Below are 56429 nucleotides of genomic sequence, written 5' to 3'. Positions count from 1 at the left end.
TTTTCAAGGTGTTGTTAAAAGACACAACTTCGGTGGGGTTGGTCAAGCGACTCACGGTCAGCATAACCGATTAAGAGCTCCGGGTTCAATTGGTGCGGCTTCATATCCTGCGAGAGTATTCAAAGGTATGAAGATGGCTGGAAGAATGGGTGGAGATCAAATAAAAGTTCAAAACTTGAGAGTGCTAAAAGTAGTTCCTGAAAAGAACTTACTTGTGGTTAAAGGTTGTGTCCCTGGGCACAAAAATGCATACGTAACGATTCAGAAGTAATGAAAGTAACGGTAATTGATATAAACGGAAAAGAAACAGGTAGAAAGGCAGACCTTTCGGATGCTGTTTTTGGTATTGAACCAAATAATCATGCTGTGTATCTAGATGTGAAGCAGTATTTGGCTAATCAACGTCAAGGTACTCACAAAGCAAAGGAGCGTGCAGAGATTGTTGGTAGTACAAGAAAAATCAAAAAACAAAAGGGTACTGGTACGGCTAGAGCTGGTAGTATTAAGTCTCCAGTTTTTAAAGGTGGAGGTAGAGTGTTTGGTCCAAGACCACGTAACTACTCTTTTAAATTAAATAAGAATCTTAAGAAATTAGCGCGTAAATCAGCATTAAGTATTAAAGCTGGAGATAAGGCAATAACAGTTGTAGAAGACTTTAGTTTTGATACTGTTAAAACAAAGAATTTTACTGCTGTTTTGAAGTCTTTAGGACTTGAAAACAAAAAATCTTTGTTTGTGTTGGCTGAGTCAAATAAAAATGTATATTTGTCGTCACGCAATTTGAAAGATTCAGAAGTTATAACCTCCTCAGAATTAAGTACTTACAAAATACTTAATGCAGAAAGTATTGTTCTTCTGGAAGGTTCTTTGAAAGGAATTGAAACGAATTTAAGTAAATAGAAGCCATGAGTATCTTAATAAAACCTATTATTACAGAAAAGGCTACCGCTGATAGTGAGGTATATAACCGCTATGGTTTTGTGGTAGAGAAAAAAGCGAATAAGGTAGAGATCAAAAAAGCAGTCGAGGCTGTTTATGGTGTTTCTGTTACTAAAGTTCGTACAATAAATGTCCGTCCAGACCGTAAAACTCGTTATACAAAAACGGGTATGGTAACTGGTAAAACAAGCGCTTATAAAAAAGCAATTGTACAGGTGGCGGAAGGTGAAGTAATTGATTTATATAGTAATCTTTAAGACTAAAAAATGTCAGTAAGAAAATTAAAACCAATTACCCCAGGTCAGCGTTTTAGAGTAGTAAATGGGTTTGACGCCATAACTACTGATAAGCCGGAGAAGAGTTTATTAGCTCCGAAAAAAAGATCTGGAGGTAGAAACAGTCAAGGAAAAATGACTATGCGCTACAAAGGTGGTGGTCATAAAAGAAGATATCGTATTATAGACTTTAAGCGTGATAAGCAAGGAATCCCTGCTACCGTAGCTACAATAGAATACGATCCTAACAGAACTGCATTCATAGCACTTTTAAACTACCAAGATGGTGAAAAGCGTTATGTAATAGCCCAAAACGGTTTACAAGTAGGTCAAAATATCGTTTCAGGAAGTGATATAGCTCCAGAAATTGGTAATGCAATGCCGCTTAGTAGTATACCTTTAGGAACAATCATTTCATGTATAGAACTTCGTCCAGGTCAAGGTGCTGTTATGGCACGTAGTGCGGGATCATTCGCGCAGCTTATGGCTAGAGATGGTAAATTTGCAACTGTGAAATTACCTTCTGGTGAAGTAAGAATGATCTTGGTTAACTGTATGGCGACTATTGGAGCTGTTTCTAACAGTGATCATCAATTAATTGTTGGTGGTAAAGCTGGTAGAACACGATGGTTAGGTCGTCGTCCCCGTACTAGACCAGTAGCAATGAACCCGGTTGATCACCCAATGGGTGGTGGAGAAGGACGTTCATCTGGAGGTCATCCACGTTCTAGAAAAGGTCTTCCTGCTAAAGGATATAGAACCCGTTCTAAGACGAAAGCGAGTAATAAATATATTGTAGAACGTAGAAAGAAATAATAAGATATGGCACGTTCATTAAAAAAAGGACCTTACGTTCACTATAAGTTAGAAAAGAAAGTAGCAGCAAATGTTGAGGCTAATAAGAAATCTGTAATCAAAACTTGGTCAAGAGCCTCTATGATTACTCCGGATTTTGTAGGACAAACAATTGCAGTTCATAATGGTCGCCAATTTGTACCTGTATATGTTACAGAAAATATGGTAGGTCATAAACTAGGAGAGTTTTCGCCAACACGTTCGTTTAGAGGACACGCTGGTGCTAAAAATAAAGGTAAAAAATAATTTAAGTCATGGGAGTTCGTAAAAGAGAAATGGCAGATAGAATTAAGGAAGAGAAAAAGCAAGTTGCTTTTGCTAAGCTTAATAACTGCCCTACGTCACCTCGTAAAATGCGCTTAGTTGCAGATTTGGTTCGTGGTGAGAAAGTTGAAAAAGCGATTCATATTCTTAGATTTAGTCCTAAAGAAGCATCGCGACGTTTAGAAAAGTTATTGCTTTCTGCAATAGCTAACTGGCAAGCGAAAAATGAAGACGCTAGTATCGAAGATGCTGACCTTTTTGTAAAAGAAATTCGTGTAGATGGAGGAAGTATGTTAAAAAGACTACGTCCTGCTCCACAGGGTCGCGCGCACAGAATAAGAAAACGCTCTAATCACGTTACAATCGTGGTAGCAGCAAACAATAATACACAAAGCTAATATAGACTATGGGACAGAAGACAAATCCAATCGGAAATCGCCTTGGTATTATCAGAGGGTGGGAATCCAACTGGTACGGAGGTAATGACTACGGTGACAAACTTGCCGAAGACGATAAGATTAGAAAGTATGTACACGCACGTTTATCTAAAGCTAGTGTATCTAGAGTAATAATTGAGCGTACGCTTAAACTTGTAACCGTTACTATCACTACTGCTAGACCTGGTATAATTATCGGAAAAGGTGGTCAAGAGGTAGACAAGTTAAAAGAAGAGCTTAAAAAGATTACTGAAAAAGAAGTACAGATCAATATTTTTGAGATTAAAAGACCAGAACTTGATGCGTTTTTGGTTGGATCTAGTGTAGCAAGACAAATAGAAAGTCGTATTTCGTACAGACGTGCTATTAAAATGGCTATTGCTGCTGCAATTCGAATGAATGCAGAAGGTATTAAGATCCAGATTTCAGGGCGTTTGAATGGTGCAGAAATGGCACGTTCTGAGTCTTATAAAGAAGGTCGTATTCCTTTATCAACATTTAGAGCTGACATAGATTATGCTTTAGTAGAAGCTCATACTACTTATGGTAGACTGGGTATTAAAGTATGGATTATGAAAGGTGAAGTATATGGTAAAAGAGAACTTTCTCCTTTAGTTGGTTTATCCAAGAAACAAGGAAAAGGTGACAACCGTGGAGGTGGACGAGGAGGTAATAACAAATCTCGTCGTAGAAAGTAATTTTTTAAAGTAAATTAACAATGTTACAGCCTAAAAGAACAAAATTCCGTAAACAACAAAAAGGACGTATGAAAGGTTTGTCTCAAAGAGGACATACGCTTTCAAACGGAACCTTCGGAATTAAATCATTGGATTCAAGTTTTATTACTGCTAGACAAATAGAAGCAGCTCGTATATCTGCTACTCGTTATATGAAAAGAGAAGGTTCTCTGTGGATTAAGATTTTCCCAGACAAGCCTATTACAAAGAAACCTCTTGAAGTACGTATGGGTAAAGGTAAAGGTGCTGTAGAATATTGGGCAGCAGTTGTAAAACCAGGAAGAATATTATTTGAAATAAGTGGAGTGCCATATGATGTAGCTAAAGAAGCATTGCGTTTGGCCGCACAAAAACTTCCTGTTAAAACTAAGTTTATTGTAGCTAGAGATTATCGAGCTTAATATTTGAGAAACTATGAAACAATCAGAAGTTAAAGGATTATCGACAGCTGAATTACAAGAGGAACTTGGTAAATCTCAAAAAGCGTATTCAGATTTAAGAATGGCTCATGCGATGTCTCCATTAGAGAATCCTTTGCAATTGCGTAAAGTAAGAAGATCTATAGCGAGAATGGCTACAGAGCTAACAAAAAGAGAATTAAACGGTTAATTCTGCTGAAAGATGGAAAAAAGAAACTTAAGAAAAGAACGTATAGGTGTTGTTACTAGTAACAAAATGCAGAAATCAATCGTGGTTTCTGAAGTTAAAAAAGTAAAACACCCAATGTACGGAAAGTTCGTGTTAAAAACGAAAAAATACGTTGCACACGACGAAAAGAACGACTGCAATATTGGTGATACTGTAAAGATCATGGAAACAAGACCTATGAGTAGAACCAAGTGCTGGAGATTAGTAGAAGTAATTGAAAGAGCGAAGTAATTATGGTACAACAAGAGTCTAGATTAAAAGTAGCAGATAACACAGGTGGTAAAGAAGTTTTAGTCATTCGTGTTCTAGGTGGTACAAAAAGAAGATACGCCTCTGTAGGAGACAAGATCGTTGTCAGTGTAAAAGAAGCAACTCCAAATGGAAACATTAAGAAAGGAGCCGTTTCTACTGCAGTTGTAGTTCGTACCAAAAAAGAAGTGCGCAGACCAGATGGTTCGTATATCCGTTTCGATGATAATGCATGTGTTTTATTAAACCCTGCTGGAGAAATGAGAGGAACTCGTGTTTTTGGTCCTGTAGCAAGAGAACTTCGTGATAAGCAGTTCATGAAGATTGTATCACTAGCGCCAGAAGTGCTTTAAAACATTTGAAAAGATGACAAAGCTAAAAATTAAATCAGGAGATACAGTACGTGTTATCGCTGGAGACAATAAAGGTCAAGAGGGTACAGTGCAAAAAGTATTGAAAGAAAAGAATAAGGCGATTGTAGAAGGTGTGAACTTAGTTTCAAAACACCAGAAGCCTAGTGCAGCTAATCCACAAGGTGGTATAGTAAAACAAGAAGCACCTATTCATATCTCTAACTTAACTTTATTAACTTCGAAAGGAGAAACAACAAGAGTTGGATATAGAGTAGAAGGAGATAAGAAAGTGAGATTTTCTAAAAAATCTAATGAAGTAATATAGTTATGGCTTATATCCCGAGACTAAAACAAGAGTATAAAGACAGAGTAATGTCTGCTCTTACAGAAGAATTCAGCTATGATAATGTAATGCAAGTACCGAAACTTAAAAAAATAGTTTTAAGTAGAGGAGTTGGAGCAGCCGTAGCTGACAAAAAGTTAATTGATTATGCTGTAGACGAGTTAACAACAATAACTGGTCAAAAGGCTATACCAACAATATCTAAAAAAGATGTCGCTACTTTCAAATTACGTAAAGGAATGCCAATTGGTGCTAAGGTTACGTTAAGAGGCGAAAGAATGTATGAATTTTTAGATCGTTTGATAACTACAGCACTACCACGTGTTAGAGATTTCAATGGTATAAAAGCAACAGGTTTTGATGGTAGAGGTAATTACTCTTTAGGAGTTTTAGAACAAATTATCTTCCCTGAAATTAATATCGATAAGGTAAATAAAATTTCAGGAATGAATATCACATTCGAAACTTCTGCTAAAACTGATAAAGAAGCAAAATCATTGTTAACCGAACTAGGTTTACCTTTTAAAAAGAATTAATTATGGCTAAAGAATCAATGAAAGCCCGTGAGGTGAAGAGAGCTAAGACAGTAGCAAAATATGCAGAAAAACGCAAAGCTTTAAAAGAAGCTGGTGATTATGAAGCATTGCAAAAGTTACCAAAAAATGCTTCACCAATTCGTAAGCATAATCGTTGTAAGCTTACCGGAAGACCAAAAGGATATATGCGTCAATTTGGAATTTCTCGTGTAACGTTTAGAGAGATGGCTAACAAAGGATTAATTCCTGGAGTAACTAAAGCTAGTTGGTAATAATAAAGTAAATTAATTGATCTAAGGTTCGATACTTTTATTGAAAACCAAGATCATAAATTAGATACAATGAATACAGATCCTATAGCAGATTATTTAACCAGAATTAGAAATGCAAACAGTGCACAACATAGAGTTGTTGAGATACCTGCATCTAAGGTTAAGAAAGAGATCACTAAAATATTATTCGATCAAGGATATATTTTAAGTTATAAATTTGAAGATAATACTACTCAAGGTACTATTAAAATTGCACTTAAATACGATAAGTTTACAAAAGAACCTGTAATAAAGCAATTACAAAGAATCAGTAAGCCTGGTCTTCGTAAGTATGCCGGTTCTGGAGAAATTCCAAGAATTCTTAATGGTTTAGGTGTTGCGATAGTTTCTACTTCTCACGGTGTTATGACTGGTAAACAGGCAAGACAAGAGAATGTAGGTGGTGAGGTACTTTGCTACGTATATTAACAGAGAAAAAGACAAAAGAAATGTCAAGAATAGGAAAAAATCCAGTAATTATACCGTCTGGTGTCACTGTTGAAGTGACAGGAAATGTTGTTACTGTTAAAGGAAAATTAGGAGAACTTTCTCAAGAGATTGATAGTATCACTCTAAAAGTTGAAGAAGGTAAAGTGGTTTTAGAAAGACCAACAGAAGCAAAAGATCATAAGGCGAAGCACGGTTTATATAGAGCTTTGATTCAGAATATGGTTCAAGGTGTTTCTGAAGGGTTTACTAAAGAGCTAGAATTGGTAGGAGTTGGTTACAGAGCCTCTAATCAAGGTCAAAAATTAGATTTGGCTCTAGGATTCTCTCATAACATAGTTTTAGATTTAGCTCCCGAAGTGAAAATCGAAACTATTTCTGAAAAAGGTAAAAACCCTATCGTAAAATTAACTTCTCATGATAAGCAGTTGGTGGGTCAGGTTGCAGCTAAAATTAGAGGCTTCCGTAAACCAGAGCCTTACAAAGGAAAGGGAATTAAATTCGTAGGAGAACAATTAAGAAGAAAAGCAGGTAAATCTGCATAATAACCAAGTTATGGCATTCTCAAAAGACTTAAGAAGATTAAAGATAAGAAAGCGAATCCGTGGAAATGTGAGCGGAACAGAACAACGTCCTAGATTATCTGTTTTTAGAAGTAATAAAGAAATCTATGCTCAAATCATAGATGATGTTACTGGTAAAACTATTAGTGCTGCTTCATCAAGAGATAAAGATATTGCTTCGGCATCTGGAAATAAAATTGATAGAGCAAACCTAGTAGGTAAAGCACTTGCTGAAAAAGCAAAGAAAGCTGGTATTGAAACAGTATCCTTTGATAGAGGAGGTTATTTGTATCATGGTAGAGTAAAATCATTAGCAGATGGTGCTAGAGAAGCAGGACTAAAATTCTAAGAAATTATGTATCAAAAATATAAAAACGCAGAATTAGTAAAACCAAGTGGACTTGAACTAAAAGATCGTTTAGTTGGTGTGCAACGTGTTACTAAGGTAACAAAAGGTGGTAGAGCATTTGGATTCTCTGCAATCGTTGTTGTGGGTGATGAAAACGGAGTTGTAGGTCACGGTTTAGGTAAATCTAAGGAAGTAGCTGAAGCTATTGCTAAAGCAGTAGAAGATGCAAAAAAGAATTTAGTTCGTATTCCGTTGCATAAAGGAACTTTACCTCATGAACAAAAAGGTAAGTATGGTGGAGCGAGAATATTTCTTAAACCAGCAGCAACAGGTACCGGAGTAATAGCAGGTGGTGCTATACGTGCTGTATTGGAAGCAGTAGGTGTACACGACGTACTTTCTAAAAACCAAGGATCTTCTAACCCACACAACGTGGTGAAAGCAACATTTGATGCTTTATTGCAAATGCGTAGTGCACAGCAAGTAGCAAAACAACGTGGTGTTTCACTAGAAAAAGTGTTTAAAGGATAAAAACAGAACGATGGCAAAGATTAAAATCACTAAAGTAAAAAGTGCAATTAACCGCACTCAAAGACAAAAGAGAACTTTAGAAGCTCTCGGTCTTAAGAAAATCGGCCAGGTTGTGGAGCATGATGATACTCCTAATATCCTTGGGATGGTAAATAAAGTTAAACATTTAGTTTCGGTAGAAACAAAATAATATAAGCAAATGGATTTAAGTAATTTAAAACCTGCTGCAGGTTCGGTAAAAAATAATAGTAAACGAGTTGGTCGTGGTCAAGGTTCTGGTAAGGGCGGAACTGCAACACGTGGACATAAAGGTGCGAAATCACGTTCTGGTTATTCTAGAAAGATTGGTTTTGAAGGTGGACAAATGCCACTTCAGAGACGTGTGCCTAAATTCGGTTTTAAGAACATTAACAGAAAAGAGTATCAAGGGATTAACCTAGACACACTACAAAAATTAGTAGATGATGGGAAAATCAAGGATGCTGTAGATTTGGAAGTGATCTTAGCAACTCGATTAGCGGGGAAAAATGATTTGATTAAGATACTGGGAAGAGGTGAATTGAAGGCGAAATTGAAAGTCTCAGCTCACAAATTTACGGCCACAGCAAAAGCAGCTATCGAAGCTGCGGGTGGCGAAGCAGTAACCTTATAATAGACAACTCATGAAATTTATTGATACAATAAAAAACATTTGGAAAATTGAAGAACTAAAAAATAGAATCCTAGTTACTCTAGGTTTACTTTTAGTATATCGCTTCGGAGCGCAAGTTGTGCTTCCTGGAGTTGATGCTTCTCAATTAGCAAGTTTGGCATCACAAGCAGATCAAGGAATACTTGGTCTGTTAAATGCATTTACAGGAGGGGCATTTTCGAATGCTTCTATATTTGCATTAGGAATTATGCCTTATATTTCTGCATCAATTGTAGTGCAGTTAATGGGTATAGCGATACCATATTTGCAAAAACTACAAAAAGAGGGAGAAAGTGGTAGGAAAAAAATTAACCAAATAACACGTTGGTTAACAATAGCTATTACACTTGTGCAGGGACCAGGTTATATCTATAACTTATTCTCAATATTACCTCCTGAAGCTTTTGTAATTTCTAATCAGACAGTTTTTGTTGTGTCTTCAGTAATTATCATATCTACTGGTTGTATTTTTGCAATGTGGTTAGGTGAGAAAATTACAGATAAAGGTATTGGTAATGGTATTTCCTTATTAATTATGGTAGGTATTATTGCAACACTTCCTCAATCATTTGTACAAAACTTTGTTTCTAGAGTTTCTGGAGATGGTGGGGGTATGATCATGGTACTAATTGAATTGGTAATCTGGTTTGTTATTATTTTAGCATCAGTATTGCTTGTAATGGCTGTACGTCAAATACCGGTTCAGTATGCAAGAAGAACAGCTGGTGGCGGATATGAGAAGAATGTTTTTGGTTCACGCCAGTATATTCCATTAAAATTAAATGCTTCTGGAGTAATGCCAATAATTTTTGCTCAGGCTATTATGTTTGTTCCTTCGGCAGTTGCAGGATTATCTGATTCTGATATGTCACAAAGTATCAAAGCTGCATTTAGTGATATTTTTGGACTTTGGTATAATGTTGTATTCGCATTGTTGATTATAGTATTTACTTTTTTCTATACGGCAATTACGGTACCAACAAATAAAATGGCAGATGATTTAAAAAGAAGTGGTGGTTTTATTCCAGGGATTCGACCAGGAAGTGAAACTTCAGAATATTTGGATAGAATAATGTCACAAATAACTTTACCAGGATCTGTTTTCTTAGCACTAATAGCTGTATTTCCAGCAATTGCAGTTAAGTTGTTAAATGTTCAACAAGGATGGGCATTGTTTTTTGGTGGTACATCGTTACTGATTATGGTAGGTGTAGCAATAGATACAATGCAACAAGTTAATTCTTATTTGTTAAATAGACATTACGATGGATTAATGAAATCTGGTAAAAATAGAAAAGCAGTAGCATAATGGCAAAGCAACCAGCAATTGAACAAGACGGAAGTATCATCGAAGCATTGTCAAACGCAATGTTCCGAGTAGAACTTGAAAATGGTCATGTTGTAACAGCTCATATCTCAGGTAAAATGAGAATGCATTATATTAAGTTGTTACCAGGTGATAAGGTAAAGTTAGAGATGAGTCCTTATGATTTATCAAAGGCTCGTATAACATATAGATACTAATAATTTTAAGAATATTAGATAATTAAGATTTTTTGTGTAATTTTGCAGGCTGAAAAATCTTGTTAAAGATATCTTCTGAAAGTGTATATTGTACTTTCAGGAATTAAACAAAAACCGATGAAAGTTAGAGCATCAATAAAAAAGAGAAGTGCCGAGTGCAAGATTGTGCGTAGAAAAGGCCGACTTTACGTGATTAATAAAAAGAATCCTAGATTTAAACAAAGACAAGGGTAATTATGGCAAGAATTGCAGGGGTAGATATACCTAAACAAAAGCGAGGAGTTATAGCATTAACCTATATCTTCGGAATTGGTAGAAGTAGAGCTAAAGAAATTTTAGATACTGCCAAAGTAGATGAGAGTATAAAAGTTTCTGATTGGGATGACGATCAAATTGGTCGAATCCGTGAAGCTGTAGGAACCTACACCATTGAAGGAGAATTACGTTCTGAAGTGCAATTGAATATCAAACGTCTTATGGATATAGGATGTTATAGAGGTATTCGTCACAGAGCTGGTTTACCGCTTAGAGGACAACGTACTAAGAATAATTCTAGAACACGTAAAGGAAGAAGAAAAACAGTTGCTAACAAGAAAAAAGCAACTAAATAATAAGTAGTATGGCAAAGTCAACTTCAAAAAAACGTAAAGTAATAGTTGAATCAGTAGGGGAGGCACATGTTACCGCTTCTTTTAACAACATTATTATTTCGTTAACGAATAAAAAAGGAGACGTTATTTCTTGGTCTTCAGCGGGTAAAATGGGATTTAGAGGTTCTAAAAAGAATACTCCCTATGCAGCACAATTAGCAGCAGAAGATGCTTCTAAAGTAGCTATCGAAGCAGGACTTAAGAAAGTTAAAGTGTACGTAAAAGGTCCAGGTAATGGAAGAGAATCAGCAATACGTTCACTACATAATGTAGGAATTGAAGTTTCAGAGATTATCGATGTAACGCCAATGCCTCATAACGGATGTCGTCCTCCTAAAAGACGTAGAGTATAATTAGAAACCGTTTTCTGAATAAAGTTCAGAATATGTATTTCTAGTATATATAAGTAAATCGAAATGGGGAACTATGATTATCGAAGGAAAGAGACCTTAATTCATAATCACCTCAATAACTAAATTATTAATAATGGCAAGATATACTGGTCCAAAAACTAAAATCGCTCGTAAATTTGGTGAAGCGATCTTCGGAGACGATAAGTCATTCGAAAGAAGAAATTACCCTCCTGGGCAACACGGAAACAACAGACGTAGAGGTAAAAAAAGTGAATATGCTATCCAGTTAATGGAGAAGCAAAAAGCTAAATATACATATGGTGTTTTAGAACGTCAGTTTCGTAATATGTTTGAGAAGGCAACACGTTCTCAGGGTATTACGGGTGAGGTTTTACTTCAATTATGTGAATCTCGTTTAGATAATGTAGTCTTTAGAATGGGGCTTGCAAATTCTCGTAGAGGAGCAAGACAACTAGTATCTCATAGACACATTACTGTAAACGGACAACAAGTAAATATTCCATCTTATCAATTAAAAGCTGGAGATGTTGTTGGTGTAAGAGAAAAATCAAAATCATTAGAAGTTATCCAAAATTCACTAGCTAATAATAGCAAAGTCTATGAGTGGATTACCTTCAACAACGATACTAAACAAGGTACTTTTGTATCTGTTCCGGCAAGAATCCAAATTCCGGAAAATATCAACGAACAATTCATCGTCGAATTATACTCTAAGTAATAACGCTAAAGAAGAAAAACTAACATGGCAATATTAAATTTTCAGAAGCCCGATAAAGTTATCATGATCGACTCTACTGAGTTCGATGGTAAATTTGAGTTTAGACCATTAGAGCCAGGGTATGGATTAACGGTTGGTAACGCTTTACGAAGAGTTTTGCTATCTTCTTTAGAGGGATTCGCTATAACTTCTCTTAGAGTAGAGGGTGTAGATCATGAGTTTTCAACTATTTCTGGAGTAGTAGAAGATGTTACAGAAATTATTCTAAATCTTAAGCAGGTACGTTTCAAGCGTCAGATTGAAGATATAGATAATGAATCTGTGACTATATCTATTTCTGGACATGAACAATTAGTAGCTGGAGATTTTCAGAAATTTATTTCTGGATTTCAAGTACTGAATCCTGACTTGGTTATCTGTAATATGGATAAAAAAGTAGCACTTAATCTTGAAATTACCATTGAAAAAGGTAGAGGTTATGTGCCTGCTGAAGAAAATAAGAAAGCTAATGCTCCTATAGGAACAATTTTTACGGATTCTATTTATACTCCGATAAAAAATGTGAAATATAGCATTGAGAACTATCGTGTAGAGCAAAAAACAGATTACGAAAAATTAGTTTTCGAAATTGTTACAGATGGATCTATACATCCAAAAGATGCATTAACTGAAGCGGCTAAAATATTAATCCATCACTTTATGTTGTTCTCTGATGAGCGTATAACATTAGAAGCTGATGAGATAGCTCAAACTGAAACTTATGATGAAGAATCACTTCATATGAGACAGTTATTGAAGACCAAATTAATCGATATGGATCTTTCAGTAAGAGCATTAAACTGTTTAAAAGCTGCAGAAGTTGATACTTTGGGTGATCTAGTATCATACAATAAGAATGACTTAATGAAGTTCCGTAATTTCGGTAAAAAATCATTAACAGAACTAGAAGAATTAGTAAATGTTAAAGGTCTTAACTTCGGAATGGATCTTTCAAAATATAAATTAGATAAAGACTAATCCATCATAATTTGCTCCTCAAAATGGGTTGTAGCAAGATGATGATTAAATTAAAATGTCATGAGACACGGAAAAAAAGTAAATCACTTAGGAAGAAAGACTGCACATCGCAAGTCGATGCTTGCTAATATGGCTTGTTCTTTAATAGAACACAAAAGAATTAATACTACTGTTGCAAAAGCAAAAGCGCTTAAGCAATTCGTAGAGCCATTAGTAACAAAATCTAAAGAAGATACAACACATAACCGTCGTATTGTATTTAGTAAACTACGTAATAAATATGCAGTTACTGAATTATTTAGAGATGTTGCTCCTAAAGTAGGGGATAGACCAGGTGGATATACAAGAATCATTAAACTTGGTAATCGTCTAGGTGATAATGCTGATATGGCAATGATTGAATTAGTAGATTATAACGAGTTATATAACGCTGGTAAACCTGCTAAGAAAAAATCAACAAGAAGAGGTAGAAGTAAGAAAAGTGCAGATGCTCCTGTAGCCCCTGTAACTGAAACTGCAAATTCTGAAGAAGAATAAATGAAAAGTGTGAAAAACACATAGTGAAAAAGGATAAACGTTTTAACGTTTATCCTTTTTTTTTGAATTATCGTAAACTAGGTTTGTTTCCGCCGAAAATGGAAATACTATTTTAATAAATGCAACAGATGAAATATCAATCTCGAAAAAAAGCAGTTCTTGTATTAGCTGATGGTACTATCTTTCATGGCAAAGCCGTAGGAAGAGAAGGTAGTGCATTTGGCGAAGTGTGTTTTAATACTGGAATGACAGGTTATCAGGAAATCTTTACAGACCCTTCATACTATGGGCAATTAATGGTCGCTACAAATGCACATATTGGTAATTATGGTACTAATAAAGAAGAGGTAGAGTCGGATTCTATTAAAATTGCAGGTCTCATCGTTAAGAATTTTAGTTTTGATTATTCCAGAGACCTAGCAGATAGTTCTTTACAAGATTTTTTAGAAAAAAATAATTTATTAGCTATATCCGATGTAGATACTAGAGCTTTAGTCAGTTATATTAGAGATAATGGAGCAATGAATGCGGTTATTTCTACAGAAGTAGATAATATAGATAGTTTAAAAGAACAACTAGCCAAAGTGCCAGACATGAACGGTCTAGAATTAGCGTCTAAGGTTTCTACTAAAGAACCTTACTTTGTTGGTGATCCTAATGCAACATATAAGATTTCTGCTTTAGATATTGGAATTAAAAAGAATATTTTAAGAAACCTTGCTCAGCGTGATGCGTACATAAAAGTATTTCCTTATGACACAAATTTTTCTGAATTGAGTGAATGGGGACCTGATGGATATTTCTTGTCTAACGGACCTGGAGATCCAGAGCCTTTAAGTGCCGCAATCAATACAGCTAAAGAAATATTAGATAAAGATTTACCTTTGTTTGGAATATGTCTAGGACATCAAGTTATTGCACTAGCCAATGGCATAAGTACATATAAAATGCACAATGGACATAGAGGAATTAATCATCCGGTTAAAAATTTAATAACTAGTAAAGGAGAGATTACATCGCAAAACCATGGATTTGCTATTAATAGGGAAGAAACCGAGGCACATCCTGATGTTGAAATAACACACGTACATTTAAATGATAATACTGTGGCTGGAATTAAAATGAAGAATAAAAATTGTTTTTCTGTACAATATCATCCAGAGGCTAGCCCAGGTCCAAATGATTCAACATATCTATTCGATCAATTTATTGAAAATATCAAAAAAGCAAAAATTACAGCTTAGTATCAAAGTAAAATTGATAGTTAACTAAGTATTTTGATAATGAGTTAATCTATAACGTTATAGTTGATAACTTAACAGTAATATTGCAATTTCGACAGTAAATTAAGGCTTTTTTGAAGGGGTCAAGATTTACCTGTTTTGTATATTGCGAAGAATTAAAATTATCCAACAAAATAAATAAAAAAATGAGTGTAATTATTAATATTCACGCTAGACAGATTTTAGATTCAAGAGGAAATCCTACAGTAGAAGTAGACGTGATCACAGAAAACGGTGTTTTAGGAAGAGCTGCTGTACCATCAGGAGCTTCAACAGGAGAACATGAAGCTGTTGAGCTGCGAGATGGGGGTGATACCTACATGGGTAAAGGAGTTCTTAAAGCTGTTGAAAATGTAAATACAATAATTGCTGAAGAATTATTGGGGTACTCAATATTTGATCAAAATCTAATAGATCAAACAATGATTGAGATAGATGGTACACCTAATAAATCAAAACTTGGAGCAAATGCTATATTGGGAGTTTCATTGGCAGTGGCAAAAGCAGCAGCTAACGAACTAGGGATGCCTTTATATCGTTATGTTGGAGGAGTAAGTGCTAATACACTTCCGGTTCCTATGATGAACATCATAAATGGAGGTTCTCATAGTGATGCACCAATTGCATTTCAAGAATTTATGGTAATGCCTGTAAAGGCTGAAAATTTCACGCATGCTATGCAAATGGGAACTGAAATTTTCCATAATTTGAAGAAAGTATTACATGATCGAGGACTAAGTACAGCAGTAGGTGATGAAGGTGGTTTTGCTCCTACATTAGATGGTACCGAAGATGCGCTAGATTCAATTGCACTGGCAGTAGAGAAAGCCGGGTACAAATTTGGAGATGAAGTAATGGTAGCTTTGGATTGTGCTGCAGCAGAATTTTATGTTGACGGAAAATATGATTATACGAAGTTCGAAGGTGATACAGGCGTAATTCGTTCAAGCGAAGAACAAGCAGATTACTTGGCAGAGTTAGCAGCTAAGTACCCTATTATTTCTATCGAAGATGGGATGGATGAAAATGATTGGGATGGATGGAAATATCTAACAGATAAAATTGGAGATAAAGTACAATTGGTAGGAGATGATTTGTTTGTTACTAATGTGGAAAGACTTTCCAGAGGAATAGAAAATGGTATTGCAAATTCAATCCTTATTAAAGTTAATCAAATAGGTACATTAACAGAAACTATTGCTGCTGTAAATATGGCGCATAATGCAGGGTATACTTCAGTAATGTCACACCGATCAGGAGAAACAGAAGATAATACTATTGCAGATTTAGCAGTAGCTTTAAATACAGGACAAATAAAAACTGGTTCTGCTTCTCGTAGTGATAGAATGGCTAAATATAACCAGTTATTACGTATCGAAGAAGAATTAGGAACTGTTGCTTTTTATCCTAAAGAAAAAGCTTTTAAAATTAAATAAGAGCAGAATTAGTGTTCTTAAAATAGACTGTCCTCGAGGGCAGTCTATTTTTTTTTATGAATAATTTAAAAAAAGACTTGTAAGGTTAAAATTGATCATACGATTAATACCATATTAACGCTATATTTTGTAATTTAGCGACCCTTATAATAACAGTAAAATCCTTATATAAACAGATGTCAAAAACAGCTACTTTAGAAATCGATGGTAAAAAATATGAGTTTCCAATCATAGAAGGAACAGAGAACGAATTAGGAATTGATATTAAAACGCTTAGAGGAGCTACAGGTGGAGTTACGACAATAGATCCTGGATATAAAAATACAGGAAGTTGTGAAAGTGCTATCACTTTTCTTGACGGAGAAAAAGGAATTTTAAGATATAGAGGGTATTCTATTGAAGAATTAGCAGAGAAGGCAGATTTTCTAGAAGTATGTTATTTGCTAATTTTTGGAAATTTACCTACAGCTACTGAGTTAGAAAAATTCGATAAAGATATAAAAGAAGAATCTCATGTAGATGAGGATATGAAGAAAATCTTAGATGGTTTTCCGAAGAGTGCTCACCCAATGGGCGTATTATCTTCTCTAACTAGTGCCTTAATTGCATTTAATCCAGGATCTGTAGATGTGGATTCAGAAGAAGAGATGTATAATGCAATAGTGAAAATACTTGCCAAGTTTCCTGTTCTTGCAGCATGGACAATGAGAAAAAGAAAGAGTTTACCACTAGATTATGGCGATAGCTCATTAGGATATGTAGAGAATTTACATAAAATGATGTTTGCAAGACCAAATAAAACATATGAGGCTAATAAAATTGTAAATGATGCATTAGATAAGTTGTTAATTCTTCACGCCGATCACGAACAAAACTGTTCGACATCTACGGTAAGAATTGTAGGTTCTTCTCATGCAGGATTGTTTGCTTCATTATCAGCAGGGATATCTGCGCTTTGGGGACCTCTTCATGGTGGAGCAAACCAAGCTGTTATAGAAATGCTAGAAGCTATTAAGGAAGATGGAGGAGATACTGCTAAATACATAAACAAGGCAAAAGATAAAGAAGACTCGTTCCGTTTAATGGGATTTGGACATAGAGTTTATAAGAATTTTGATCCTAGAGCTAAGATTATTAAAAAATCTGCAGAAGAAGTACTTGGTAACTTGGGTATTGAAGATCCTGTTCTTGATATTGCTAAGGGATTGTCAGAAGTTGCTTTAAAGGATGAGTACTTTGTACAAAGAAAATTATATCCTAACGTAGATTTTTACTCAGGGATTATTTATAGAGCATTAGGAATTCCAACAGAAATGTTTACAGTGATGTTCGCTCTTGGAAGATTACCAGGGTGGATTGCACAGTGGAGAGAAATGCGTCTTAGAAAAGAACCTATAGGGAGACCAAGACAAATCTATATTGGAGAAAATCACAGAGATTTTAAAGAAATCTCTGAACGTTAGTAGAAATAAACTAAATAAAAAGGGCATTGAAGAAATTCAATGCCCTTTTTTATTGAATATATAAAAGCAAGACTTAAATCTGTTGTTTTTTGAAAAATTAATAAAAATCAGGTGTTTTTTTTGATTAAAGTTTTACGATGAAATAGTCTCTTTATATATTTGCCTAACTACTTCAACTAACATATTTAAACACTCGATTTTTGAAATTAAATATAAAAAACGAAACATCCCGACTTAGAGCCGTGGTTTTAGGAACAGCAATGAGCAATGGACCTGTTCCTAAAATTGAAGATGCTTATGATCCAAAGTCAATTGAGCATATAAAAGCAGGAACTTATCCAAAGGAGTCAGATATGATTTCAGAAATGAATGCTGTGGCAAAAATTTTTGAAAAATATGATGTAAAAGTTTACAGGCCAGAGGTTATTGTAGACTACAACCAGATTTTTGCTAGAGATATAGCATTGGTGATAGATGATAAATTTATTAAGTCAAATATTCTTCCTGATCGAGAAAAAGAAATTAAGGCAATTCAACATGTAATAGATAAGATTTCTCCTGAAATGGTTTTTAAAGCACCTTCAGAAGACATCCATTTTGAAGGGGGGGATATTATTGTTCATAACGATCATATTTTTATAGGAACCTATAAAGGGGAGGATTATCCTGATTGTATTGTTGCAAGAACAAATATGAAGGGAGTAGAATATATTAAGTCGCTTTTTCCAAATAAAAAGGTAAAAGAGTTTGATCTTAATAAATCTATGGATGATCCTAGAGATAATGCTTTGCACTTAGATTGTTGTTTTCAACCAGTAGGGAAGAATAAAGCAATAATTCATAAGGAAGGATTTCGAAATCCGGAGGATTACCAGTATTTAGTTGACTTTTTTGGAAAAGAGAATGTATTTCATATTGACAAGAATGAAATGTATTATATGAATTCTAATGTTTTTTCAATCTCAGAAGATGTAGTTATCTCAGAGAAAAATTTTGTAAGATTAAATACTTGGCTAAGAAGTTTAGGTATTACGGTCGAGGAGGTTCAGTATGCTGAGATTGCAAAACAAGAAGGGCTATTACGTTGTTCTACAATGCCTTTAATAAGAGACTAATTATTTTATAGATTTTGAATGCTATAAGTTTATAGAGATATGAGACAAGTAACCAATACCATTGTAATGATTCGTCCCGTGCAATTTAGGATGAATGAACAAACTGCTGTTAATAATTATTATCAGGAAGATGCTGGAATAAGTCAAGAAGATGCAAATAAAATTGCAAAACAAGAGTTCGAGAATTTTGTAAATGCATTGAAAAAGGTAGGAGTTGATGTAATCGTTATTGATGATGACCCTAAAAATGATACTCCTGATTCTATTTTTCCAAATAATTGGGTCTCTTTTCATGAAAATGGAGACGTGGGTTTGTATCCTATGTTTGCGGTGAACAGAAGAAAAGAACGTAGACCGGAGATTTTAGATTTTATTGAAACTTCTGGCTATGAAATACATAATATTATAGATTATACGGCTGCCGAAGAAGAAGAGGTTTTTTTAGAAGGGACTGGTAGTTTAGTTTTAGATAGAGTTAATAAAAAAGCATATTGTGCTCTTTCTCCAAGAGCGGATGAAGAGTTGTTCATAGAGTTTTGTGAAGATTTTGAATATACTCCAGTTATCTTTACGGCTTATCAAACTGTAAATGAACAAAGACTACCAATCTACCATACAAATGTAATGATGGGAATTGCAGAAACATTTGCTGTAGTTTGTTTAGATTGTATAGATGATAAAAAAGAGCGTAAAAATGTGATCAACCACTTAAAAGCAGATAATAAAGAAATTATTGCGATTAATGAAGATCAAGTGAATAATTTTGCGGGCAATATGTTACAAGTTGTAGGTTCGGGAGATAAGCGCTATCTTGTGATGTCAACGGCGGCTTTTAAAAGCTTGACAAAAGATCAAATACTTAAAATAGAAAAACATTGTTCAATTCTTCACAGCGATCTTAATACTATTGAGACATTAGGAGGAGGTAGTGCAAGATGTATGATGGCAGAGGTCTTTTTACCGAAAAGCATGTAATCTATGTACCCTGTTTTATGGTTTAGATTACAAATGCTTTTAGCAATTTAATAGTAAACCTGAAACTCGTCAAATATGCTTTCAAAGAAAACAAAATATGGCTTAAAAGCACTTACCTATATCGCTAGAAAAAATTGTGATCACCCTGTACAAATATCAGAAATAGCCCAAAGTGAAAATATTTCTCAAAAATTTTTAGAAAGTATATTATTGACTTTAAGAAAAAATGGAATTTTAGGATCAAAAAAAGGAAAAGGTGGTGGATACTATCTTATTAAAGAGCCTAAAGATATTGTAATGGCTTCAATAATACGTATTCTAGAAGGACCTATAGCTATGTTGCCATGTGTTAGTCTTAATTTTTATGAAAAGTGCGGTGATTGTCCCGATGAGGATAGGTGTACCGTTCATAGTCTTATGATAGAGGTAAGGGATAATACTTTAAAGGTTTTAGAAAACAAAACATTAGCAGACTTTACAAATTAACAAAATTATCGTTTTGCTATTTTCTTATATTTATATGGACCACTGATTTTACCAAAAATGTGTTTTCCTTCTTTACTGTAACCCCGGGTCCATACAGATATTTTATTTTTACTTACTACGAAAGAACTGGTAATATGGTTTACAGACTTAATTGAGCTTAGACATGAGTCTCTATTTGTCTTTCCTGAGTATATTGTAGACGTTTTTTTCTTGAAATATACTTGGCAACCTTCTTTTAATCGTAAACTATCTAAAGTTAATTTATTAAATACTTTAGCATTTTGCCAACCAAACTTGTATTCTTTTTCATTTAATATTTTATAACTAGTACTTTTAAAATTTAAAGAATCTACTCGTTCGTACTCTAATATTCGTTGACTATATATATTGTTGTTTTCAGAAGCTTCATGAACTTCGGTGTATACCCAATACCCTGGTCTATCTTTCCAGATTCTAACTGATTTAAGATTTAAATGTCTAAAACTAGCATCCTTTTCTGTTTGCTCTGCATTAGAAAATTCACCTAATATCATCGTTACCAAATTATGCAACTCTACATCTTTTACAGGAGCAGAATTGCATGAGAATAATGCTAACGCAGTTAAGATGATAAGTGAGAGTTGTTTCATTTGTATGTTTTCTTAAATATATGAAAAAAAGCAAAAATATGCAATTAATCGATAAAACTTAGCTTTTAATCCTTTAAAGTCAATTTTCAAGATGCTATTCTTCGTATCATACCATCAAAAATAAAGTAATGAAAAGGAACCATTGCATACCAATATAATCTTCCCCAAATGCCTTTAGGTCTAAAGGTTGCTGTTTGGTGTAATACCCCATGTTGGTCAATGTCAAATTCTAGCCATGCTTCTCCAGGAACCCTCATTTCCGCAAATAATAATAATCGCATTTCTTTTTTATCAGCCACTAATACCCTCCAAAAATCTAAGGCATCTCCAGAAAATAATTCATCAGGATGTGTACGTCCTCTTCGCAATCCGACACCCCCAAAAATTTTATCAAAATACCCTCTAATTTTCCATAGCCAATTTCCGTAGTACCAGCCTGTTTCTCCACCAATACCCCAAATCCGATTTAAAGCACTTTCTGAATTTTTTAGTTTTATCTTTTTTTTGTCCTTAAAACACCCACGTTTAGGTACGGTGACATATTTCTGAATGTTTTTTTCAAAACGACCACTTACCATAGAGTCTTTCCAACTAGAAACAACCTGATTTTGTTCAATTTTGATAAATGCTAATTCTAAAGCCTTGACATAGCTCATTGGTGAAATATTCAATTGTTCTTGTAGCCTATTGTCATTTGCAATAACAGGAATAGTCATACTATCTACTAAATTAAGAGCTAGTTTATATGATGTAGAAGTAACAAAATAAAGCCAATATGATGATAGTTTGGGTGTCATCACAGGAACAGTAAGAATAAGCAATTTTATTCCCCTAACTTTAGCATACTGTTTAAGCATTTGCTTATAAGTCATTACATTGGGTCCACTAATGTCATAAGATTGATTAAAACATGTGGCATTCCCTAACACTCCAATCATAAAGTTAAGTACATCTCGAATTGCAATCGGTTGCGTTTTAGTATTCACCCATTTCGGAGTGATCATTAATGGAAGTTTTTCGCACAAATCTCTAATAATTTCAAAAGATGAACTACCAGATCCCACAATAATACCTGATCTTAAAACAGTGAGGTTATATTTTCCTTTGTATAGCGTTTCTTCTACATTTTTTCTTGACCATAAGTGTTTCGAGAGGTTTTTTTCGTTCACAATACCACTTAAATAAATTACCTGCTTGATATTGGTGTTTTCAACGTAAGTATTAAAGTTTTTAGCAGCAATTTCCTCTTTCTTTTCAAAATCTGTAGTAGACGAACTCATAGAATGAATTAGATAATAAGCTGCATCTATATCTTTTGGAAGTTTTGATGAATCTGGAGGGATTAAAAAGTCGATTTCGATAATAGAAACTTTTTTTCTTGTTTCAGCATCTATAGAGAGTCTATTTTTGTCGCGTACACAACAAATCACTTCATGCCCATTAGTAATAAGTAAGGGTAAAAGGCGCATTCCGATATACCCGTTGGTTCCCGTAAGAAGAATTCGCATTTTTCTGTTTAAGTTACAAAGAATTTATGTTAGATAAAATAAAAGTAAATTGATTTTTTATTATAAGATATTGAAATGTTGCAGTGGTACAGGACTATAATTTCTATTATCTTTGCACCTTAATTTTTTTAGCATATGAGCCTACAGCAAACTATTATAGATAATGTAAAAAAAGCAATACAAGACTTGTATAGTGTTACGTTAGAATCTGTTGAATTACAAGGGACCCGAAAAGAGTTTGAAGGGGATGTTACAGTTGTTGTATTTCCAATGTTAAGAGTGGTTAAGGGAAATCCTGTACAAATAGGAGAGGCAGTTGGGAAATATTTGGTTGAAAATATTGTAGAAATCGATGATTATAATGTAGTCAAAGGGTTTTTAAATCTAGTAGTTTCTAATTCATATTACCTTGATTTTTTTGCAAGTATTAAAGATAACGAACAGTTTGGTTTTATAGCCCCTTCACAAAATGGTGAAGCTGTAATGGTAGAGTACTCTTCGCCTAATACCAATAAACCATTACACTTAGGACATATAAGAAATAACTTATTAGGATATGCAGTAGCAGAAATTATTAAGGCTAGTGGTAAAAAAGTGTATAAAACTCAAATTATAAATGATAGAGGAATACACATTTGTAAGTCAATGGTTGCATGGCAGAACTATGGCCATCAGGAAACTCCAGAAACATCAAATCTAAAAGGAGATAAGTTAGTTGGTAATTATTATGTGAAATTTGATCAAGTATATAAAGAACAAATACATAATCTTATTGCAGATGGTAAATCTGAAGAAGAAGCGAAGAAAGAAGCACCTATTTTAATAGAAGCTCAAGAAATGCTTAGAAAGTGGGAGTCAGGAGACGAAGAAGTAATTGCTTTGTGGAAGACTATGAATAGTTGGGTATACCAAGGTTTTGATCAAACTTATAAGACGTTAGGAGTAGATTTTGATAGTTATTATTATGAAAGTAATACATATCTTTTAGGTAAAGACAATATAGAGGAAGGGTTAACAAAAGGTATATTTTTTAAAAAAGAGGATGGGTCCGTTTGGTGCGACCTTACAGATGAAGGGCTTGATGAAAAACTGGTACTACGAAGTGACGGAACTTCGGTGTATATGACTCAGGATATTGGAACGGCAATTCAACGCTCGAAAGATAAACCAGATGTCACCGGTATGATTTATACAGTTGGTAATGAACAAGACTATCATTTCAAAGTGTTATTCCTAATCCTTAAAAAATTAGGATATGATTGGGCACAAAATTTACATCACCTAAGTTATGGAATGGTAGATTTACCAAGCGGTAAAATGAAAAGTAGAGAAGGTACTGTAGTTGATGCCGATGATTTAATTGTTGAGATGACAAAAACAGCTGGAGAAATCTCTAAAGATCTTGGTAAGCTTGAAGGGTATTCTCAAGAAGAAAAAGAAAATATATATAATACGATTGGATTAGGAGCATTAAAATATTTCATTCTTAAAGTAGATCCTAAAAAGAGAATACTTTTTAATCCTGAAGAATCTGTAGACTTTCAAGGAAATACAGGTCCGTTTATTCAGTATACGTATGCTAGAATACAAGCAATTTTACGAAAAGCAAATTTTGACTATACTGAATCAATAACTACTATAGCATTGCATGATAAAGAGAAAGAATTGATTAAGCAATTAGAAGTATATCCAGAAATTATCCAAAACGCTGCCAACGAGCTTAGCCCAGCAGTTATTGCCAATTATACTTATGACCTTGTAAAAAGTTATAATTCATTTTTTCAAAACGTATCTATTTTTGGTGCAGATAGCGAAAAAGAAAAACAATTTAGAGTACAACTTTCTAGTATCGTAGGAAATACGATAAAGAGTGCATTTGGGCTTTTAGGTATAAATGTTCCGGAAAGAATGTAGTCGCATTTATAGTGTGATAGGTGCAAAATACAGGTGGATGTTTTGAATGTTAATATATTTTAGAAACGGAATTATGTATTTTGTCGATTTTTTGTTAATTTCATCGACGATTCAATAAGAAATTTATGTGATTTTTTTGTGTATACTAGTTTTTTTTCTAATATCTTGTTAGAAATATAAAGTATCAAAGAAAAAGTCTATGCATATACAAAACTATTGTTATCGGTATTTTAATATATAGTTTTAAGCGGGAGTAATAACTGGATGAAGTATCAAATAACCAAAGCGACCGATAATGATTTATCACTTATGCAACGTTTGTTTTATCAAACGGTGACTACCTATGGTTCTAAGATATTTACTAAAGCAGAAATTAAAGTTTATTCTCGTTTAGCTACCAATAAAGGGTATTGGTTGAAAAAGTTTGCTAATGCTTTTGTTTATAATGCTAAATTAAATGGTGAAATTATAGGATCTTTTTCTATGGATACTTCTGGAACTATAGAATATGTTTTTGTTCATCAACGTTATCAAGGACAAGGTATTGCAAAGGATTTGTATGCAACCATTGAAGAAGTCGCTAAAGAAGCAAATATTAAAACGCTAACAACCCAAATTAACTTATTGACTCGTCATTTTTTCGAGAAAAATGGATTTGAAATTATTAAAAATGCAGTAAAAGTTGTGGGTGGAGAAGAAATAGTAAGCTATAGTGGTGTAAAACATATTTAAAAATTAATCCTTAGTACTGCATTTGGAGTAAACCCAAGTCCTCGTTCTTGGATTTCTCTTACTCTGTTTTCAGAATCAATTCTATAGTAGTTGTTTACAATATTTTCTTGACTTAAAATATTCCAGATAGATAATCCCATATTGCCGCTAACTTTTGAAGAAAATTTAAAATTGTAAGTAGCTGATACATCCCACCTAAAGTAATCAGTTAATGTATCACTATTAGGGTGTTCATAATTAATATTGCCTTGCGGATCTATTGGGTTATCGATAATAGGGCGTGTGGTAGGTTTACCACTATGCCAATTTATACCAGAAGAGATTTTTAGATTTTCATTAGTATAAGCTAATGCAATATTAAGATTATGTGTAATATCAATTGTATTAGGAAAACTTTGTTCACTAAGTTGATTAAACTCATATTGGTTATCGGCATAAGAATAGCTTAACCAAGTGCTAAATTTTGCAAATCTTTTATTAATCAAAAAATCGACTCCTTTTACAATATAATTACCATGATCATCGGCAAATTCAAGTTGATTTTGAAACCCTTGACTCTGAGCAATAATACCATCTACTTTTTTGTAGTAACTGTCGGCGCTGATTAACCAGTTATTATGTTTATAACTTAACCCTAAAGAAGTCTGTTGGCTTTTTAATATAGGAATGTTATCATTATTTGAAAGCACCCATTTTTTGTTTTCTATTCCTAAAAAGTCATTTTGTGATTCTATAATTTGTGAAGTTACTTGACTTTTTAGTTCTCCTAAAAATTCTAAACTTAGATGATTAGTAAATCTATGATTAAAACCTATACGAGGTTCTAACCGAAAAGCACCAAACTTGTCAAAATGGTTTAGACGGGCTCCGATATTTAAATAAGTGCTTGCATTTTTAGATTTAAATGCAATTTCAGAAAAAATACTATTTGTTCTAATGACTTCTTTGATTAAATCCCTGAAAGTTGGATTATTTACATCACGAAGATTAGAAATACCTGTTTCGTTAAATTGATAGCCAGACTTAAGATGAACATTTGAATTTAAAATAACCATTGTATTCAACTTAATGCCACTTTCTAAAACTTCATTTTCTTGCTGTAATCGTTGATTATTTATAATATCAGAGTTAATGGCTTCTAACTTATAATTTGTTCCATAAATAAGAAGTTCACTTTTAAAAGCATCTGTCCAGTTTCTTTCATACATGATACTGGCTGCGCTATTATTTTGTTTTACAGTACTTTCTCGACTAATGTTAGTTTCATTAATTATTGCATTTTCTTGAAAGCCTAAATCATTTCTAATAATCAATCCATTTACTTTAATTAAATCCTTGGGAGTGAATTGATACAGCCATCGTAGGCTAGTGTCATAAAAAGAAAATTTTTCATCAGTATTTAAACTGTTTACTACTTCAGAATCCTGAAAAGCTTTGTCAAAAAATTGTTCATATGTTGGTGTTTCTGCAATTTCGCTAATAGATTTTCTGGCGGATAATTGTAGTGATGATTTTTTACCAATAGGAGTATCTATAAAACCATCTGCGCTAATCATATTTATACCTAGTCCTGCATCAAAGTCTTGATTGATTTCATTAGTAGTGTTCATCGCAATAACACTAGATACACCATCTCCATAGCTTGAACTAGAACCGTTCTTTGTTAGTTGAACGTTTTTGGTAAGATATGGGTTAAATGCAGAGATTAAGCCAAAAAAATGACCAGATTGATACATTTTGATTCCGTCCCATAAAATAAGATTTTGATCATTGGTACCTCCTCGAACATTAATATCAGATACAGTTTCTTCAACACTAATAATACCAGGCAAGGCCTGGATTGTTTGTAATAAATCAGGCTCTATTAATCCAGGAAGTAAACCAAAGTCTGTATAATCAATAACTATAGAGCCATCTGGATTTCTTGCAATACCCTTGACCAGATAATCATTTAAAACTACTTCGTTTAAATATTGAATTTCGGGTATTAATTGAACAGTTTTGCAGGGAGTTCCTAAAAGCTCTTTAGCAAGAATTTTTAATGTTTTGAAACCTACAAAAGAAATTTTTATGTAGTCGTTTGGGTTTTTAACGGGGATTGAAAATTCTCCCTTAGCATTACTAATAAAAAGATCATCATTAATTTGTATTGATGCATTTGCTAGAATTTCATCTTTATAAAGTGATTTCAGAGTTCCACAAACGTTTTGTGTGTTTTTCGTAAGACTTAGTACAATAGTATTGTCATTTAAGAAAGTATAATTTAGGGGGGTATTGTATCTTAAATATGCTATCGTCTTTTGTAAATTTAAGGTGTCAGAAGGTTTTTTAAGTCGTAATCCAGATACATCTTTGTCTAAATAAGTAAAGTTACAATCAAATTTATTTTGTGTTTCATCTAATATGATGCTCAAAGGCACAGTAATATTATCAGATTGAGAATATACCTGATTTAAAAAAAATAAAAGAAAAATAAATAATGTTGTGACTTTGATTTTGATCACTCTTTGTAATATAGGGTTATGTTGTTGTCATTAATTGTATAATCCAAACGCATAGGTATAGTAATAGATTGTATTGCGGTTTGAATATTTGAATGTACAAAATTGCCCGTAAAAAGTTTATTAAGATCAATATTTTTTGCTGTAATCGTCACATTATACTGTCTTTCAAACTCTTTCAATATGTATTTATAAGGAACACTAGTAAAAGTACTATTGTTTTCTATCCACTTGGGTTTTAGTAATGAAGTGGTTTCATTTAAAGTTCGATTCTGGATCACTTTAAAGACATTACCAGCAGGCAGTTTAGTTGTGTTACCTTTGTGTAATACACTTACTAACCCTTCGTAGCATACCACTTCAAAATAGTTTTCTCTCTGTTTGATGTTAAACTCCGTTCCAAGTACAGAAATAATACCAGTATCAGTTTGTACATCAAACTTTTTGCCTTTAGCAACATCAAAATATGCCTCGCCTTCTAAAACTATTAATCGGTTATTCTGCCATTCCTCTTTTTGATATTGTATAGATGAAAGCGCGTTTATATTCACGGTACTTCCATCGGGTAAATCAATTAAAGTTTTTTGACCTGCTAAGGTTTTAATAACTGTTTGTGAAGAATAGAAAAAAGAAAAGTAAATTCCGAATCCTAACACTAAAATCGCTGCAACCCTCATCATCATATTTCTGTTAAAAAGAGAGTTATGTTCTGTTTTACGATCTGAAATTTTAGAAGTTAATTCTTTTAAATTACTATCAAGGTCGTAATTAGGAGCTTTAAAGTTTTTTGCTGTTTGAGCAATTTTAATATAAGAATCATAGGCGTCTAAATTTTTAAACGCCTCTGATTCTAATGAAGTTAATTGGTCATTATCCAACCACTTTCGTATGAGATCTTTCTTTTTCATAGCAAGATTTCTATCTATATAACAATTGTCGTGTTAAAATTCCTACCCTGGCACCTGAAATTATTTCTTGTTTTTCCATTTTATCATATTTCTAGTTAGATAGAATTATTTGACTTTTCTATATACCATCAATTTCTTTACGAAGTTTTTCTAATGCTCCATAAATCCTTTTTTCAACTGCTTTTCTAGAAATCCCTAATAATTCGGCTATTTCCTTATGTTTTTTACCTTCAATTCTGTTTAACAAAAATGCAACACGTTGTGGTTCGGTTAAATTAGCCAGAGCATTTTGATATTTTTGAAGATATTCTTTTTCTTCAAGTACGAATTCGGGGTTGATATTGGTTCTGTCGTTATATTCTGACTGTTGGAATTTTATTTTTACCTTATTATGCTTTAATTGATTTAAAGTAAGGTTGTTAGCGACTGTAAAAAGAAAGCTTCTTGCTTTTTGTAGCGAAGTTTTTTTACAATTGTCCCAAAGCTTTATAAATGCCTCTTGTACTTTGTCCTTAGGATCTATATGTTGCCCATATTTATAATAAATAAAATCATGAAGCTCTGTAGCATGTTTTTTAAAAAGCTCAGAAAACAACTTTTCATCACATACATCTTCAAATAAATCTTTTGGCATTTGTAGTTATTTTTGTTAAAATTAAAAAAAAATGTATTTACAAGTAGGAATTTTATCTTGTATATTGTTTTACATACACAAGTATTGGAAAAAAAAGTAAAAAAATGAGGAAGATTTTATGTTTTTTGTTAATTATAATGTCAATAGTTTCCTGCCAAAAAGAGGAAAAAGAATTCATTGACCCTAATGAGGATAATAGAATACCAAAAGATTCGCAATTAGCTAATCTTATGAAAAATATGGTTATTCATGATGGGTCTTTTGATGACATTGTAGATAATGCTAATTGTTTCAGCATTAATATACCTTACACCATCATGCTTGGTGGAAATGAACGTGAAATTAACGGTATAAGCGATTATCAGGGAATTTCTAATATAGATGTAGTAGAAATTAAATACCCAGTTACGATAACACTAGCAGATCATACGCAACGTGTGATTAGAAATGATAGCGAACTTTCTACTTTTGGAGACAGTTGTCGAAATGAAGATGATGATGATATTGAGTGTATAGATTTCGTATATCCTATTCAATTATCTACTTTTAACAGTAGATCAAATATAATGAGCTCGGTTAAAATAGATCATGATGCGAATATGTTTAATTTTATGGAAAACGTAGATGAGAATGTATCAGTAAGTATTAATTACCCAATAAGTTTACTTTTACATAACGGTCAAAATATAGGTGCGCAACATAATAGTGAACTGCTATCGAATATTTTAAGAGTAGCTAGTGCTTGTGATGAAAATGATACTAGATGATACAATGAAATCATTACTAAATACAAAGAAGCCATTCATTAAATAGGATGGTTTTTTTTGTTTAACAAATATTTTAAAAGATTAAACAAAAAGTTAAAAAAATGCTAAAGTCCAAAGTGAGGGTTAGAGTTTTTTTGATTGAGTTGTTTAATCACCAAACAATAAATACAAACACCATGAAATTTAAAAACCTTTTTAGAACAGTTTTAGTTGCTTTATTTGTTACTACACTTATTTCTTGTAGTGATGATGATGATACTTCATTTCCCCCTGCAACAACAACAATAGCAGAATTCGTAGCTGCAAATGCAGATTATAGTTCTTTACTAGCTGCTCTGGAAAAAGCAGAATTAGTGGCAACACTATCCGGAAGTGGCAATTTTACTGTATTCGCTCCAAACAATGCCGCTTTTGATGAGTTCCTAACTGCAAATGGCTTAACATTAGAAACAGCTACCAAAGAACAATTAACGCCAATATTACTTAATCATGTTATCGGGTCTGAAATAACTTCAGCACAATTATCAACAGGATACTTTCTTAACCTTGCAGATATGAGCTCGTATATTAATACTTCTAGCGGAGTAGTAATTAATGGAGTTGCGACAGTTACAACAGCAGATATCGATCAATCTAATGGTGTTATCCATGCAGTAGATAAAGTAATTCCAGTGCCAACAATGCTTACATTTGCGGCAAATGATCCAGACTTAAGCACATTAGCTACAGTTGCTACAACGACTACAGGGTTTGATACTGATTTTGCAGCAGTCTTAAGTGCAGCAGATAGTAATCTAACACTGCTAGCACCTGATAATACTGCTTTTACTAATTTAGGAGATATTTCAGGCTTAGCAGTTGAAACATTAGAACAAATTTTATTAAATCACGTTATTGCTGGAGTAAATCTTTCAACAGGCTTATCTACTTCTTATGCTAAAACTCTTGCCACATATGGTGATACGGATAAAAATTTAAGTATATATATTAATACTAGTAGTGGAGTTACTTTTAATGGAAATTCTACTGTTACAACAGCAGATGCTATAGCTAGTAATGGGGTGATTCATAAAGTAAACACAGTAATAACGCTACCTACAGTGGTGACTTTTGCTACGGCAGATACAGATACATTTTCAACTTTAGTTTCGGCACTTACAACGTTAACGCCAACCACCGATTTTGCGGCAGTGCTAAGTACTGGTTTAGGAACAGACCCAGCGCCTTTTACAGTATTTGCACCGACTAATGATGCCTTTGCAGCTATTACAGTGCCAACAGATGAAACTGTTTTGGCTGGAGTTTTAAATCATCACGTAGTCGCAGGAGCAAATGTAACTTCTGATATGTTGGCCGCTACTCCAACTGCCACAACATTAAACGGTGATATTACTTTAACGGCAATGCCAGCAACTGTAACAGGAGCAACAAATATGACAGCTAGTAATATTGTAGTCGAAGATGTACAAGCTGCTAATGGAGTAATACATGTTATTGATCAAGTATTATTACCAATGATGTAATACTATAAAGTTTCTCCCCAAAATAATTTTCTGAGCTATCGTTGTTCTCATGCTACGTTTAGTTTAACGGTAGCTCAGATTTATTCTTATCACACAATTTTTACATACTAATTTTTAAAACTTTACTATAATGAAAACGCTAATCAAAAGGTTAACGGTACCCTTCTTATGCCTATTTTTTATGAACTTTTTTGTGTCCTGTCAAAATGATGATGGATCCGAAGTCCTTCCAGAACAAGAGGTTCAGGAATTTAAAGAATCCCCTATAATTAGTTTTGATGCCATTGACAAAATGACACAAAGTCCAATCGAAGGAGAGTTTAGAGTTGAAGAAGGTAAGAATTTTGGTTTTGATATAAGTAGAGAGAGAAGAGTTTATGATTTCTCGGCTACAGTTACAAATGGACAAGGTGAAGGTTCTGAAATAGCTGGAGAACTAAATCTGAATTTTACACTTTATCATGCAAGTTTTACAATTGTTAGAGGGGATTTGGTATTACCTGATGGTACCAAAGCAAGAACTCGTGGTGCAATTGTAAGTGACGGAATCGTATATTTAATTATTAATCCACCTGGTAGAGATTTAATATTTGGTGTAGGAAGAGTAGGAGATAACGGAAACATTCAGGGTGGTTTTAGATTATTTACTTCTGGAGGAATAGGTAGGGGTCTGTGGACTGCAGAATTAACAGAAGCTACTTTTCCAGACAAAACAATTGTTGAATTAATTGTTGAAGATGGTAGGTTTACATCGTTAGTAGGAGCACTACAAGCTACTGAATTGGTTGAACCATTAACAGGAGCTGGGCCATTTACAGTGTTTGCACCAACAGATGATGCTTTTGCGGCATTAGAAACAATTCCAGGGGCCGAAACTTTAAAAGAGATTTTATTGTATCATGTAGCAAGTGGAAGATTTAATACCTCACAATTGCTGCAAGAAGAAATGGTCGCTTCTCTTCAAGGAGAAAATATTAAAGTAAGTCTTAACGATAATAATGAAATTGTAATTAATGATACGGTTAAACTACTTTCAGCAAATATTGGTGGTTCAAATGGTGTTATTCAAGTTATAGACGCAGTACTTTTACCACCCTCTTTTGAAACGCTTCAAAGTATTGTTGAAATAGCGGTAAATACGCCAGAGTTATCGACTTTAGTAGGAGCATTGCAGGCTGCAGAATTAGTTGAGGCACTTAGTGGTGACGGACCTTTTACTGTTTTTGCCCCAACTAATGATGCATTTGCAACACTAGAGACTATTCCTAGTGGAGATGCATTAAAAGAAGTATTGTTGTATCATGTTGCCGCAGGAAAATTTACAGCCGAAGATCTACTGCAAAAACAAACTGTTACTACACTTCAAGGAGATGAGGTAAGTATTGAGATTGATGAATCAGGAAATGTGTTACTTAACGGAAATATAAAAGTAGCAATAGCAGATATCGAAGCCTCTAATGGTATTATCCACGTCATTGAAGGTGTTTTACTGCCAACAGAAGATTTACAGTCTATCGTTGAAATAGCAATAAATACTCCAGAATTATCAACTTTGGTAACGGCGTTGCAAGCAGCAGACCTAGTAGATGCACTTAGTGGTGATGGACCTTTTACTGTTTTTGCTCCGACGAATGATGCATTTGCAGCACTAGAGACTATTCCTGATGGCGATGCATTAAAAGAAGTGTTATTGTATCATGTAGCGGCAGGGAAATTTACTGCCGAAGATTTACTTCAAAAGCAAACGGTTACTACGTTACAGGGCGATGAAGTTAGTGTTGAAATGAATGAAGAAGGAGATGTGTTGCTTAACGGAAATATAAAAGTGGCTTTGGCAGATGTGGAGGCATCTAATGGAATAGTTCACGTTATAGAAGGTGTTCTATTACCTGCTCCTGGATTATCATCTATTGTTGAAATAGCAGTAAATACTCCTGAGTTATCAACTTTGGTGGGAGCATTACAAGCTGCTGAACTAGTAGAAACATTAAATGGAGACGGTCCTTTCACTGTGTTTGCGCCAACTAATAATGCCTTTTTAGCACTGGATGCTATTCCTAGCGGAGATGCACTAAAAGAAGTATTACTATATCATGTAGTATCAGGAAGATTCACCGCAGAAGAATTGGTTGCAGGTCAAACAGTAACTACTGTACAAGGAGAAGAAGTTACAATAGAAATGACATCTAGAGGAAACGTGCTTTTAAATCATGAAATTAAAGTAGCTATTGCAGATATTGAAGCTTCAAATGGAATTATACATGTGATCAAAGGAGTTTTATTACCATCTTCTATCTAGTTGTAAGTAAAATATAAGGATAATAATCTTTGGATTATGAATAAAGCCACTTGCTAGAGCTAACTTATTTAGTTCTGACAAGTGGTTTTTTGGTACTAACGAACTATTATATAATTCTATAAATCCATTCTTTATTTATACACTTCAAATTCTTAAATTTGCAGCTATCTATCGATGAAGATAGTTTTTTTTCAAAACAGAACACATTATGTTTGATAATTTAAGTGATAAGTTAGATAAGGCCTTACATATTCTTAAAGGTCACGGTCAGATTACAGAAATAAATGTTGCCGAGACACTTAAAGAGGTTCGTAGAGCCCTTGTTGATGCCGATGTAAACTATAAAATAGCAAAAGATTTTACAGCACGAGTTAAAGAGAAAGCCCTAGGTCAAGATGTATTAAAAAGTCTAAAACCTGGTCAGTTGATGGTTAAGCTAGTAAAAGACGAGCTTACCGAATTAATGGGTGGAGATGTTGCGGGAGTTGATTTATCAGGCACACCTTCGGTAATTTTAATGTCGGGGTTACAAGGTTCTGGTAAAACTACTTTTTCTGGTAAACTTGCTAATTTTTTAGTAACTAAAAAGACAAAAAAACCATTACTTGTAGCTTGTGATGTATATAGGCCTGCAGCGATCGACCAATTACATATTGTTGGAGAGCAAATAAATGTTGAGGTTTTTAGTGATAGAGGAAATAACGACCCTGTAGCAATAGCAAAAGCAGGTGTCGCTCATGCTAAGGCAAATGGATTTAATGTGGTTATTATTGATACTGCCGGTCGTTTAGCAGTTGATGAAGCTATGATGACCGAAATAGCTAACATTCATAAAGCAGTTACTCCTAACGAAACACTTTTTGTTGTTGATTCTATGACAGGTCAAGATGCGGTAAATACTGCAAAAGCCTTTAATGATGTTCTTAACTTTGATGGTGTTATTTTAACAAAACTAGACGGAGATACAAGAGGAGGAGCTGCGATATCGATAAAATCTGTAGTTAATAAGCCTATAAAATTTATAGGTACAGGAGAGAAAATGGAAGCAATTGATGTCTTCTATCCTTCTCGTATGGCAGATCGTATACTGGGAATGGGGGATGTTGTATCCTTAGTAGAAAGAGCTCAAGAACAGTTTGATGAAGAAGAAGCAAGAAAACTTCAAAAGAAAATCGCAAAAAATCAGTTTGGATTTGATGATTTCTTAAAGCAGATTCAACAAATTAAAAAGATGGGGAACATGAAAGACCTTGTCGGAATGATACCTGGGGCAGGAAAGATGATGAAAAATATGGATATTGATGATGATGCCTTTAAGCATATCGAAGCTATTATTCATTCAATGACACCAGCAGAAAGGGCTAAGCCACAAATTATTAATTCAAGCAGGAAAAAACGAATTGGTAAAGGTTCGGGAACCTCTATTCAACAAGTTAATCAATTGTTAAAACAATTTGATCAAATGAGTAAGATGATGAAAATGATGCAAGGCGGTGGCGGTAAGAAGATGATGCAGATGATGGGGAAAATGAGATAATCAAATAATAACTTAACTTTATAAAGCATATTAATTTAGGGGAATGGAAATATTAGATGGAAAAAAAGTAAGCAATGATATAAAAGATGAAATTGCTGCCGAAGTTCAAAAAATGAAGAAACGAGGAGAGAAAGTTCCTCATTTGGCTGCAGTTTTAGTGGGTAATGATGGTGCAAGCTTAACTTATGTAGGTAGTAAAGTTAAATCTTGTGAGCGTGTTGGGTTTGAGTCAACTCTTGTAAAAATGCCTAGTACAACTAGTGAAGTTGAATTGCTGGCTAAAATCAAAGAGTTGAATGAAGATAATGATATTGACGGTTTTATAGTTCAGTTACCATTACCTCCTCAAATTGATACTCAAAAAGTACTTTTAGCTGTGGATCCAGATAAGGATGTAGATGGTTTTCATCCAATGAATTTTGGTAAAATGGCACTAGATATGTCTACTTTTATACCTGCTACACCATTTGGAATCCTTGAATTGTTAGAACGATATGATGTAGATACCAAAGGTAAGCATACCGTTGTTATTGGAAGAAGTCATATTGTGGGGAGGCCTATGAGCATTTTGATGGGAAGAAAAGGTTGGCCAGGAAATTCTACAGTAACATTAACACATAGTCATACCAAAAATATTACGCAGATTATTTCACAGGCTGATATAGTAATTTCAGCATTAGGCGTTCCCAATTTTCTTAAGGCAGAAATGGTTAAGGATGATGCAGTTATTATAGATGTTGGTATTACTAGAGTCCCTGATGAATCAAGACCAAGAGGATATAAGATTGTTGGAGATGTAGACTATGATAATGTGAGTAAGAAAGCTTCATTTATAACTCCAGTTCCGGGCGGTGTGGGGCCAATGACGATTGCAATGTTATTAAAAAATACTTTATTGGCAAGAGAAAGACATCGTAATAGTGTGTCTAAATAGTAGTTGTCCTTGTTTGTTATATTTAAAGTAATGCACTAATATTAAGATAAAAAAATAAACAGAACCAAATAAATACAATAAAAACAAAGCCTGAGAATTTTAAATTCTCAGGCTTTGTTTTTATATACTCCTTTTAAATTAATTAAAAAAACTAACTGTAAAAAGTATTAAACCAAAAATGCTAGGACTATACAGTCCTAGCTATTTTGTTACATTTATAATTTGGTGATTATATGTATGTTGTTATTTTTTGTTTTGTGATATTAGTTATCGTTAAACTTATCTGCAGAAATACCTTCTCCATTGTTTGTAGCATACCCATTACCACTAGGCAATAAGTCAAGTGATAAGTTGTAAGAAGGTACATTAATACCTTTACTTGTTTTAACAGTGTTGAAGTCTAGTACAGATTGTACTTGCTCGTATAACGCGTTTTGTGTAAAAGTACCAAATCTTTTACCATCTTTCATGGTTTCTTTCCATACTTTACCGTATGCAATTTTTAGATAATACTCACCTTCAGGTATATTTCTAATAAACTGAGTAGTGTTAGAATTGATATATACAACTCGTACTAACTGATCATCCTTACTAGTTTGACCCATTTTGTAAAGTTTAGCAACAAGTTCTGTGTTTTTTCCAACTTTAATTTTTAAGTAGTTGTCTAACTTATAGTCGAACTTACCTTTAAAGTTAAATGATTTCGGAGTTGCACCCGATTTATATGTTTTCTTTTCCCAACTAGAATATTTATCTTCTCTAGTTACCGATATTGGTGCTGCCTTTGGAGCACTAGATCCAGAATTAGCACCTGCAGAAGCTGTAGTAGATTCTATAGGAGCAGAAATTCCAGTATTTCCTTTAGCCGCACGTTGTCTAGCTAGTTCTAAAGCTTTCCTTGTTTCTTCGGTATCTGCCAAAGCTTTTCTTTCTGCTGCAGTTTTCGATCTCTTCGCTGCGTCTGCATCTGCTGCTGCCTTAGCTGCTGTAGCTTGTGCTTCTCTTGTTAAACGTTCAGCTTCAGCAAAAGCAATTCTTGCTGCTTCTTCAGCTGCTCTTTTTGCTGCTTGTGCTCTTGCGATTGCCGCTTTAGCTGCTGCCGCTGCCGCTGCTTTCTTAGCCTCAGCTTCTCTAGCAGCTTTTTCTGCATCTGCAATTGTACTATCTTGTGTTAAACGATTTGTAAGAACAAATCCGTTCATACTCTTAAACTGAATAGCACTCCAGTCACCGTAGTTTGAACTCATCACATATACTTGAGTTCCTTGAGGAACTTCAGCAATGGTATTAAAGTTTAGACCAGGACCACTTCGTACTTCTAGTTTCTGAGCAGACATTAAGTACTGCTCGGACTGAGCCTGAGCAGAAAAGGTAATCACCAAAAGCAGAATAAATGTAAAAATTGATTTCATAATCTCTTGTTTTAAGTAGATTGGGTTATAATTTAATTTCAATAATAATTAGTTACTAATTAAAATTTAAACACAAATATTAAGTGTTTTTCCGTCAAAAAATGCAATTCAAAAAAGATGCCAAACTAAGTTTAGTGTCATTTTCTGCCTAAACAAACGTTTTGAGTTTAGGAAGTGAATAGCATTATTTTAAATGAACGTTTTTAGATTTAATTTATTGTTTTTCAGTGCTTTACATTATTTTTTCTTTAGTAAAACTTTAATAATTAAGCTTAAAATACTGAAAAGAAAACCATTAAATCAGATTCAAAAGTAATGTTTTAATATTAAAAACACAACATCTTTTCATTTTATTTCTATAAAAAAAATAATTTTTACTCTTTATTTTGTGTTTTTCATCGATTTTTATGTGTATTATAACCGATATTTAAGTTTTTTTTAGAGATTTCTGTCGGTTCTAGCCGAAGTGTAGTTGAAAAGTAGAAAAACGAGGGTTTAACCTTAGTGTGTGAGGTTAAACTCTCGTTTTGTATACAATTTGGCTAATTGAGAATTCTTTTAATGTTTTTCTTTGATAAGTTCAGGGAAGTTTTTTTGAAATTTTAGTAGTCTGGGAATAGATACATTACGTATATATGGATTTCCAGGATTTCTTTTTTCATAATCCTGATGATAACCTTCGCCTTTCCAAAATTTTTGAAATGGAAGTATTTCTGCAGCAATTCTTCGATTCAGTTTTTTGGCTAGGGCGGTTTTCTTTTCTTCTATTACTTTTTTCTGATCTTCATTTTGATAAAAAATGATGGATCGATATTGTGAACCATGGTCAGGTCCTTGTCCATTGATTTGCGTCGGATTTTGAGATCCAAAATATACGTCTACCAGAGTGGCGAAGGATATGATTTTAGGGTCATAAATAATTTCTACAGCTTCAGCGTGACCTGTTCTTCCGGTGTTACTGGATTGGTATGTAGGATTTTGGGTGTGTCCTCCAGAATAACCAGATATTGACTCTTTAACTCCTTTAACGCTTTCATAAACTGCTTCTACACACCAAAAACATCCACTAGCGAAATATGCCCTTTCTAATCCATCCGTAGATTCAACTTGAACAGGTTCTATGTTTTGAGTGTTGTTATTTTTGTTCGTAGCGGATTGACTATTGCTTTGGCAACTAGTTAATATAAAAGCTGCAGTCAATATTATGTATGCTATTTTTTTCATTATTCTTATTTAAATTTTATTGATTGGTCAACTTCTTTCTGAAAAACTTTCACAGTTTTTTATGAATTGTAAATTTAACAAGATGCAAAATAGATTATCTTAAAGAACTGCAAAATAAAATGGCTACCTGCATAGGTAGCCATTTTGATATTTATTAAAATTTATTTTTTTATCCGTTCATCGAAATCAAAAATTCATCATTATTGCGTGTTTGCTTGAAGCGTTCGTTAATGAATTCCATAGCTTCTACAGGGTTCATGTCGGCAAGATATTTGCGCATTACCCACATTCTTTGGATAGTTGTTTCATCAAGTAATATATCATCCCTACGTGTACTAGATGACGTAAGATCAATGGCAGGGAAGATTCTACGATTAGAAATTTTACGATCTAATTGAAGTTCCATGTTACCAGTACCTTTAAATTCTTCAAAAATAACTTCGTCCATTTTTGATCCGGTTTCGGTAAGTGCAGTTGCAATTATCGTAAGAGAACCTCCATTTTCGATATTACGTGCAGCTCCAAAGAAACGTTTAGGTTTGTGTAGCGCATTTGCGTCAACTCCACCACTTAAAATCTTTCCACTTGCGGGTTGTACAGTGTTGTATGCTCTTGCAAGTCTTGTGATAGAGTCAAGTAAGATCACTACGTCATGTCCGCATTCTACAAGTCTTTTGGCTTTTTCAAGCACAATATTGGCAACTTTTACGTGCTCATTTGCTTCTTTGTCAAAAGTAGAGGCGATTACCTCTCCTTTAACATTTCGTTGCATATCTGTAACTTCTTCAGGTCTTTCATCTATAAGAAGTATCATTTGGTATACTTCTGGATGATTTGCTGCTATAGCATTAGCAACATCCTTAAGTAACATAGTTTTACCTGTTTTGGGTTGTGATACAATCATACCACGCTGCCCTTTCCCGATTGGGGCAAACAAATCCATTATTCTTGTAGATATTGTACTTTGTCTTTCTGCTAGGTTAAATTTTTCTTGCGGAAATAAAGGCGTTAAATGTTCAAAAGAAACTCTATCTCTAACGACTTGTGGATCAAGTCCATTAATTTTGTTCACCTTTATTAAAGGAAAGTATTTCTCTCCTTCTTTAGGAGGTCTTACTTGTCCTAAAACAGTATCTCCGGTTTTTAAGCCAAAAAGTCTTATTTGAGACTGCGATACATATATATCGTCAGGAGAAGAAAGATAGTTGTAGTCACTTGAACGTAAAAAACCATATCCATCTTGCATAGTGTCTAGGACACCTTCACTTTGTATTATAGCATCAAATTCGAAATCAGGTTCTTTATAACGGTTTCTGTTATCCCTGTTTCCGTTTTCCTTTTTGTTGTTGTTATTTCTGTTTTTGTTTTGTTGAGACTTATCGTTATTTCTACTTCTGTTATTGTCTCTTTTGTCCTCTTTATTGTGTTGAGGTTTGTTAGTCTCTTTGTGATCTTCCTTTTTAGACGTTTTTTCGAGACTATTATTTTTGGTAGTATCTTCGGTTTTAGTCGAAGATGTATCTACTGTCTTGTTTTCTTGTGGCGTCTTTACTTCTGGTTGATTGTGTGTACTCGCGGTACGAGGGCCATCATTTTTTCTGGTTCTTGGTCTCCTTTGACGGGCGTCTGGATTCTTTTTTACCGGAGCGGCTTTTTCTGGGGATTTTTTTTCTGGAGACTTTTTTTCTGGAGATTTCTCCATTGTAGTCGTTTTTAGTTTATCAGGGTTTGCGGCCTGGTGATCTAGTATTTGGTATACAAGGTCAAGTTTTTTTAATGTACGATATTTAGGTACATTAAGGGCTTTTGCAATCTCCTGTAACTCAGGAAGCTTTTTCGCTTTTAATTCAGAAATCTCTAACATTTAAATTTGTTATATAATTTACGTTTTGATATAAATTTTCAAAAGAAGAATTCTAGGAAAATTTTATTTTGAAGGTAAGTAACCTAAAATTGAAGAGGTTACATGTTTTGTGCTGCAAGTATACGACTTTATTTTTATTTTTTGCACATATTTATGAAAAGAAACTCTTATTTTTGCTTTTCTCTAAGAAAAAATTAATGATCCAAAGAGTTCAAACTATTTATCTGTTATTGGCTGCTGTATTATCAGGAGTTCTTTGTTTATATGTGCCATTTGCCATAGGTTCAGATGGGAATCCTTTGTTTGCTATACAGAAGCCTATGGTAATAGGAATGTTTATAGGATCTGCTATTTTATCTTTGATTTCTATATTTTTATTTAAAAAAAGACAGCTTCAATTTGTGTTGGGGCGTATCAATATCTTATTAAACTTTATTTTACTAGGAGTATTTGTTTATTGGTCGCTAACGGTATCTGGAGAAACTATGGTTTCTGAGAAAGGTATTGGGATGTTGATTCCTATTATTTCTATCGTTTTATTAGTGATAGCCAATAAGGCTATTAAAAAGGATGAGGATCTCGTAAAATCTGTAGACCGATTACGATAAACCTAAAATCTTAGTAGTATTAGTGCGTTAAAACCCGAAGTATGCCAACTTCGGGTTTTATTTTTGCCCTAGTTCTATAACCTCAAGATTTTCAATATTACCTGCATTTAAACTGAATCGTAACATGGTTCTTTTTTTGTGAAATCCATGTTTTCCGGCAGCTCCTGGGTTCATATGTAATACGCCATTGCTTTTGTCGGGAATCACTTTCAAGATATGTGAGTGACCGCAAATAAACAGTTTAGGAGGATTAGTCTTAATTTCATCTCGAGTAGTACTATTGTATTTTGGGGGGTACCCACCAATATGAGTGATCCATACAGAAACGTCTTCGCATGTAAATCGTTGATGTAAAGGAAAAGTAACTCTGGCCTTTTCGTCATCAATATTTCCAAATACGGCTCTTAGAGGCTTTATAGCTTCAATGGCATCGGTTACTTTTAAGTCACCAATATCGCCTGCATGCCAGACTTCGTCAGCCTCTTTGCAGTAGTGTAATATGCGATCATCAATATAACTATGTGTATCGCTTAATAGAAGAATTTTTTTCACAAATATTTTATAAGAATAATTTATACTGTAATAAGAAAACTGAGGATAGAACGTTATACACATCTGTATTATAAAAAGTATATTTGCGATCTATTTGACTGCAAAAATAAGCTATTGATTTGAGATATTTTTTAGAACTTTCTTATAACGGAACTTTATATCATGGTTGGCAACGTCAACCTAATGCGATTTCAGTTCAAGAAGTTTTAGAAGATGCTTTATCCTTAATTTTAAGAGCCAAAATTGTAATTGTAGGCGCCGGAAGAACAGATACTGGGGTGCATGCAAAACAAATTATGGCTCATTTTGATTTTGCAGGAAAATTGGAATATGATGTTTTGAAGTATAAACTTAATTCGGTCTTGCCTTCGGAGATAGCTATCCGGTGTGTGCGAAGTGTGAAAGAAAATGCACATGCAAGATTTGATGCATTAAGTAGATCCTATGAATATTTTGTTACTTTAGAAAAAGATCCTTTTGAAATTAAAAGATCTTACTATATAAAGAAACCATTGGATCTGGATCTAATGAATGAAGCTGCTAAATTACTGTTAAACTATACGAATTTTAAATGCTTCAGTAAGTCCAAAACCGATGTAAAAACGTATAATTGTACCATTACAAATGCGATTTGGGAGAAAGATAAAGATCAACTTGTTTTCAAAATTTCGGCAAATCGTTTCTTAAGAAATATGGTAAGAGCAATTGTCGGAACCCTTATCGAAATAGGAGAACATAAATTGACTAAAGAAGATTTAATAAGGATTATTAAAAGTGAAGATCGCGGACAGGCAGGCTATTCTGTACCCGCACACGGTTTATACTTAACAAAGGTAGATTATCCTAAAACAATATATACAAAATAGATGGCGGGAAAGAGTGGAAAAGCTTTTGATTTTAGTTTGTTTAGACGATTGATTACATATACAAATCCTTATCGTCTGACTTTTTACTTTGTTGCGTTTTCGGCAATTTTACTTGCGGCATTATCTATCGTTAATCCTTACCTTCTTAAACAAGTTATAGATAAGACAATAACACCTAAAAACGGTGATTTATTAGTGTATTATATTACATTAATGTTGGTCTTTTTAGTAGTAGATGTTATTTCGCAATTTCTGTTTATTTATTTTGCGAATTGGCTTGGTCAAGAAGTTATTCGGGATATTAGGGTCAAGCTTTTTAAACATATGCTTGGCTTTAAAAAACAGTATTATGATAAATCAGCTGTTGGGCGTTTGGTTACTAGAGCAGTAAGTGATATCGAAACTATTGCTAGTATTTTTAGTCAGGGATTATTTATGATTATAAGTGATCTTCTTAAAATGCTTGCGATACTTGGGTATATGGCATATCAAAGTTGGGAGCTTACCTTATTGGTTTTTGCTGTTTTACCGCTTATCGTGTATGCAACAAGAGTATTTCAGAAAAAAATGAAAGCTGCTTTCGAGGAAGTAAGAACTCAGGTTTCAAATTTGAACTCTTTTGTGCAGGAGCGTATTACAGGAATGAAAATAGTACAGCTTTTTACAAGAGAAGAAACGGAGTATGCTAATTTTAAAAAGATTAATGAAAAACATAAAAAAGGTTGGATAAAAACAGTTTGGTATAATTCTATATTTTTTCCTATTGCAGAGATGGCTAGCTCTATTGTTATAGGGCTTATAGTTTGGTATGGAGGATTAAAGGCGGCACAAGTAGACGGGATGACATTAGGTCTTGTTATAGAGTTCATACAATTATCTCAAATTTTATTTAGACCGTTACGCCAAATTGCCGACAAGTTTAATACATTACAAATGGGAATGGTTGCTGCAAATAGAGTCTTTGCTGTACTAGATACTCAATCGGTAATTGAAGATAATGGAGAAGAAGAATTAATACATGTTAAAGGAGATATTTCTTTTGATAACGTTCGATTTAGCTATATCCCAGGAGAGGAGGTTTTAAAAGGAATCTCTTTAGAAGTCAAGTCAGGAGATACTGTCGCTATTGTGGGAGCAACAGGGGCAGGAAAATCTACAATTATAAATTTACTAAGTAGGTTTTATGAAATCGACAGCGGTGTTATTGCTATAGATCATACTGATATTAAAACAATAAAACTAAAAAGTTTAAGAGATCATATTGCAGTAGTGTTACAAGATGTATTTTTATTTGCGGATACAATTCTTAACAATATAACACTTAATAACCCTAATATTTCTCAAGATAAAGTAGAGCAGGCTGCTCGAGAAATAGGGATACATGATTTTATAACAAGTCTTCCAGGAGGATATAATTATAATGTGAAAGAAAGAGGAGTAATGTTATCTTCTGGACAAAGACAATTAATATCTTTCTTAAGAGCCTATGTTTCTAATCCTGAAATTTTAGTCCTTGATGAGGCTACATCTTCAATAGATTCGCATAGTGAGCAATTGATCCAAGATGCTACAGATAAGATAACAAAAGATAGAACTTCCATCGTAATTGCGCATAGGTTGGCTACTATTAAAAATGCAGATAAAATTATTGTTATGGATCAGGGAACGATCGTAGAACAAGGAAGTCATAATGAACTTCTTGAGATTACCGATGGATATTATCGAAACCTATATGAAGTGCAATTTGCATCAGCCACTACTACAGAGTAAGTTTTTTTTTCTTTTACTACGGAGGAGGAGTTATTTTGTTGGCATTTCGAATGTGCCATTGATAAGCATTACCAAAAAGCTAATTATTCCTATAAGTATATATAGAAACCCACCTAGAATTAAAAACAATATTGTTTTTATAATAATTTTTTTGAGATTGATCTGATAAAGTCGTTTTAAAACGTATGCGATATATGTTATGTAAACTACAAATTGTACTATGGTAATCGTAATAATACTATCAGATAAAAAAGTTATTGGTAACAAAAGAATAGTCATTAAACCTACAATGTGAGAATAGGAATATAAATAGATTACAAAATGTTCTGTGAGGTTATATTTTTTATAATTAACAAAAACTAATCTTGAGATTAAAGCAAGTATAGGTATTAGTAGTAGACTTATTATTGATTGATATTGAAAACTAGTATCCATAGCTGCTTGTTGTATTTCTAACTGCTCTTTAGAAAGTGTATCAATAGTATTCATTAATTCTTCCAAGCGCTTTTCTGTAAGAAAAGAATATATCCCTGTTATGGTTATAGAAAGTGCAAAATAACTAAAAGGATTTATATATCTTTTTCTAAGTCCGTGTATATATCCATCAATTACTTCATCAGGTTTTGAAAATAAGTGAATAAATGTTTTAAAAAAAGAGTTATCTACATTTAGAAAACGATTTACAAAATCAGAAACTAGATTTTTAAAAGTAATTCGTTTAGTAATTTTTTTTGCACCACAATCTGGGCAAAAATTATAGGTTGTTATTTGTTGTCCGCAATTTTTGCAATCGGTAACGGTTATTAAGTCACTCATTAAGTTAAATCCCTTTTTATTTTTTCTATTATTTCTTCTTGCGTTTTATAGATAACAAATTCTCCGTTTTTTATATAAGAGAGTTTACCTGTTTCTTCACTTACAACAAGAGCTAAAGCATCTGTCTTTTCTGTAATGCCAACGGCTGCTCTATGTCGTAGACCAAATCGCAGAGGCATGCTATCACTATTAGATACAGGTAAAATAACCCGGGTTGCAACAATATGATTATCTTCAATAATCATTGCTCCATCATGCAGTGGGCTATTTTTGTAAAAAACACTTTCAAGAATAGGTGTGTTTACTTGTATGTTCATTTCATCACCAGATGTTTTTACAAAATCTAAAGAAGTATTTCTCTTGATAACGATAAGAGCTCCTGTATTAGTTTTCCCCATGCTATTACATGCTTCTATAATTGCTTTGATATTTGTAAGGCTATCTTCTGGGGTGTCTCTAATAAATTTTAATTGGCGTAAAAATTTACGTCTCCTTCCAAAATTAGTAGATCCGATCATTAAAAGAAACTTTCTGATTTCTTGTTGAAAAACAACAATAAGAGCAAACATACCAACGCCAATAAACTCACCAAGTACACTACTTAACATTTCCATAGCAAGAAACTGAGTCAGTTTCCAAACCAAATAGATAATTACTATACCAATGAATATGTTAATTGCTGCTGTACCTTTTACCAACTTGTATATGTAGTATAGTAGAAAAGCTACTAATACAATATCTAGTACATCAAGTATTCTAAGATTGATTAAATCCAAATGTCAGGTGTTTTTGTAAAAATAGAAAAATTAGTGAAAACCTAGATTTGAAAACTTTAAAAAGCTGTATTGTCTAATAAAGAATTCTTGTTATGCTTGTTAATTATATGAGTTGCTTTCTTTTAATGTGTTTAATAACGAGATGCATTCTACTGCTTCTTTAACATCATGAACTCTTATGATAGAAGCTCCATTTAGTACAGCTACAGTGTTTAAAACTGAGGTGCCATTTAAAGCCATATGTGCTTTAATATTTAAAGTTTTGTAAATCATTGATTTTCGAGAAACTCCTACTAAAATTGGTAATTCTTGAACTTTTAGAAGTTTAAGATTTTGTAAAAGGTTAAAGTTCTGAGTACTGTTTTTTGCGAAACCAAATCCAGGATCAATAATGATATCATTAATTCCATTTTTTCTAGCTTCGAATACTTTTTTTGCAAAATATAAATTCATTTCACCAATCAAATCATCGTATTGGTCTAAATCTTTCATAGTCTGTGGTGACCCTTTCATATGCATCATGATATATGGAACCTTCAATTCACCCACCACAGAAATCATATCAGGATCTAGACTTCCGCCAGAAATATCATTTATAATTGCGGCTCCCAAATTAATGCAACTTTTGGCAATTTCACTTCTGAAGGTGTCAATAGAAAGGAGGATTTCAGGAAAACGGTTAACTAATAATTCAACAATCGGCAAAATCCTGTTTTTTTCTTCTTCGATAGAAACGTGATCAGCACCTGGTCTAGATGAATAGGCTCCAATATCTATAAAGGTAGCCCCTGCAGTAAGCATTTTTTCTGTTTGGTTTAAAATTTGAGTTTCATTTTTATAAAGACCACCATCATAAAATGAATCAGGAGTAATATTAAGAATCCCCATTACTTTGGGGGTTGATAAATCTATTAAAGAACCATTGCAGTTAATTGTCATCTTAGAGATTTTGTATTTTTCAGGAAATTTGAACGTTTAATTGGTTTTATTCCCATATTAAAGCGAAATTTACGCAAAATTGAACAGTTATATGCAAGATACGTCTACACAATATGACACGATAATTACAGTGTGTCGTGATCTATTTATAAAAAAGATGAAGGACTACGGAAGTGCTTGGAGAATACTAAGACTGCCTTCATTGACAGATCAAATATTTATTAAAGCACAAAGAATAAGAAGCTTACAAGAAAATGATGTTCGTAAAGTAGACGAAGATGAAGCTTCCGAATTTATAGGTATTATAAACTATAGTATTATGGCTTTGATACAAATAGAAAAAGGAATTGCGGACCAACCAGATCTATCATCAGAAGAAGCCTCACGATTATACGATAAACATATTGCGATCACTAAAGAGTTAATGATGAATAAGAATCATGATTATGGTGAGGCATGGAGAGACTTAAGAGTAAGTTCTTTAACAGATTTAATTCTTCAAAAACTACTTAGGGTAAAACAAATAGAGGATAACAAAGGAAAAACGCTTGTTAGCGAAGGAATCGATGCAAATTATCAAGATATGATTAACTATGCAGTATTTGCTATGATTCATTTAGAGGCATAAACTTAGAATTTTAAAATACTGTTAAACCAAAGGTAATAAGATTTAAACTGTCACTATCTTGTAGGCACTAAAAGTAAACATCATCATTTAATACTATGAAAATACTAGTCACGTTTTCCAGAATATTTGTAGCGGCTTTGTTTCTGTTTTCTGGATTTATAAAACTAAATGACCCTGTGGGGTTTTCTTATAAACTTCAAGAATATTTTGGAGAAGGAGTTCTTAACTTAGAATTTCTTATACCATTTGCGTTACTGATAGCCATCTTTTTAGTGATTTTTGAAATAATATTAGGTATAACATTGATTTTAGGGTATTTGCCCAAATTTACAGTATGGTCATTATTGTTAATGATTGTATTTTTTACTTTTTTAACCTTTTATTCAGCTTATTTCAATAAAGTTACAGACTGCGGTTGTTTTGGAGATGCGTTACCGTTAACACCTTGGGAGTCTTTCTCTAAAGATATTATTCTTTTGGTATTAATTATTGTTTTATTTGTCGGAAGAAAATACATAACTCCTATTAATCCACTTTCAGCTCATAAATGGATAGTGTTTGGAGTTTTTACAGCTTGTTTGGCTTTTGCTTATCACGTATTGATGCATATGCCTGCATTAGATTTTAGAGCCTATAAAATAGGCACAAATATAGAAGAAGGGATGAAAGTGCCTGCAGATGCTCCTAAGGCTGAATTTGATTATCATTGGAAATTTAAAGTAAATGGTGCTGAGAAAATAGTGACGACAAAAGGAGACTATCCAAAAGTAGATGGAACTTTTATTAGTGTCGATACCGAAACAATTAAAGAGGGATATGAGCCACCAATTCATGATTTTGCTATAGAAAAAGGAGGTGTGGATTATACAACCGAGTTTTTGAGAAAAGAAAACTTAATTGTTATAGTAACCTATAATTTATCCAAAAGCGAAGCAGAAGGATTACATGAAATCAAAGAAGCAACAGATAAAGCTATAGCAAAAGGGTATGAAGTAATAGCACTAACAGCTTCAACACCTAAAGCAATGTCAGAAGTAAAAACAAAATACAATCTTAATTTCGATTTTTATACTACAGATGAGACCGCTCTTAAGACAATTCTTAGGTCTAACCCTGGGATAGTGCAACTTAAAAAAGGTGTAATTGTAGAAAAGCTGCATTGGAATGATGCAGACGATCTTTCTTTATAAAAATTAAAGAATGCTCAATTATCTAATTCATAAAATAGGATATGCATTACTTACTCTGTTAGGAGTGGTAACAGTGATCTTTTTTCTTTTTACAATTTTGCCAGGAGATCCTGCACAAATGATGTTGGGGCAAAACGAAAGCAAAGAACAATTAGATAACGTGAGAAAAAAGTATGGTTTTGATAAATCTTTAATATCACAATATTCTTATTATGTTAATGATCTTTCTCCAGTTTCTTTTCATAGTTTAGATAAAGATGATTTTTCTTACCTGAATACTAAAAAATATACCGCAAGTACATTGTTTATTACTGGTAATACTGCTGTGGTTCTTAAATTTCCGTATTTAAGAGATTCTTTTCAAAAAAGCGGAAAAAAAGTGAGTGATGTGATTAAAGAGACATTGCCAAACACGGCAGTCTTAGCTGTTTCAGCTATTCTTATTGCTATTTTTATTGGAGTGTTATTGGGAATTATTAGTGCTTTAAATAAGGATAGCTGGATGGATAGACTTATTCAGTTATTAAGCACTTTAGGAATGAGTGTTCCTTCGTTTTTTAGTTCCATTATTTTTGCTTGGTTGTTTGGATATGTCTTGCATAAGTTTACTAATCTTAATATGAATGGTAGTCTTTATGAGGTAGATGATTTTGGCGAAGGAAGTTACATTCAATTAAAAAACTTAATTCTTCCGGCAATTGTTCTTGGTATTCGACCACTAGCGGTGGTAACACAATTAATGCGTAATTCGTTATTAGAAGTTCTAAGTCAAGATTATATACGTACTGCAAAAGCAAAAGGACTTTCAATGTTTCAAATTATAAGAAAACATACATTAAAAAACTCTTTAAACCCTGTAGTAACTGCCATATCAGGATGGTTTGCATCAATGCTGGCAGGTGCTGTATTTGTGGAATATATTTTTGGATGGAACGGTTTAGGAAAAGAAATTGTTGATGCATTAAATACTTTAGATCTTCCTGTGATTATGGGTTCTGTATTAGTTATAGCCACTATGTTTATACTTATCAATATATTTGTCGATATTATATATGGATGGCTTGATCCCAGAATAAGGACATAACGCCTAGACATTCATATATACTATATAACCATACTGTTAACCACAACATAAATTTTAAATTAATGAGAAAAAAAATTGTAGCCGGAAATTGGAAAATGAACAAAAATCTGGCAGAAACCGAAACATTGCTTTCAAACTTAAAAACCAAAGTGGGTAATGTGTCAGGAGTAGAAGTTATTGTAACTCCTACGTTTACAAATCTATATAAAGCAGTAGAAGAGTTAAAGTCAGTAGATATCACAGTTGCCGCACAAAACATGCATCAGTCTGAAAATGGAGCATTTACAGGTGAGATTTCTGCCGATATGTTAAAAAGCGTAGGGGTACAAACTGTTATTTTGGGGCATAGTGAGCGTCGAGCATATTTTGGAGAAACAGATGATTTATTGGCGAAGAAAGTCGATGCTGCTTTAAAAAACAATATGACAATTATCTTTTGTTTCGGAGAAGAATTGAAAGATCGTAAAAATGAAACACACTTTTCACTTGTAGAAAGTCAATTAAAAAACGGATTGTTTCACATAACTGAAGACAATTGGAAAAACGTCATTCTAGCTTATGAACCAGTTTGGGCAATAGGTACAGGAGAGACGGCTTCACCAGAACAAGCACAGGAAATGCATGCATTTATTAGAACTACTATTAGTAAAGCATATTCTCAAGAAATTGCCGATGAAGTTTCTATTTTATACGGGGGTAGTGTTAAACCAAATAATGCCGAAGAGATATTTGCAAAGCCCGATGTTGATGGAGGATTAATCGGTGGTGCAGCTTTAGATGCAGATAGTTTCGCGGCAATAGCAAATGCACTATAAGCACATATAAGAATAAATCAATTAGGTAGTAAAAGAGCATCTCAGGTAACAATTGAGATGCTCTTTATAGCTATAAAGAGTATTTTTGAATTAAAACAAATTAACTATGTCAGTCCCAATATATCTTGGATATTATTTTAAAATCAAGCCTCTGCAGCCCGCTTCTGAGATTCTAATAGCAGAATTAGGAAATGCTGGGTTTGAAAGTTTTGTTGAAACAGAAGATGGTGTAAATGCATTTATTCAGAAAGGCGAATGGAACGATAATATACTTAATGATATTCATATTCTTAGTTCTGGTGAATTTGAAATCGAGTATACCTCAGAAGTTATAGAACAGGTTAATTGGAATAAAGAGTGGGAAAAGAATTTTAACCCTATTATAGTTGAAGATGTTTGTAGTGTAAGAGCTCCATTTCATGAAAAACCTAATACGGATTATGATATTATTATAGAACCTAAAATGTCATTTGGTACTGGACATCATGAAACCACACATATGATGATTCAACACCTTTTGAAAACTGATTTGAAAAATAAAAAAGTTTTGGATATGGGCTGCGGAACCGGAGTATTGGCGATTTTAGCAGAAATGAGAGGGGCAAACGAAATTGATGCAATAGATATTGATAATTGGTGTTATCTTAATACTATAGAAAATGTAGAACGTAACCACTGTGATCATATAACGGCCTATGAAGGAGATGTATCCTTATTATCAGGCAAAAGTTATGATATAATCATAGCGAATATTAATCGTAATATATTATTGAACGATATTAAGCATTATTCAAGTGCTTTAAGATCAGACGGGAAATTGTTTCTAAGCGGGTTTTATAAGGAAGATCTAGATATGATTTCTGAAGAATGTGTAAAACATAAGTTAAATTTTACTAAGCATATCAATAGAAATAATTGGATAGCAGCGTCTTATACGTTAAAATAATATGCGAATTGATAAAGTAGTTGACTAAGTTATTATATTTGTACAAAATAATTCTCTCATGAGTACTCAGGAAAAAGTAGAAGAACAAGTTTTAGAAAAGACGGTTGATCACGATAATAGCGAAATTGTGTTATACAATGATGATGTTAATACTTTTGATCATGTAATAGAAACCCTAATTTGTACCTGTGAACATAGTCCAGTACAGGCTGAACAGTGCGCTTTATTAGTTCACTATAAAGGAAAATGTACGGTAAAAACAGGAGCGTATAACGAGTTAGTTCCTAGATGTTCTAAATTACTACAAGCAGGTCTTAGTGCAGAAATAGTATAACAACATTAAAATAATCAAATAAAAAAAGCTCATTTTAATGGGCTTTTTTTATTTGATTATTAGTAGGTTATGATTTTTTTTAGAAGATTCGTATATTCTAAAAATCATTCAGTTTTTAACAATTCGATTAAATTAAGTTTTTTTTAACACTTACAATTTAAAATTTATAATTTGTAGGAAAAAGATTTCTTTTTATATTTTTTTTAGCTTTTTTCATGGAGTATGATTATTATCATTTTTCTACTGTTTTAACAGTTTTTTAATAGATTAATGGCCAGTGCTTAACTTGCATTTAATCGATTTTTTGGTTTTCCGGGAATTAATGTTTCCTAGTTTTTTTTAAAGTAATCTTACGGTTTTACCATATTTCCAGAGAATAGTTCAAAAAATTAACTCAGAATTAAAAAAAAATATCATATATTCAGCTCGCAAAATATAAAAAAGTTCAAAGTTTTTTAAAAAATTGCATAATAGAAGGGAGCTAACTACTCTTTTTTATATAACTACACAAACTCAACTTATTAGAAATGAAGAAAATCAAAGTATTAGCGCTATGCGCTATCGTGGCTGGAGTCGTAACTTCTTGCCAAAAAGACGAAGTTTCAAACGAAACTGCACCGGTTGTAAATCAACAATTATCTAAAGCACAAATCAACGCATTATTAGCTGGGGGAATTAACCCTAACAATGCTTTCATTACAAGCCAAACTACATTAGATGGTGTTACTAAAGAAGGTATCATGGCTGATGATGTATTTGTGGCTATGAGTCAATTAAATGAGATTGCTTTGTCAACAAATAAAGACGGTACTAAGCAATTTAGAACAAACAATCTTGTTACAGGTGCAAACAGAACTATCGATATCTTAGGATATACTGGTTCAGGTAATGCATTAACAGGTACAATGCAGACAGGATTGCGTTGGGCTGTTGATAATTATAATAGATTAGGTCTAAGACTTAATTTCAGACTAACTTTTGGAACTAATTTCCAAGCTGCTGATATGGTTGTTTATAATAATAACCGAGGAGGTGGTGGTGGATCTGCTGGATTCCCTAGCGGTGGTAGAGCAAACAAATTTATCCAGATCAATGCTGGTACTAGTTCTTTTGGTAACAACGTAAATGAGCACGTTATAGGTCATGAGATAGGACACTCTATAGGGTTCCGTCACCAAGACTGGAGATCTCGTCAAAGTTGTGGTCAAAACTCTAACGAAGGTACTGCTGGAGTTGGAGCAATTTTAATTAATGGTACTCCAAGTTCTGATAGAGCTGATTCTATTATGTTAGCTTGTTTTGGAAGTAACGAAGATGGAGAATTTACAAATACTGATATAACAGCATTGAGAGCACTATATCAGTAATATATAAAATTATAAAAACTTTGAACTTTTATAGACCATCCCAAGTATACTTGGGATGGTTTTTTTTATCGAGCTAATTTAAGTTCGTTTTGGACTAAGGCATTTTCTAGATGTGCCTGTATTTGAGTTATACTATTAAAAAATTTCTTACCATCTTTCCGTTTTAAAGAGATTTTAGTACTGCCCTCCTGGTCTTTAGTAACTGATGTTGTAACTACATAAGTTCCTCTAATCCTTTTATAATTTGGAATTCCTCCTTTTTTGATGATAAAGTTGTTTTTAGGAAAAAAAACAGATTGATAATTAGAACTAGATGGAGCGCCAATAATGAATATATCTCCTACTTTAACAGAGTTTTGTGAGGTCGTATTGTCTTGTTGCCCATAAACAGTACATGTTATGAATAAAGCAATTATTATAATGTTTTTCATTGTTTTACAGGGTGTTATGGATTAATTTATAAATACAAAATTATAGATAGTACAACGAATTTGTAAAAGAAATTGGTTAAATAAAAGTTAATCTATTGAAACGTAATAGTAATACTTTTAATTTTGCGTGAGATAATTTTAAGTTAGTTTAGTAATTAGCGCTTTTAAAATTGTAATTAATATATGCATGCGAGTAATTAAGGGATGTATATAAGATAATGATAAATAGTAATAAAGACAAACGATGAAATATTTACTTCAAGATTTAAAGGTTAGAATTAATGATAAGATTTATATCAAGGATCCAGAATCATCATTGTTAGGTAAGAGAATAATAGAGCATAGTATCCTAATGATTCAGGAAATAGGTTTTGAAGGTTTTACTTTTAAAAAGCTAGGAGAAAAAATAGGGTCTAACGAAAGTTCTATTTACAGATATTTCGAAAACAAACACAAGCTACTTTTATATTTAACATGTTGGTATTGGGGATGGTTAGAATATCAATTGGTTTTTTCAACCAATAGTATTTCTAATCCCGAAGAAAAATTGAAAAAAGCTATAGATATTGTTACCAGATCCGTTAAAGAAGATTCCTCCTTCTCGCATATTAATGAAGTTTTACTAAATAAAATTGTTATTAATGAATACTCAAAGTCGTACCTAACAAAAGAAGTTGATGAGGAAAATAAAGAGGGGTATTTTTCTATATACAAGCGCTTAGCTAACCGAATTAAGGATATAATCATAGAATATGATAGTGAATACCGTTATCCTGCTAGTCTGTCAAGTACTATAATTGAAGGAGCCTTGCATCAACACTTTCTTAAGGAGCACTTCCCTTCGTTAACCGATTGCGATCAACAGATTACACCTTCAGCTTACTTCATAGATTTAGTGTTTAATTCATTAAAAAAATAAAAAATGCCCAAAAAGAATTTGACCGCTTGGCAGAGGCTAATTGGTCTTCTGCAGCTGGATAGAAAGGATATTTTGCAAACATTCTATTATGCAATTTTTGCAGGTTTAGTTAACCTTTCACTTCCATTAGGGATTCAAGCAATAATAAATTTAGTACAAGGAGCCCAAATTAGTACCTCTTGGGTGGTTTTGGTAATCCTGGTAACCCTGGGAGTTGTGTTTGCAGGAGTTTTACAGCTTATGCAAATTAGAATCATCGAAAATGTACAGCAAAAGATTTTTACAAGAGCTTCTTTTGAGTTTTCTTATCGATTTCCTAAAATTAAGATGAGTGAGTTGCGTGATTATTATCCGCCAGAACTCGCAAATCGTTTTTTCGATACATTAACAACTCAAAAAGGTTTAGCTAAAATATTAGTAGATTTTCCTGCTGCATTATTACAAATTTTATTTGGGTTAATGCTACTGTCTTTTTACCATCCGTTTTTTATCATCTACGGTATATTGTTATTGCTTCTTGTTTACATCGTATTTAAATACACGGCAAAAAGAGGGCTCGAAACAAGTCTGAAAGAATCAAAAAGTAAATATAAAGTAGCACATTGGATACAAGAAATTGCAAGGTCCATAGTAAGTTTTAAATTATCGGGTAAAACAAATCTTGCCTTACAAAAAAATGATGTTTTAGTAACCGAATATTTGTCTGCAAGAGAAAGTCATTTCAAGGTGTTAGTACTACAGTTTATCCAAATGATAGGCTTTAAGGTCTTAGTGACTGCAGGACTCTTACTAATTGGAGGAATATTAGTACTTAATCAAGAAATGAATATAGGGCAGTTTGTCGCTGCCGAAATCATCATTGTATTAGTTATAGGCTCGGTTGAGAAACTAATTACAGGTTTAGAATCATTTTACGATGTCCTAACATCTTTAGAAAAACTTGGACAAGTTGTTGATAAAGATCTTGAACCACAAGAAGGAGAAAAACCTTTTAAAGAAAATCATGGATTTACTGTAGAGTTAGATCATGTTTCTTACGCTACTCCAGAAGGGAGAAAGAAAATTTTAGATGATGTTTCATTGAAAATTTCAGAAAAATGTACAATTTTGGTTCAAGGATCTAATGGTTCCGGAAAATCAACATTACTGCGTCTTATAGCAGGCCTAATAGAACCAAATAGCGGTAGTATTTATATCAATAACGTAGAACTTAGTGGTATCAACCTTAATTATTACCGTTCTCACTTAGGTCAATCCTTAACAGAAGAGTCTCCTTTTGAGGGGACAATTTTAGAAAACATCACTTTTGGTGATAGTCATATTCCTATTGAAGATGTATACTGGGCTATAGAAAAAGTTGGATTAACTCAGTTTGTAAAAGAACAGACAAAAGGATTAAATACAATTCTTCATCCTGAAGGAAAACAAATGTCTTATACGGTCTCTAAAAAAATAGTCTTGGCAAGAAGTATTGTTAGAAAACCTAAACTTTTGATATTAAAAGATCCTTTGGATCAGTTTGAAGAAATTGAGGTAACTCGTATCATGAATTTTCTTACAGAACCCTCTAACCCATGGGCACTTGTTGTAGTAAGTCAGAACAACAAATGGATAGGTAAATGCGGACGAGTAATAAATATTGAAAAAGGAAAAATTGTTAGTGAAAAATAGGTTGCTATGCTAAACATCACACATAATACATTAAATAAAAAAGTAGATTTATCGCAGTATAACGCTGTACAAAAAGTCTCTCATAAAAAGCATTACAAGTATTTTAATCGCTTTTTAAAGGTGTTTGCAATATCAGCGGTAATTGCTTTGTTTTTACCTTGGACTCAGAATATTTCTGGTAATGGTTACCTGACCACTTTAAAACCTGATCAAAGGCCTCAAACG

Annotated in this window: 67 protein-coding genes (2 of these 67 only partly in view); 54 read left to right on the top strand and 13 right to left on the bottom strand. The window is 33.2% G+C overall.

Annotation, left to right across the window (positions count from 1 at the left end; genetic code table 11):
- The 34 genes from rplC to AWE51_RS13990 all read left to right on the top strand — a co-directional run.
- Positions 1-271, top strand: the 3' end of a protein-coding gene (gene rplC / locus AWE51_RS14150; protein WP_066314467.1) for a 50S ribosomal protein L3. The gene continues 347 nt to the left of window position 1, outside the view; only the last 271 of its 618 coding nucleotides appear in the window; its start codon lies off the left edge, out of view; its stop codon occupies positions 269-271.
- A complete protein-coding gene (gene rplD, locus AWE51_RS14145) occupies positions 271-900 on the top strand; it encodes a 50S ribosomal protein L4 (RefSeq protein ID WP_066314466.1) in 630 nt (209 codons plus the stop codon). The genes rplC and rplD overlap by 1 nt, the downstream gene beginning before the upstream one ends.
- A gap of 5 nt (positions 901-905) precedes the next feature.
- Positions 906-1196 carry a 50S ribosomal protein L23 gene (gene rplW, locus AWE51_RS14140; protein ID WP_066314464.1) on the top strand — a complete coding sequence of 97 codons (291 nt, stop codon included), beginning with the start codon at positions 906-908 and terminating at the stop codon, positions 1194-1196.
- 9 nt (positions 1197-1205) lie between these two features.
- A complete protein-coding gene (rplB, locus tag AWE51_RS14135; RefSeq protein WP_066314463.1) occupies positions 1206-2030 on the top strand; it encodes a 50S ribosomal protein L2 in 825 nt (274 codons plus the stop codon).
- A 6-nt stretch (positions 2031-2036) separates the two neighbouring features.
- On the top strand, positions 2037-2315 hold the full coding sequence (gene rpsS, locus AWE51_RS14130) for a 30S ribosomal protein S19 (RefSeq protein ID WP_019386271.1): 279 nt from the start codon (positions 2037-2039) through the stop codon (positions 2313-2315).
- An 8-nt stretch (positions 2316-2323) separates the two neighbouring features.
- Entirely contained in the window at positions 2324-2731 is a 408-nt protein-coding gene (gene rplV / locus AWE51_RS14125) for a 50S ribosomal protein L22 (RefSeq protein WP_066314462.1), read from the top strand.
- Positions 2732-2739: 8 nt separating this feature from the next.
- Positions 2740-3468 (top strand): 30S ribosomal protein S3, encoded by a 729-nt coding sequence (gene rpsC / locus AWE51_RS14120; RefSeq protein ID WP_066314461.1) that lies wholly within the window; start codon positions 2740-2742, stop codon positions 3466-3468.
- A 20-nt stretch (positions 3469-3488) separates the two neighbouring features.
- The gene (rplP, locus tag AWE51_RS14115) at positions 3489-3908 is read left to right on the top strand and encodes a 50S ribosomal protein L16 (RefSeq protein WP_066314459.1); all 420 of its coding nucleotides are present in this window, start codon (positions 3489-3491) and stop codon (positions 3906-3908) included.
- Positions 3909-3921: 13 nt separating this feature from the next.
- Complete coding sequence (gene rpmC, locus AWE51_RS14110) at positions 3922-4116, top strand: 50S ribosomal protein L29 (RefSeq protein WP_066314458.1); 195 nt, start codon at positions 3922-3924, stop codon at positions 4114-4116.
- Between the two features lie 12 nt (positions 4117-4128).
- Positions 4129-4386: a 30S ribosomal protein S17 gene (gene rpsQ, locus AWE51_RS14105; protein WP_025741866.1), complete on the top strand. Its 258-nt coding sequence runs from the start codon at positions 4129-4131 to the stop codon at positions 4384-4386.
- A gap of 2 nt (positions 4387-4388) precedes the next feature.
- On the top strand, positions 4389-4757 hold the full coding sequence (gene rplN / locus AWE51_RS14100; protein WP_027392543.1) for a 50S ribosomal protein L14: 369 nt from the start codon (positions 4389-4391) through the stop codon (positions 4755-4757).
- 13 nt (positions 4758-4770) lie between these two features.
- On the top strand, positions 4771-5082 hold the full coding sequence (gene rplX, locus AWE51_RS14095; protein ID WP_066314456.1) for a 50S ribosomal protein L24: 312 nt from the start codon (positions 4771-4773) through the stop codon (positions 5080-5082).
- Between the two features lie 2 nt (positions 5083-5084).
- Positions 5085-5636, top strand: a complete 552-nt coding sequence (gene rplE / locus AWE51_RS14090; protein WP_066314455.1) for a 50S ribosomal protein L5 — start codon at positions 5085-5087, stop codon at positions 5634-5636.
- Between the two features lie 2 nt (positions 5637-5638).
- The gene (rpsN, locus tag AWE51_RS14085) at positions 5639-5908 is read left to right on the top strand and encodes a 30S ribosomal protein S14 (protein WP_025666456.1); all 270 of its coding nucleotides are present in this window, start codon (positions 5639-5641) and stop codon (positions 5906-5908) included.
- A 69-nt stretch (positions 5909-5977) separates the two neighbouring features.
- On the top strand, positions 5978-6376 hold the full coding sequence (gene rpsH / locus AWE51_RS14080) for a 30S ribosomal protein S8 (protein ID WP_066314453.1): 399 nt from the start codon (positions 5978-5980) through the stop codon (positions 6374-6376).
- A 20-nt stretch (positions 6377-6396) separates the two neighbouring features.
- A complete protein-coding gene (gene rplF, locus AWE51_RS14075) occupies positions 6397-6939 on the top strand; it encodes a 50S ribosomal protein L6 (RefSeq protein ID WP_066314671.1) in 543 nt (180 codons plus the stop codon).
- A gap of 10 nt (positions 6940-6949) precedes the next feature.
- Entirely contained in the window at positions 6950-7306 is a 357-nt protein-coding gene (gene rplR, locus AWE51_RS14070) for a 50S ribosomal protein L18 (protein WP_066314452.1), read from the top strand.
- A 6-nt stretch (positions 7307-7312) separates the two neighbouring features.
- The gene (gene rpsE / locus AWE51_RS14065; protein ID WP_066314451.1) at positions 7313-7837 is read left to right on the top strand and encodes a 30S ribosomal protein S5; all 525 of its coding nucleotides are present in this window, start codon (positions 7313-7315) and stop codon (positions 7835-7837) included.
- 10 nt (positions 7838-7847) lie between these two features.
- Positions 7848-8027, top strand: a complete 180-nt coding sequence (rpmD, locus tag AWE51_RS14060; protein WP_027392536.1) for a 50S ribosomal protein L30 — start codon at positions 7848-7850, stop codon at positions 8025-8027.
- Between the two features lie 9 nt (positions 8028-8036).
- Complete coding sequence (gene rplO, locus AWE51_RS14055; RefSeq protein WP_066314449.1) at positions 8037-8489, top strand: 50S ribosomal protein L15; 453 nt, start codon at positions 8037-8039, stop codon at positions 8487-8489.
- A gap of 10 nt (positions 8490-8499) precedes the next feature.
- The gene (secY, locus tag AWE51_RS14050) at positions 8500-9837 is read left to right on the top strand and encodes a preprotein translocase subunit SecY (protein WP_066314447.1); all 1338 of its coding nucleotides are present in this window, start codon (positions 8500-8502) and stop codon (positions 9835-9837) included.
- Positions 9837-10052 (top strand): translation initiation factor IF-1, encoded by a 216-nt coding sequence (infA, locus tag AWE51_RS14045; RefSeq protein ID WP_010181908.1) that lies wholly within the window; start codon positions 9837-9839, stop codon positions 10050-10052. The genes secY and infA overlap by 1 nt, the downstream gene beginning before the upstream one ends.
- 117 nt (positions 10053-10169) lie before the next feature.
- Positions 10170-10286 carry a type B 50S ribosomal protein L36 gene (gene ykgO / locus AWE51_RS26150; protein ID WP_013621733.1) on the top strand — a complete coding sequence of 39 codons (117 nt, stop codon included), beginning with the start codon at positions 10170-10172 and terminating at the stop codon, positions 10284-10286.
- A 2-nt stretch (positions 10287-10288) separates the two neighbouring features.
- On the top strand, positions 10289-10663 hold the full coding sequence (gene rpsM, locus AWE51_RS14040; protein ID WP_066314446.1) for a 30S ribosomal protein S13: 375 nt from the start codon (positions 10289-10291) through the stop codon (positions 10661-10663).
- An 8-nt stretch (positions 10664-10671) separates the two neighbouring features.
- Positions 10672-11055 carry a 30S ribosomal protein S11 gene (gene rpsK, locus AWE51_RS14035; RefSeq protein ID WP_066314445.1) on the top strand — a complete coding sequence of 128 codons (384 nt, stop codon included), beginning with the start codon at positions 10672-10674 and terminating at the stop codon, positions 11053-11055.
- 133 nt (positions 11056-11188) lie between these two features.
- Positions 11189-11794: a 30S ribosomal protein S4 gene (gene rpsD, locus AWE51_RS14030; protein ID WP_066314444.1), complete on the top strand. Its 606-nt coding sequence runs from the start codon at positions 11189-11191 to the stop codon at positions 11792-11794.
- Positions 11795-11818: 24 nt separating this feature from the next.
- Positions 11819-12811, top strand: coding sequence for a DNA-directed RNA polymerase subunit alpha (locus AWE51_RS14025; RefSeq protein ID WP_066314443.1), 993 nt, complete (start codon positions 11819-11821; stop codon positions 12809-12811).
- A gap of 60 nt (positions 12812-12871) precedes the next feature.
- Positions 12872-13348 carry a 50S ribosomal protein L17 gene (rplQ, locus tag AWE51_RS14020; protein WP_066314442.1) on the top strand — a complete coding sequence of 159 codons (477 nt, stop codon included), beginning with the start codon at positions 12872-12874 and terminating at the stop codon, positions 13346-13348.
- 128 nt (positions 13349-13476) lie between these two features.
- A complete protein-coding gene (gene carA, locus AWE51_RS14015; RefSeq protein WP_066314441.1) occupies positions 13477-14592 on the top strand; it encodes a glutamine-hydrolyzing carbamoyl-phosphate synthase small subunit in 1116 nt (371 codons plus the stop codon).
- 185 nt (positions 14593-14777) lie between these two features.
- Positions 14778-16067 carry a phosphopyruvate hydratase gene (gene eno, locus AWE51_RS14010; RefSeq protein ID WP_066314440.1) on the top strand — a complete coding sequence of 430 codons (1290 nt, stop codon included), beginning with the start codon at positions 14778-14780 and terminating at the stop codon, positions 16065-16067.
- Positions 16068-16243: 176 nt separating this feature from the next.
- Positions 16244-17530, top strand: coding sequence for a citrate synthase (locus tag AWE51_RS14005; RefSeq protein ID WP_066314436.1), 1287 nt, complete (start codon positions 16244-16246; stop codon positions 17528-17530).
- Positions 17531-17790: 260 nt separating this feature from the next.
- Positions 17791-18645, top strand: coding sequence for a dimethylarginine dimethylaminohydrolase family protein (locus tag AWE51_RS14000; protein WP_082832449.1), 855 nt, complete (start codon positions 17791-17793; stop codon positions 18643-18645).
- Between the two features lie 39 nt (positions 18646-18684).
- On the top strand, positions 18685-19620 hold the full coding sequence (gene ctlX / locus AWE51_RS13995) for a citrulline utilization hydrolase CtlX (RefSeq protein WP_066314434.1): 936 nt from the start codon (positions 18685-18687) through the stop codon (positions 19618-19620).
- Positions 19621-19695: 75 nt separating this feature from the next.
- Positions 19696-20106, top strand: a complete 411-nt coding sequence (locus AWE51_RS13990) for an RrF2 family transcriptional regulator (protein ID WP_066314433.1) — start codon at positions 19696-19698, stop codon at positions 20104-20106.
- 5 nt (positions 20107-20111) lie between these two features.
- Here AWE51_RS13990 and AWE51_RS13985 read toward each other — a convergent pair whose 3' ends face one another.
- Both AWE51_RS13985 and AWE51_RS13980 read right to left on the bottom strand, forming a co-directional pair.
- The gene (locus AWE51_RS13985) at positions 20112-20735 is read right to left on the bottom strand and encodes a chromophore lyase CpcT/CpeT (RefSeq protein WP_066314431.1); all 624 of its coding nucleotides are present in this window, start codon (positions 20733-20735) and stop codon (positions 20112-20114) included.
- Between the two features lie 86 nt (positions 20736-20821).
- Positions 20822-22243: an SDR family oxidoreductase gene (locus tag AWE51_RS13980; RefSeq protein WP_066314428.1), complete on the bottom strand. Its 1422-nt coding sequence runs from the start codon at positions 22241-22243 to the stop codon at positions 20822-20824.
- A 135-nt stretch (positions 22244-22378) separates the two neighbouring features.
- Here AWE51_RS13980 and argS point away from each other — a divergent pair, with 135 nt between their 5' ends.
- Together argS and AWE51_RS13970 are read left to right on the top strand one after the other, a co-directional pair.
- Entirely contained in the window at positions 22379-24157 is a 1779-nt protein-coding gene (gene argS / locus AWE51_RS13975) for an arginine--tRNA ligase (RefSeq protein ID WP_066314427.1), read from the top strand.
- 264 nt (positions 24158-24421) lie between these two features.
- Entirely contained in the window at positions 24422-24889 is a 468-nt protein-coding gene (locus AWE51_RS13970; protein WP_066314426.1) for a GNAT family N-acetyltransferase, read from the top strand.
- Here the strand turns inward: AWE51_RS13970 and AWE51_RS13965 are convergent.
- From AWE51_RS13965 to AWE51_RS13955, 3 genes are all read right to left on the bottom strand, one after another.
- The gene (locus AWE51_RS13965; protein WP_066314424.1) at positions 24886-27393 is read right to left on the bottom strand and encodes a TonB-dependent receptor; all 2508 of its coding nucleotides are present in this window, start codon (positions 27391-27393) and stop codon (positions 24886-24888) included. The two genes, AWE51_RS13970 and AWE51_RS13965, sit on opposite strands and share 4 nt — an antisense overlap.
- The gene (locus AWE51_RS13960; protein WP_066314423.1) at positions 27390-28298 is read right to left on the bottom strand and encodes a FecR family protein; all 909 of its coding nucleotides are present in this window, start codon (positions 28296-28298) and stop codon (positions 27390-27392) included. The genes AWE51_RS13965 and AWE51_RS13960 overlap by 4 nt, the downstream gene beginning before the upstream one ends.
- 118 nt (positions 28299-28416) lie before the next feature.
- Positions 28417-28932, bottom strand: a complete 516-nt coding sequence (locus AWE51_RS13955) for an RNA polymerase sigma factor (protein ID WP_066314421.1) — start codon at positions 28930-28932, stop codon at positions 28417-28419.
- Positions 28933-29036: 104 nt separating this feature from the next.
- Here AWE51_RS13955 and AWE51_RS13950 point away from each other — a divergent pair, with 104 nt between their 5' ends.
- The 5 genes from AWE51_RS13950 to AWE51_RS13930 all read left to right on the top strand — a co-directional run bounded on the left by AWE51_RS13950 (position 29037) and on the right by AWE51_RS13930 (position 35992).
- Positions 29037-29699: a hypothetical protein gene (locus AWE51_RS13950; protein WP_157766100.1), complete on the top strand. Its 663-nt coding sequence runs from the start codon at positions 29037-29039 to the stop codon at positions 29697-29699.
- A 176-nt stretch (positions 29700-29875) separates the two neighbouring features.
- Entirely contained in the window at positions 29876-31222 is a 1347-nt protein-coding gene (locus AWE51_RS13945) for a fasciclin domain-containing protein (RefSeq protein WP_066314418.1), read from the top strand.
- Between the two features lie 130 nt (positions 31223-31352).
- Entirely contained in the window at positions 31353-33521 is a 2169-nt protein-coding gene (locus tag AWE51_RS13940; protein WP_082832440.1) for a fasciclin domain-containing protein, read from the top strand.
- 208 nt (positions 33522-33729) lie between these two features.
- Entirely contained in the window at positions 33730-35058 is a 1329-nt protein-coding gene (ffh, locus tag AWE51_RS13935; protein ID WP_066314415.1) for a signal recognition particle protein, read from the top strand.
- Between the two features lie 43 nt (positions 35059-35101).
- Positions 35102-35992 (top strand): bifunctional 5,10-methylenetetrahydrofolate dehydrogenase/5,10-methenyltetrahydrofolate cyclohydrolase, encoded by an 891-nt coding sequence (locus tag AWE51_RS13930; protein ID WP_066314414.1) that lies wholly within the window; start codon positions 35102-35104, stop codon positions 35990-35992.
- A gap of 263 nt (positions 35993-36255) precedes the next feature.
- Here the strand turns inward: AWE51_RS13930 and AWE51_RS13925 are convergent, their stop codons facing one another.
- The 3 genes from AWE51_RS13925 to rho all read right to left on the bottom strand — a co-directional run bounded on the left by AWE51_RS13925 (position 36256) and on the right by rho (position 40492).
- Positions 36256-37404, bottom strand: coding sequence for an SH3 domain-containing protein (locus AWE51_RS13925; RefSeq protein ID WP_066314413.1), 1149 nt, complete (start codon positions 37402-37404; stop codon positions 36256-36258).
- 558 nt (positions 37405-37962) lie between these two features.
- Positions 37963-38628 carry a peptide-methionine (S)-S-oxide reductase MsrA gene (gene msrA, locus AWE51_RS13920; protein WP_066314411.1) on the bottom strand — a complete coding sequence of 222 codons (666 nt, stop codon included), beginning with the start codon at positions 38626-38628 and terminating at the stop codon, positions 37963-37965.
- 169 nt (positions 38629-38797) lie between these two features.
- The gene (gene rho / locus AWE51_RS13915; protein WP_066314410.1) at positions 38798-40492 is read right to left on the bottom strand and encodes a transcription termination factor Rho; all 1695 of its coding nucleotides are present in this window, start codon (positions 40490-40492) and stop codon (positions 38798-38800) included.
- Between the two features lie 197 nt (positions 40493-40689).
- On the opposite strand from rho, the gene AWE51_RS13910 reads away from it, so the two are divergent.
- A complete protein-coding gene (locus tag AWE51_RS13910) occupies positions 40690-41100 on the top strand; it encodes a DUF4293 domain-containing protein (RefSeq protein ID WP_066314408.1) in 411 nt (136 codons plus the stop codon).
- A 57-nt stretch (positions 41101-41157) separates the two neighbouring features.
- Here AWE51_RS13910 and AWE51_RS13905 read toward each other — a convergent pair whose 3' ends face one another.
- Positions 41158-41652, bottom strand: coding sequence for a metallophosphoesterase family protein (locus AWE51_RS13905; protein ID WP_066314406.1), 495 nt, complete (start codon positions 41650-41652; stop codon positions 41158-41160).
- Between the two features lie 119 nt (positions 41653-41771).
- On the opposite strand from AWE51_RS13905, the gene truA reads away from it, so the two are divergent.
- Positions 41772-42518: a tRNA pseudouridine(38-40) synthase TruA gene (gene truA / locus AWE51_RS13900; protein WP_066314405.1), complete on the top strand. Its 747-nt coding sequence runs from the start codon at positions 41772-41774 to the stop codon at positions 42516-42518.
- Positions 42519-44288 (top strand): ABC transporter ATP-binding protein, encoded by a 1770-nt coding sequence (locus AWE51_RS13895; RefSeq protein WP_066314403.1) that lies wholly within the window; start codon positions 42519-42521, stop codon positions 44286-44288.
- 30 nt (positions 44289-44318) lie between these two features.
- Here AWE51_RS13895 and AWE51_RS13890 read toward each other — a convergent pair whose 3' ends face one another.
- From AWE51_RS13890 to folP, 3 genes are all read right to left on the bottom strand, one after another.
- Positions 44319-45104 (bottom strand): DUF3667 domain-containing protein, encoded by a 786-nt coding sequence (locus tag AWE51_RS13890; RefSeq protein WP_066314402.1) that lies wholly within the window; start codon positions 45102-45104, stop codon positions 44319-44321.
- Positions 45104-45880: a diadenylate cyclase CdaA gene (gene cdaA / locus AWE51_RS13885; protein WP_066314400.1), complete on the bottom strand. Its 777-nt coding sequence runs from the start codon at positions 45878-45880 to the stop codon at positions 45104-45106. The genes AWE51_RS13890 and cdaA overlap by 1 nt, the downstream gene beginning before the upstream one ends.
- Positions 45881-45979: 99 nt before the next feature.
- Positions 45980-46819 (bottom strand): dihydropteroate synthase, encoded by an 840-nt coding sequence (gene folP, locus AWE51_RS13880; RefSeq protein WP_066314398.1) that lies wholly within the window; start codon positions 46817-46819, stop codon positions 45980-45982.
- Positions 46820-46910: 91 nt separating this feature from the next.
- Here folP and AWE51_RS13875 point away from each other — a divergent pair, with 91 nt between their 5' ends.
- The 7 genes from AWE51_RS13875 (at position 46911) to AWE51_RS13845 (ending at position 53183) form a co-directional block, all read left to right on the top strand.
- Positions 46911-47447: a DUF1599 domain-containing protein gene (locus tag AWE51_RS13875; RefSeq protein ID WP_066314397.1), complete on the top strand. Its 537-nt coding sequence runs from the start codon at positions 46911-46913 to the stop codon at positions 47445-47447.
- 95 nt (positions 47448-47542) lie between these two features.
- Positions 47543-48637, top strand: coding sequence for a BT_3928 family protein (locus tag AWE51_RS13870; protein ID WP_066314396.1), 1095 nt, complete (start codon positions 47543-47545; stop codon positions 48635-48637).
- Between the two features lie 10 nt (positions 48638-48647).
- Entirely contained in the window at positions 48648-49721 is a 1074-nt protein-coding gene (locus AWE51_RS13865; protein ID WP_066314394.1) for an ABC transporter permease, read from the top strand.
- 62 nt (positions 49722-49783) lie between these two features.
- Positions 49784-50536 carry a triose-phosphate isomerase gene (tpiA, locus tag AWE51_RS13860; RefSeq protein WP_066314392.1) on the top strand — a complete coding sequence of 251 codons (753 nt, stop codon included), beginning with the start codon at positions 49784-49786 and terminating at the stop codon, positions 50534-50536.
- 106 nt (positions 50537-50642) lie between these two features.
- The gene (gene prmA / locus AWE51_RS13855) at positions 50643-51482 is read left to right on the top strand and encodes a 50S ribosomal protein L11 methyltransferase (protein WP_066314390.1); all 840 of its coding nucleotides are present in this window, start codon (positions 50643-50645) and stop codon (positions 51480-51482) included.
- Positions 51483-51540: 58 nt separating this feature from the next.
- Positions 51541-51816, top strand: coding sequence for an ATP-dependent Clp protease adaptor ClpS (locus AWE51_RS13850; protein ID WP_066314389.1), 276 nt, complete (start codon positions 51541-51543; stop codon positions 51814-51816).
- Positions 51817-52343: 527 nt separating this feature from the next.
- On the top strand, positions 52344-53183 hold the full coding sequence (locus AWE51_RS13845; protein ID WP_066314388.1) for a M57 family metalloprotease: 840 nt from the start codon (positions 52344-52346) through the stop codon (positions 53181-53183).
- Between the two features lie 65 nt (positions 53184-53248).
- Here AWE51_RS13845 and AWE51_RS13840 read toward each other — a convergent pair whose 3' ends face one another.
- Entirely contained in the window at positions 53249-53614 is a 366-nt protein-coding gene (locus tag AWE51_RS13840) for a hypothetical protein (protein WP_066314387.1), read from the bottom strand.
- A gap of 244 nt (positions 53615-53858) precedes the next feature.
- On the opposite strand from AWE51_RS13840, the gene AWE51_RS13835 reads away from it, so the two are divergent.
- The 3 genes in view from AWE51_RS13835 to AWE51_RS13825 are tightly spaced (at most 6 nt apart) and all read left to right on the top strand, a layout consistent with a single transcriptional unit that may run on beyond the window.
- Positions 53859-54533 carry a TetR/AcrR family transcriptional regulator gene (locus tag AWE51_RS13835; RefSeq protein ID WP_066314385.1) on the top strand — a complete coding sequence of 225 codons (675 nt, stop codon included), beginning with the start codon at positions 53859-53861 and terminating at the stop codon, positions 54531-54533.
- A gap of 3 nt (positions 54534-54536) precedes the next feature.
- Positions 54537-56204 (top strand): peptidase domain-containing ABC transporter, encoded by a 1668-nt coding sequence (locus tag AWE51_RS13830; RefSeq protein ID WP_066314383.1) that lies wholly within the window; start codon positions 54537-54539, stop codon positions 56202-56204.
- Positions 56205-56210: 6 nt separating this feature from the next.
- A protein-coding gene (locus tag AWE51_RS13825; RefSeq protein WP_066314382.1) for an HlyD family secretion protein crosses the window boundary here: on the top strand, positions 56211-56429 show its 5' end (the start). Its footprint extends 1131 nt past the window's final position; the window shows 219 of its 1350 coding nt (coding positions 1-219); the start codon lies at positions 56211-56213; the stop codon falls past the right edge of the window.

Origin of the sequence: Aquimarina aggregata, from assembly GCF_001632745.1 — a bacterium.
GTDB classification, from domain to species: Bacteria; Bacteroidota; Bacteroidia; order Flavobacteriales; family Flavobacteriaceae; genus Aquimarina; species Aquimarina aggregata.
Note: the sequence above shows the minus strand (reverse complement) of the source record. Positions and strands in the feature narration are given on the sequence as shown.

Bases quoted from the DNA above. Each gene is read 5' to 3' on its own strand.
- rplD (WP_066314466.1), top strand. From the start codon at position 271: ATGAAAGTAACGGTAATTGATATAAACGGAAAAGAAACAGGTAGAAAG.
- rplW (WP_066314464.1), top strand. From the start codon at position 906: ATGAGTATCTTAATAAAACCTATTATTACAGAAAAGGCTACCGCTGAT.
- rplB (WP_066314463.1), top strand. From the start codon at position 1,206: ATGTCAGTAAGAAAATTAAAACCAATTACCCCAGGTCAGCGTTTTAGA.
- rpsS (WP_019386271.1), top strand. From the start codon at position 2,037: ATGGCACGTTCATTAAAAAAAGGACCTTACGTTCACTATAAGTTAGAA.
- rplV (WP_066314462.1), top strand. From the start codon at position 2,324: ATGGGAGTTCGTAAAAGAGAAATGGCAGATAGAATTAAGGAAGAGAAA.
- rpsC (WP_066314461.1), top strand. From the start codon at position 2,740: ATGGGACAGAAGACAAATCCAATCGGAAATCGCCTTGGTATTATCAGA.
- rplP (WP_066314459.1), top strand. From the start codon at position 3,489: ATGTTACAGCCTAAAAGAACAAAATTCCGTAAACAACAAAAAGGACGT.
- rpmC (WP_066314458.1), top strand. From the start codon at position 3,922: ATGAAACAATCAGAAGTTAAAGGATTATCGACAGCTGAATTACAAGAG.
- rpsQ (WP_025741866.1), top strand. From the start codon at position 4,129: ATGGAAAAAAGAAACTTAAGAAAAGAACGTATAGGTGTTGTTACTAGT.
- rplN (WP_027392543.1), top strand. From the start codon at position 4,389: ATGGTACAACAAGAGTCTAGATTAAAAGTAGCAGATAACACAGGTGGT.
- rplX (WP_066314456.1), top strand. From the start codon at position 4,771: ATGACAAAGCTAAAAATTAAATCAGGAGATACAGTACGTGTTATCGCT.
- rplE (WP_066314455.1), top strand. From the start codon at position 5,085: ATGGCTTATATCCCGAGACTAAAACAAGAGTATAAAGACAGAGTAATG.
- rpsN (WP_025666456.1), top strand. From the start codon at position 5,639: ATGGCTAAAGAATCAATGAAAGCCCGTGAGGTGAAGAGAGCTAAGACA.
- rpsH (WP_066314453.1), top strand. From the start codon at position 5,978: ATGAATACAGATCCTATAGCAGATTATTTAACCAGAATTAGAAATGCA.
- rplF (WP_066314671.1), top strand. From the start codon at position 6,397: ATGTCAAGAATAGGAAAAAATCCAGTAATTATACCGTCTGGTGTCACT.
- rplR (WP_066314452.1), top strand. From the start codon at position 6,950: ATGGCATTCTCAAAAGACTTAAGAAGATTAAAGATAAGAAAGCGAATC.
- rpsE (WP_066314451.1), top strand. From the start codon at position 7,313: ATGTATCAAAAATATAAAAACGCAGAATTAGTAAAACCAAGTGGACTT.
- rpmD (WP_027392536.1), top strand. From the start codon at position 7,848: ATGGCAAAGATTAAAATCACTAAAGTAAAAAGTGCAATTAACCGCACT.
- rplO (WP_066314449.1), top strand. From the start codon at position 8,037: ATGGATTTAAGTAATTTAAAACCTGCTGCAGGTTCGGTAAAAAATAAT.
- secY (WP_066314447.1), top strand. From the start codon at position 8,500: ATGAAATTTATTGATACAATAAAAAACATTTGGAAAATTGAAGAACTA.
- infA (WP_010181908.1), top strand. From the start codon at position 9,837: ATGGCAAAGCAACCAGCAATTGAACAAGACGGAAGTATCATCGAAGCA.
- ykgO (WP_013621733.1), top strand. From the start codon at position 10,170: ATGAAAGTTAGAGCATCAATAAAAAAGAGAAGTGCCGAGTGCAAGATT.
- rpsM (WP_066314446.1), top strand. From the start codon at position 10,289: ATGGCAAGAATTGCAGGGGTAGATATACCTAAACAAAAGCGAGGAGTT.
- rpsK (WP_066314445.1), top strand. From the start codon at position 10,672: ATGGCAAAGTCAACTTCAAAAAAACGTAAAGTAATAGTTGAATCAGTA.
- rpsD (WP_066314444.1), top strand. From the start codon at position 11,189: ATGGCAAGATATACTGGTCCAAAAACTAAAATCGCTCGTAAATTTGGT.
- AWE51_RS14025 (WP_066314443.1), top strand. From the start codon at position 11,819: ATGGCAATATTAAATTTTCAGAAGCCCGATAAAGTTATCATGATCGAC.
- rplQ (WP_066314442.1), top strand. From the start codon at position 12,872: ATGAGACACGGAAAAAAAGTAAATCACTTAGGAAGAAAGACTGCACAT.
- carA (WP_066314441.1), top strand. From the start codon at position 13,477: ATGAAATATCAATCTCGAAAAAAAGCAGTTCTTGTATTAGCTGATGGT.
- eno (WP_066314440.1), top strand. From the start codon at position 14,778: ATGAGTGTAATTATTAATATTCACGCTAGACAGATTTTAGATTCAAGA.
- AWE51_RS14005 (WP_066314436.1), top strand. From the start codon at position 16,244: ATGTCAAAAACAGCTACTTTAGAAATCGATGGTAAAAAATATGAGTTT.
- AWE51_RS14000 (WP_082832449.1), top strand. From the start codon at position 17,791: ATGAGCAATGGACCTGTTCCTAAAATTGAAGATGCTTATGATCCAAAG.
- ctlX (WP_066314434.1), top strand. From the start codon at position 18,685: ATGAGACAAGTAACCAATACCATTGTAATGATTCGTCCCGTGCAATTT.
- AWE51_RS13990 (WP_066314433.1), top strand. From the start codon at position 19,696: ATGCTTTCAAAGAAAACAAAATATGGCTTAAAAGCACTTACCTATATC.
- AWE51_RS13985 (WP_066314431.1), bottom strand. From the start codon at position 20,735: ATGAAACAACTCTCACTTATCATCTTAACTGCGTTAGCATTATTCTCA.
- AWE51_RS13980 (WP_066314428.1), bottom strand. From the start codon at position 22,243: ATGCGAATTCTTCTTACGGGAACCAACGGGTATATCGGAATGCGCCTT.
- argS (WP_066314427.1), top strand. From the start codon at position 22,379: ATGAGCCTACAGCAAACTATTATAGATAATGTAAAAAAAGCAATACAA.
- AWE51_RS13970 (WP_066314426.1), top strand. From the start codon at position 24,422: ATGAAGTATCAAATAACCAAAGCGACCGATAATGATTTATCACTTATG.
- AWE51_RS13960 (WP_066314423.1), bottom strand. From the start codon at position 28,298: ATGAAAAAGAAAGATCTCATACGAAAGTGGTTGGATAATGACCAATTA.
- AWE51_RS13955 (WP_066314421.1), bottom strand. From the start codon at position 28,932: ATGCCAAAAGATTTATTTGAAGATGTATGTGATGAAAAGTTGTTTTCT.
- AWE51_RS13950 (WP_157766100.1), top strand. From the start codon at position 29,037: ATGAGGAAGATTTTATGTTTTTTGTTAATTATAATGTCAATAGTTTCC.
- AWE51_RS13945 (WP_066314418.1), top strand. From the start codon at position 29,876: ATGAAATTTAAAAACCTTTTTAGAACAGTTTTAGTTGCTTTATTTGTT.
- AWE51_RS13940 (WP_082832440.1), top strand. From the start codon at position 31,353: ATGAAAACGCTAATCAAAAGGTTAACGGTACCCTTCTTATGCCTATTT.
- ffh (WP_066314415.1), top strand. From the start codon at position 33,730: ATGTTTGATAATTTAAGTGATAAGTTAGATAAGGCCTTACATATTCTT.
- AWE51_RS13930 (WP_066314414.1), top strand. From the start codon at position 35,102: ATGGAAATATTAGATGGAAAAAAAGTAAGCAATGATATAAAAGATGAA.
- AWE51_RS13925 (WP_066314413.1), bottom strand. From the start codon at position 37,404: ATGAAATCAATTTTTACATTTATTCTGCTTTTGGTGATTACCTTTTCT.
- msrA (WP_066314411.1), bottom strand. From the start codon at position 38,628: ATGAAAAAAATAGCATACATAATATTGACTGCAGCTTTTATATTAACT.
- rho (WP_066314410.1), bottom strand. From the start codon at position 40,492: ATGTTAGAGATTTCTGAATTAAAAGCGAAAAAGCTTCCTGAGTTACAG.
- AWE51_RS13910 (WP_066314408.1), top strand. From the start codon at position 40,690: ATGATCCAAAGAGTTCAAACTATTTATCTGTTATTGGCTGCTGTATTA.
- AWE51_RS13895 (WP_066314403.1), top strand. From the start codon at position 42,519: ATGGCGGGAAAGAGTGGAAAAGCTTTTGATTTTAGTTTGTTTAGACGA.
- AWE51_RS13890 (WP_066314402.1), bottom strand. From the start codon at position 45,104: ATGAGTGACTTAATAACCGTTACCGATTGCAAAAATTGCGGACAACAA.
- folP (WP_066314398.1), bottom strand. From the start codon at position 46,819: ATGACAATTAACTGCAATGGTTCTTTAATAGATTTATCAACCCCCAAA.
- AWE51_RS13875 (WP_066314397.1), top strand. From the start codon at position 46,911: ATGCAAGATACGTCTACACAATATGACACGATAATTACAGTGTGTCGT.
- AWE51_RS13870 (WP_066314396.1), top strand. From the start codon at position 47,543: ATGAAAATACTAGTCACGTTTTCCAGAATATTTGTAGCGGCTTTGTTT.
- AWE51_RS13865 (WP_066314394.1), top strand. From the start codon at position 48,648: ATGCTCAATTATCTAATTCATAAAATAGGATATGCATTACTTACTCTG.
- tpiA (WP_066314392.1), top strand. From the start codon at position 49,784: ATGAGAAAAAAAATTGTAGCCGGAAATTGGAAAATGAACAAAAATCTG.
- prmA (WP_066314390.1), top strand. From the start codon at position 50,643: ATGTCAGTCCCAATATATCTTGGATATTATTTTAAAATCAAGCCTCTG.
- AWE51_RS13850 (WP_066314389.1), top strand. From the start codon at position 51,541: ATGAGTACTCAGGAAAAAGTAGAAGAACAAGTTTTAGAAAAGACGGTT.
- AWE51_RS13845 (WP_066314388.1), top strand. From the start codon at position 52,344: ATGAAGAAAATCAAAGTATTAGCGCTATGCGCTATCGTGGCTGGAGTC.
- AWE51_RS13840 (WP_066314387.1), bottom strand. From the start codon at position 53,614: ATGAAAAACATTATAATAATTGCTTTATTCATAACATGTACTGTTTAT.
- AWE51_RS13835 (WP_066314385.1), top strand. From the start codon at position 53,859: ATGAAATATTTACTTCAAGATTTAAAGGTTAGAATTAATGATAAGATT.
- AWE51_RS13830 (WP_066314383.1), top strand. From the start codon at position 54,537: ATGCCCAAAAAGAATTTGACCGCTTGGCAGAGGCTAATTGGTCTTCTG.